Source organism: Streptomyces sp. JLYT201 (genome assembly GCF_059448825.1).
Map to the genome: position 1 here is coordinate 8,125,001 of NZ_CM182551.1, position 55,497 is coordinate 8,180,497.

52 protein-coding genes, 2 rRNA genes and 1 riboswitch (1 of these 55 running past the window's edge) are annotated in these 55,497 nt (G+C 71.5%); of the genes, 37 read left to right on the forward strand and 17 right to left on the reverse strand.

Annotated elements, in window-relative coordinates; translation table 11 throughout:
- The first annotated feature begins 222 nt into the window (after positions 1-222).
- The 12 genes from AC5WAM_RS34625 (at position 223) to AC5WAM_RS34680 (ending at position 14,105) form a co-directional block, all read left to right on the forward strand.
- Positions 223-3,344: ribosomal RNA gene (locus tag AC5WAM_RS34625) — 23S ribosomal RNA — on the forward strand.
- An 89-nt stretch (positions 3,345-3,433) separates the two neighbouring features.
- A 5S ribosomal RNA gene (gene rrf, locus AC5WAM_RS34630) occupies positions 3,434-3,550 on the forward strand.
- A gap of 141 nt (positions 3,551-3,691) precedes the next feature.
- Positions 3,692-4,300 (forward strand): cardiolipin synthase ClsA, encoded by a 609-nt coding sequence (gene clsA / locus AC5WAM_RS34635; protein ID WP_138958473.1) that lies wholly within the window; start codon positions 3,692-3,694, stop codon positions 4,298-4,300.
- 113 nt (positions 4,301-4,413) lie between these two features.
- Complete coding sequence (locus tag AC5WAM_RS34640; RefSeq protein ID WP_366796211.1) at positions 4,414-6,909, forward strand: sugar phosphate nucleotidyltransferase; 2,496 nt, start codon at positions 4,414-4,416, stop codon at positions 6,907-6,909.
- An 89-nt stretch (positions 6,910-6,998) separates the two neighbouring features.
- Positions 6,999-7,898, forward strand: coding sequence for a DUF881 domain-containing protein (locus AC5WAM_RS34645; protein WP_138958471.1), 900 nt, complete (start codon positions 6,999-7,001; stop codon positions 7,896-7,898).
- Entirely contained in the window at positions 7,895-8,227 is a 333-nt protein-coding gene (locus tag AC5WAM_RS34650; RefSeq protein WP_003988855.1) for a small basic family protein, read from the forward strand. Before AC5WAM_RS34645 ends, AC5WAM_RS34650 begins: the two co-directional genes overlap by 4 nt.
- A 5-nt stretch (positions 8,228-8,232) precedes the next feature.
- Positions 8,233-9,093 (forward strand): DUF881 domain-containing protein, encoded by an 861-nt coding sequence (locus AC5WAM_RS34655; RefSeq protein WP_495519910.1) that lies wholly within the window; start codon positions 8,233-8,235, stop codon positions 9,091-9,093.
- A gap of 82 nt (positions 9,094-9,175) precedes the next feature.
- Positions 9,176-10,123 (forward strand): FHA domain-containing protein, encoded by a 948-nt coding sequence (locus AC5WAM_RS34660; protein ID WP_361845415.1) that lies wholly within the window; start codon positions 9,176-9,178, stop codon positions 10,121-10,123.
- A gap of 42 nt (positions 10,124-10,165) precedes the next feature.
- Positions 10,166-10,909 (forward strand): transcriptional regulator FtsR, encoded by a 744-nt coding sequence (gene ftsR, locus AC5WAM_RS34665; protein WP_495519911.1) that lies wholly within the window; start codon positions 10,166-10,168, stop codon positions 10,907-10,909.
- Positions 10,910-10,962: 53 nt separating this feature from the next.
- A complete protein-coding gene (locus tag AC5WAM_RS34670) occupies positions 10,963-11,436 on the forward strand; it encodes a bifunctional nuclease family protein (RefSeq protein ID WP_028797289.1) in 474 nt (157 codons plus the stop codon).
- Between the two features lie 262 nt (positions 11,437-11,698).
- Positions 11,699-12,337, forward strand: coding sequence for a MerR family transcriptional regulator (locus tag AC5WAM_RS34675; RefSeq protein ID WP_495519912.1), 639 nt, complete (start codon positions 11,699-11,701; stop codon positions 12,335-12,337).
- A gap of 217 nt (positions 12,338-12,554) precedes the next feature.
- On the forward strand, positions 12,555-14,105 hold the full coding sequence (locus tag AC5WAM_RS34680) for a DNA polymerase IV (RefSeq protein WP_495519913.1): 1,551 nt from the start codon (positions 12,555-12,557) through the stop codon (positions 14,103-14,105).
- Between the two features lie 88 nt (positions 14,106-14,193).
- Here AC5WAM_RS34680 and AC5WAM_RS34685 read toward each other — a convergent pair whose 3' ends face one another.
- Positions 14,194-14,619: a PRC-barrel domain-containing protein gene (locus tag AC5WAM_RS34685; protein WP_495519914.1), complete on the reverse strand. Its 426-nt coding sequence runs from the start codon at positions 14,617-14,619 to the stop codon at positions 14,194-14,196.
- 135 nt (positions 14,620-14,754) lie between these two features.
- A riboswitch (glycine riboswitch) is annotated at positions 14,755-14,852 on the forward strand.
- A gap of 186 nt (positions 14,853-15,038) precedes the next feature.
- Between AC5WAM_RS34685 and gcvP the strand changes: the two genes are divergently transcribed.
- Positions 15,039-17,927, forward strand: coding sequence for an aminomethyl-transferring glycine dehydrogenase (gene gcvP / locus AC5WAM_RS34690; protein ID WP_495519915.1), 2,889 nt, complete (start codon positions 15,039-15,041; stop codon positions 17,925-17,927).
- Positions 17,928-18,125: 198 nt separating this feature from the next.
- Here the strand turns inward: gcvP and AC5WAM_RS34695 are convergent, their stop codons facing one another.
- Both AC5WAM_RS34695 and AC5WAM_RS34700 read right to left on the reverse strand, forming a co-directional pair.
- Positions 18,126-18,332 (reverse strand): DUF5999 family protein, encoded by a 207-nt coding sequence (locus AC5WAM_RS34695; RefSeq protein WP_275940270.1) that lies wholly within the window; start codon positions 18,330-18,332, stop codon positions 18,126-18,128.
- Positions 18,333-18,653: 321 nt separating this feature from the next.
- Positions 18,654-19,250, reverse strand: coding sequence for a hypothetical protein (locus AC5WAM_RS34700; RefSeq protein ID WP_366796204.1), 597 nt, complete (start codon positions 19,248-19,250; stop codon positions 18,654-18,656).
- A 545-nt stretch (positions 19,251-19,795) separates the two neighbouring features.
- Between AC5WAM_RS34700 and AC5WAM_RS34705 the strand changes: the two genes are divergently transcribed.
- Both AC5WAM_RS34705 and AC5WAM_RS34710 read left to right on the forward strand, forming a co-directional pair.
- A complete protein-coding gene (locus AC5WAM_RS34705) occupies positions 19,796-21,316 on the forward strand; it encodes a glutamate-cysteine ligase family protein (RefSeq protein WP_495519916.1) in 1,521 nt (506 codons plus the stop codon).
- A 202-nt stretch (positions 21,317-21,518) separates the two neighbouring features.
- Entirely contained in the window at positions 21,519-22,319 is an 801-nt protein-coding gene (locus tag AC5WAM_RS34710; RefSeq protein WP_495519917.1) for a CPBP family intramembrane glutamic endopeptidase, read from the forward strand.
- Between the two features lie 81 nt (positions 22,320-22,400).
- Here AC5WAM_RS34710 and AC5WAM_RS34715 read toward each other — a convergent pair whose 3' ends face one another.
- A complete protein-coding gene (locus tag AC5WAM_RS34715; protein ID WP_495519918.1) occupies positions 22,401-23,228 on the reverse strand; it encodes a PhzF family phenazine biosynthesis protein in 828 nt (275 codons plus the stop codon).
- Positions 23,229-23,435: 207 nt separating this feature from the next.
- On the opposite strand from AC5WAM_RS34715, the gene AC5WAM_RS34720 reads away from it, so the two are divergent.
- The 5 genes from AC5WAM_RS34720 to AC5WAM_RS34740 all read left to right on the forward strand — a co-directional run bounded on the left by AC5WAM_RS34720 (position 23,436) and on the right by AC5WAM_RS34740 (position 28,926).
- Complete coding sequence (locus AC5WAM_RS34720) at positions 23,436-24,188, forward strand: TnsA-like heteromeric transposase endonuclease subunit (RefSeq protein ID WP_495519919.1); 753 nt, start codon at positions 23,436-23,438, stop codon at positions 24,186-24,188.
- Entirely contained in the window at positions 24,185-26,239 is a 2,055-nt protein-coding gene (locus AC5WAM_RS34725) for a transposase (RefSeq protein WP_495519920.1), read from the forward strand. Before AC5WAM_RS34720 ends, AC5WAM_RS34725 begins: the two co-directional genes overlap by 4 nt.
- On the forward strand, positions 26,236-27,255 hold the full coding sequence (locus AC5WAM_RS34730) for an AAA family ATPase (protein WP_495519921.1): 1,020 nt from the start codon (positions 26,236-26,238) through the stop codon (positions 27,253-27,255). Before AC5WAM_RS34725 ends, AC5WAM_RS34730 begins: the two co-directional genes overlap by 4 nt.
- On the forward strand, positions 27,252-28,088 hold the full coding sequence (locus tag AC5WAM_RS34735; protein WP_495519922.1) for a TniQ family protein: 837 nt from the start codon (positions 27,252-27,254) through the stop codon (positions 28,086-28,088). The genes AC5WAM_RS34730 and AC5WAM_RS34735 overlap by 4 nt, the downstream gene beginning before the upstream one ends.
- A 193-nt stretch (positions 28,089-28,281) precedes the next feature.
- Entirely contained in the window at positions 28,282-28,926 is a 645-nt protein-coding gene (locus tag AC5WAM_RS34740) for a PadR family transcriptional regulator (protein WP_366796196.1), read from the forward strand.
- Positions 28,927-29,084: 158 nt separating this feature from the next.
- On the opposite strand, the gene AC5WAM_RS34745 is transcribed toward AC5WAM_RS34740, so the two are convergent.
- Complete coding sequence (locus tag AC5WAM_RS34745) at positions 29,085-29,513, reverse strand: type II toxin-antitoxin system Rv0910 family toxin (RefSeq protein WP_366796193.1); 429 nt, start codon at positions 29,511-29,513, stop codon at positions 29,085-29,087.
- A 158-nt stretch (positions 29,514-29,671) separates the two neighbouring features.
- On the opposite strand from AC5WAM_RS34745, the gene AC5WAM_RS34750 reads away from it, so the two are divergent.
- Positions 29,672-30,463, forward strand: a complete 792-nt coding sequence (locus AC5WAM_RS34750) for a putative protein N(5)-glutamine methyltransferase (protein ID WP_495519923.1) — start codon at positions 29,672-29,674, stop codon at positions 30,461-30,463.
- 59 nt (positions 30,464-30,522) lie between these two features.
- Here the strand turns inward: AC5WAM_RS34750 and AC5WAM_RS34755 are convergent, their stop codons facing one another.
- The gene (locus AC5WAM_RS34755; protein ID WP_366796191.1) at positions 30,523-30,711 is read right to left on the reverse strand and encodes a hypothetical protein; all 189 of its coding nucleotides are present in this window, start codon (positions 30,709-30,711) and stop codon (positions 30,523-30,525) included.
- A gap of 198 nt (positions 30,712-30,909) precedes the next feature.
- On the opposite strand from AC5WAM_RS34755, the gene AC5WAM_RS34760 reads away from it, so the two are divergent.
- The 3 genes from AC5WAM_RS34760 to AC5WAM_RS34770 all read left to right on the forward strand — a co-directional run bounded on the left by AC5WAM_RS34760 (position 30,910) and on the right by AC5WAM_RS34770 (position 33,843).
- A complete protein-coding gene (locus AC5WAM_RS34760) occupies positions 30,910-31,452 on the forward strand; it encodes a peptidase (protein ID WP_495519924.1) in 543 nt (180 codons plus the stop codon).
- Positions 31,453-31,560: 108 nt separating this feature from the next.
- Complete coding sequence (locus AC5WAM_RS34765) at positions 31,561-32,577, forward strand: EamA family transporter (RefSeq protein WP_366796189.1); 1,017 nt, start codon at positions 31,561-31,563, stop codon at positions 32,575-32,577.
- 276 nt (positions 32,578-32,853) lie between these two features.
- A complete protein-coding gene (locus AC5WAM_RS34770) occupies positions 32,854-33,843 on the forward strand; it encodes a DMT family transporter (RefSeq protein WP_495523708.1) in 990 nt (329 codons plus the stop codon).
- A gap of 45 nt (positions 33,844-33,888) precedes the next feature.
- On the opposite strand, the gene AC5WAM_RS34775 is transcribed toward AC5WAM_RS34770, so the two are convergent.
- The gene (locus AC5WAM_RS34775) at positions 33,889-34,593 is read right to left on the reverse strand and encodes a pyridoxamine 5'-phosphate oxidase family protein (RefSeq protein WP_495519925.1); all 705 of its coding nucleotides are present in this window, start codon (positions 34,591-34,593) and stop codon (positions 33,889-33,891) included.
- A gap of 104 nt (positions 34,594-34,697) precedes the next feature.
- Between AC5WAM_RS34775 and AC5WAM_RS34780 the strand changes: the two genes are divergently transcribed.
- A complete protein-coding gene (locus AC5WAM_RS34780; RefSeq protein WP_495519926.1) occupies positions 34,698-36,029 on the forward strand; it encodes an aminotransferase class I/II-fold pyridoxal phosphate-dependent enzyme in 1,332 nt (443 codons plus the stop codon).
- Between the two features lie 52 nt (positions 36,030-36,081).
- Here the strand turns inward: AC5WAM_RS34780 and AC5WAM_RS34785 are convergent, their stop codons facing one another.
- Complete coding sequence (locus AC5WAM_RS34785; RefSeq protein WP_495519927.1) at positions 36,082-37,062, reverse strand: DMT family transporter; 981 nt, start codon at positions 37,060-37,062, stop codon at positions 36,082-36,084.
- Between the two features lie 94 nt (positions 37,063-37,156).
- Between AC5WAM_RS34785 and AC5WAM_RS34790 the strand changes: the two genes are divergently transcribed.
- A complete protein-coding gene (locus AC5WAM_RS34790; RefSeq protein WP_138958449.1) occupies positions 37,157-38,059 on the forward strand; it encodes a LysR family transcriptional regulator in 903 nt (300 codons plus the stop codon).
- 141 nt (positions 38,060-38,200) lie between these two features.
- Here the strand turns inward: AC5WAM_RS34790 and AC5WAM_RS34795 are convergent, their stop codons facing one another.
- A complete protein-coding gene (locus AC5WAM_RS34795) occupies positions 38,201-38,674 on the reverse strand; it encodes a pyridoxamine 5'-phosphate oxidase family protein (RefSeq protein WP_366796184.1) in 474 nt (157 codons plus the stop codon).
- Between the two features lie 267 nt (positions 38,675-38,941).
- Here AC5WAM_RS34795 and AC5WAM_RS34800 point away from each other — a divergent pair, with 267 nt between their 5' ends.
- Positions 38,942-39,592 carry a cysteine hydrolase family protein gene (locus AC5WAM_RS34800; protein ID WP_495519928.1) on the forward strand — a complete coding sequence of 217 codons (651 nt, stop codon included), beginning with the start codon at positions 38,942-38,944 and terminating at the stop codon, positions 39,590-39,592.
- Positions 39,593-39,596: 4 nt separating this feature from the next.
- On the opposite strand, the gene AC5WAM_RS34805 is transcribed toward AC5WAM_RS34800, so the two are convergent.
- Positions 39,597-40,103 (reverse strand): Rieske (2Fe-2S) protein, encoded by a 507-nt coding sequence (locus AC5WAM_RS34805; protein ID WP_366796182.1) that lies wholly within the window; start codon positions 40,101-40,103, stop codon positions 39,597-39,599.
- A gap of 198 nt (positions 40,104-40,301) precedes the next feature.
- Here AC5WAM_RS34805 and AC5WAM_RS34810 point away from each other — a divergent pair, with 198 nt between their 5' ends.
- The 7 genes from AC5WAM_RS34810 to AC5WAM_RS34840 all read left to right on the forward strand — a co-directional run bounded on the left by AC5WAM_RS34810 (position 40,302) and on the right by AC5WAM_RS34840 (position 46,453).
- Positions 40,302-41,078: a HipA family kinase gene (locus AC5WAM_RS34810; RefSeq protein ID WP_495519929.1), complete on the forward strand. Its 777-nt coding sequence runs from the start codon at positions 40,302-40,304 to the stop codon at positions 41,076-41,078.
- The gene (locus AC5WAM_RS34815; protein ID WP_366796180.1) at positions 41,075-41,494 is read left to right on the forward strand and encodes a DUF3037 domain-containing protein; all 420 of its coding nucleotides are present in this window, start codon (positions 41,075-41,077) and stop codon (positions 41,492-41,494) included. Before AC5WAM_RS34810 ends, AC5WAM_RS34815 begins: the two co-directional genes overlap by 4 nt.
- Positions 41,495-41,638: 144 nt before the next feature.
- Positions 41,639-42,400: a 3-oxoacyl-ACP reductase FabG gene (gene fabG, locus AC5WAM_RS34820; RefSeq protein WP_150509876.1), complete on the forward strand. Its 762-nt coding sequence runs from the start codon at positions 41,639-41,641 to the stop codon at positions 42,398-42,400.
- A 44-nt stretch (positions 42,401-42,444) separates the two neighbouring features.
- The gene (locus tag AC5WAM_RS34825) at positions 42,445-43,200 is read left to right on the forward strand and encodes an SDR family oxidoreductase (protein ID WP_138958442.1); all 756 of its coding nucleotides are present in this window, start codon (positions 42,445-42,447) and stop codon (positions 43,198-43,200) included.
- Between the two features lie 204 nt (positions 43,201-43,404).
- On the forward strand, positions 43,405-44,991 hold the full coding sequence (locus AC5WAM_RS34830) for an ABC transporter substrate-binding protein (RefSeq protein WP_495519930.1): 1,587 nt from the start codon (positions 43,405-43,407) through the stop codon (positions 44,989-44,991).
- Between the two features lie 128 nt (positions 44,992-45,119).
- The gene (ung, locus tag AC5WAM_RS34835; protein ID WP_366796195.1) at positions 45,120-45,788 is read left to right on the forward strand and encodes a uracil-DNA glycosylase; all 669 of its coding nucleotides are present in this window, start codon (positions 45,120-45,122) and stop codon (positions 45,786-45,788) included.
- Positions 45,789-45,958: 170 nt separating this feature from the next.
- Positions 45,959-46,453 carry a hypothetical protein gene (locus AC5WAM_RS34840; RefSeq protein ID WP_495523709.1) on the forward strand — a complete coding sequence of 165 codons (495 nt, stop codon included), beginning with the start codon at positions 45,959-45,961 and terminating at the stop codon, positions 46,451-46,453.
- A gap of 34 nt (positions 46,454-46,487) precedes the next feature.
- On the opposite strand, the gene AC5WAM_RS34845 is transcribed toward AC5WAM_RS34840, so the two are convergent.
- Complete coding sequence (locus AC5WAM_RS34845; protein WP_495519931.1) at positions 46,488-47,003, reverse strand: hypothetical protein; 516 nt, start codon at positions 47,001-47,003, stop codon at positions 46,488-46,490.
- A gap of 138 nt (positions 47,004-47,141) precedes the next feature.
- A complete protein-coding gene (locus tag AC5WAM_RS34850; protein ID WP_495519932.1) occupies positions 47,142-47,738 on the reverse strand; it encodes a TetR/AcrR family transcriptional regulator in 597 nt (198 codons plus the stop codon).
- A 92-nt stretch (positions 47,739-47,830) separates the two neighbouring features.
- Between AC5WAM_RS34850 and AC5WAM_RS34855 the strand changes: the two genes are divergently transcribed.
- Together AC5WAM_RS34855 and AC5WAM_RS34860 are read left to right on the forward strand one after the other, a co-directional pair.
- The gene (locus AC5WAM_RS34855; RefSeq protein WP_495519933.1) at positions 47,831-49,096 is read left to right on the forward strand and encodes an FAD-dependent oxidoreductase; all 1,266 of its coding nucleotides are present in this window, start codon (positions 47,831-47,833) and stop codon (positions 49,094-49,096) included.
- A gap of 10 nt (positions 49,097-49,106) precedes the next feature.
- On the forward strand, positions 49,107-50,012 hold the full coding sequence (locus AC5WAM_RS34860) for a Gfo/Idh/MocA family protein (RefSeq protein ID WP_495519934.1): 906 nt from the start codon (positions 49,107-49,109) through the stop codon (positions 50,010-50,012).
- Here AC5WAM_RS34860 and lnt read toward each other — a convergent pair.
- From lnt to AC5WAM_RS34885, 5 genes are all read right to left on the reverse strand, one after another.
- A complete protein-coding gene (lnt, locus tag AC5WAM_RS34865; RefSeq protein WP_495519935.1) occupies positions 49,936-51,582 on the reverse strand; it encodes an apolipoprotein N-acyltransferase in 1,647 nt (548 codons plus the stop codon). The genes AC5WAM_RS34860 and lnt overlap by 77 nt on opposite strands.
- 224 nt (positions 51,583-51,806) lie before the next feature.
- On the reverse strand, positions 51,807-52,337 hold the full coding sequence (locus AC5WAM_RS34870) for a nuclear transport factor 2 family protein (RefSeq protein ID WP_495519936.1): 531 nt from the start codon (positions 52,335-52,337) through the stop codon (positions 51,807-51,809).
- Positions 52,338-52,500: 163 nt separating this feature from the next.
- The gene (locus AC5WAM_RS34875) at positions 52,501-52,650 is read right to left on the reverse strand and encodes a hypothetical protein (RefSeq protein WP_374120593.1); all 150 of its coding nucleotides are present in this window, start codon (positions 52,648-52,650) and stop codon (positions 52,501-52,503) included.
- A gap of 127 nt (positions 52,651-52,777) precedes the next feature.
- Positions 52,778-53,377, reverse strand: a complete 600-nt coding sequence (locus tag AC5WAM_RS34880) for a DUF2165 domain-containing protein (protein ID WP_495519937.1) — start codon at positions 53,375-53,377, stop codon at positions 52,778-52,780.
- A gap of 207 nt (positions 53,378-53,584) precedes the next feature.
- A complete protein-coding gene (locus AC5WAM_RS34885; protein WP_495519938.1) occupies positions 53,585-55,168 on the reverse strand; it encodes an MFS transporter in 1,584 nt (527 codons plus the stop codon).
- A 67-nt stretch (positions 55,169-55,235) separates the two neighbouring features.
- Between AC5WAM_RS34885 and AC5WAM_RS34890 the strand changes: the two genes are divergently transcribed.
- A protein-coding gene (locus AC5WAM_RS34890; RefSeq protein ID WP_366796078.1) for a TetR/AcrR family transcriptional regulator crosses the window boundary here: on the forward strand, positions 55,236-55,497 show its 5' portion. Its footprint extends 395 nt past the window's final position; the window shows 262 of its 657 coding nt (coding positions 1-262); its start codon is at positions 55,236-55,238; the stop codon falls past the right edge of the window.

Sequence of the window (55,497 nt, forward strand, 5' to 3'; positions counted from 1 at the left end):
CGTTGACTACTCGGCACACTTGACCTGCTTCTCTTCCCAGTACTGCTTCGGCGTGGAACGGAACGAGGAGGGGCGAGGGTGTCGGGCACGCTGTTGGGTATCTGAGGGTGCGGGCTTTGTTCCTGACCTCAGTGCCGACCCCAGTGCACTCACTGGTTCTCCAGTGGGGTGATGGGTGGTTGGTCGTTGTTTGAGAACTGCACAGTGAACGCGAGCATCTGTGGCCAAGTTTTTAAGGGCGCACGGTGGATGCCTTGGCACCAGGAACCGATGAAGGACGTGGGAGGCCACGATAGTCCCCGGGGAGTCGTCAACCAGGCTTTGATCCGGGGGTTTCCGAATGGGGAAACCCGGCAGTCGTCATGGGCTGTCACCCACCGCTGAATATATAGGCGGTGTGGAGGGAACGCGGGGAAGTGAAACATCTCAGTACCCGCAGGAAGAGAAAACAACCGTGATTCCGGGAGTAGTGGCGAGCGAAACTGGATGAGGCCAAACCTCAAGCGTGTGAGACCCGGCAGGGGTTGCGCTTGGGGGGTTGTGGGATCTCTCTTTCACAGTCTGCCGGCTGTGAGACGAGTCAGAAACCGTTGATGTAGGCGAAGGACATGCGAAAGGTCCGGCGTAGAGGGTAAGACCCCCGTAGTCGAAACGTCAGCGGCTCGTTTGAGAGACACCCAAGTAGCACGGGGCCCGAGAAATCCCGTGTGAATCTGGCGGGACCACCCGTTAAGCCTAAATATTCCCTGGTGACCGATAGCGGATAGTACCGTGAGGGAATGGTGAAAAGTACCGCGGGAGCGGAGTGAAATAGTACCTGAAACCGTGTGCCTACAAGCCGTGGGAGCGTCGGAACAAGGCTTGCCTTGTTCTCGTGACTGCGTGCCTTTTGAAGAATGAGCCTGCGAGTTTGCGGTGTGTTGCGAGGTTAACCCGTGTGGGGAAGCCGTAGCGAAAGCGAGTCCGAATAGGGCGATTGAGTAGCGCGCCCAAGACCCGAAGCGGAGTGATCTAGCCATGGGCAGGCTGAAGCGGAGGTAAGACTTCGTGGAGGGCCGAACCCACCAGGGTTGAAAACCTGGGGGATGACCTGTGGTTAGGGGTGAAAGGCCAATCAAACTCCGTGATAGCTGGTTCTCCCCGAAATGCATTTAGGTGCAGCGTCGTGTGTTTCTTGCCGGAGGTAGAGCACTGGATAGGCGATGGGCCCTACCGGGTTACTGACCTTAGCCAAACTCCGAATGCCGGTAAGTGAGAGCGCGGCAGTGAGACTGTGGGGGATAAGCTCCATGGTCGAGAGGGAAACAGCCCAGAGCATCGACTAAGGCCCCTAAGCGTACGCTAAGTGGGAAAGGATGTGGAGTCGCAGAGACAACCAGGAGGTTGGCTTAGAAGCAGCCACCCTTGAAAGAGTGCGTAATAGCTCACTGGTCTAGTGATTCCGCGCCGACAATGTAGCGGGGCTCAAGCGTACCGCCGAAGTCGTGTCATTGCAGTACATACCCCCAACGGGGACTGTGATGGGTAGGGGAGCGTCGTGTGCCGGGTGAAGCTGCGCCGGAAGGCAGTGGTGGACGGTTCACGAGTGAGAATGCAGGCATGAGTAGCGATACATACGTGAGAAACGTGTGCGCCGATTGACTAAGGGTTCCTGGGTCAAGCTGATCTGCCCAGGGTAAGTCGGGACCTAAGGCGAGGCCGACAGGCGTAGTCGATGGATAACCGGTTGATATTCCGGTACCCGCTTTGAAACGCCCAATATCGAGCCCATTAATGCTAAGGCCGTGAAGCCGCCCTGGAGCCTTCGGGCAAAGGGGAGTGGTGGAGCCGCCGATCCAAGGTGGTAGTAGGTAAGCGATGGGGTGACGCAGGAAGGTAGTCCAGCCCGGGCGGTGGTTGTCCCGGGGTAAGGGTGTAGGACGTCAGGTAGGCAAATCCGCCTGACATTGAGTCTGAGACCTGATGCCGAGCCGATTGTGGTGAAGTGGATGATCCTATGCTGTCGAGAAAAGCCTCTAGCGAGTTTCATGGCGGCCCGTACCCTAAACCGACTCAGGTGGTCAGGTAGAGAATACCGAGGCGTTCGGGTGAACTATGGTTAAGGAACTCGGCAAAATGCCCCCGTAACTTCGGGAGAAGGGGGGCCACACCCGGTGACGGCACTTGCTGCCTGAGCTAGGGGTGGCCGCAGAGACCAGCGAGAAGCGACTGTTTACTAAAAACACAGGTCCGTGCGAAGCCGTAAGGCGATGTATACGGACTGACGCCTGCCCGGTGCTGGAACGTTAAGGGGACCGGTTAGTCACTCTTCGGGGTGGCGAAGCTGAGAACTTAAGCGCCAGTAAACGGCGGTGGTAACTATAACCATCCTAAGGTAGCGAAATTCCTTGTCGGGTAAGTTCCGACCTGCACGAATGGCGTAACGACTTCTCGACTGTCTCAACCATAGGCCCGGTGAAATTGCACTACGAGTAAAGATGCTCGTTTCGCGCAGCAGGACGGAAAGACCCCGGGACCTTTACTACAGTTTGATATTGGTGTTCGGTTCGGCTTGTGTAGGATAGGTGGGAGACTGTGAACCCGGTACGCCAGTATCGGGGGAGTCGCCGTTGAAATACCACTCTGGTCGTGCTGGATGTCTAACCTGGGTCCGTGATCCGGATCAGGGACAGTGTCTGATGGGTAGTTTAACTGGGGCGGTTGCCTCCCAAAGGGTAACGGAGGCGCCCAAAGGTTCCCTCAGCCTGGTTGGTAATCAGGTGTTGAGTGTAAGTGCACAAGGGAGCTTGACTGTGAGACTGACGGGTCGAGCAGGGACGAAAGTCGGGACTAGTGATCCGGCGGTGGCTTGTGGAAGCGCCGTCGCTCAACGGATAAAAGGTACCCCGGGGATAACAGGCTGATCTTCCCCAAGAGTCCATATCGACGGGATGGTTTGGCACCTCGATGTCGGCTCGTCGCATCCTGGGGCTGGAGTCGGTCCCAAGGGTTGGGCTGTTCGCCCATTAAAGCGGTACGCGAGCTGGGTTTAGAACGTCGTGAGACAGTTCGGTCCCTATCCGCTGTGCGCGTAGGAATATTGAGAAGGGCTGTCCCTAGTACGAGAGGACCGGGACGGACGAACCTCTGGTGTGCCAGTTGTTCTGCCAAGGGCATGGCTGGTTGGCTACGTTCGGGAGGGATAACCGCTGAAAGCATCTAAGCGGGAAGCCTGCTTCGAGATGAGTATTCCCACCCACTTGATGGGGTAAGGCTCCCAGTAGACGACTGGGTTGATAGGCCAGATATGGAAGCCTGGTAACGGGTGGAGTTGACTGGTACTAATAGGCCGAGGGCTTGTCCTCAGTTGCTCGCGTTCACTGTGTTGGTTCTGAAACCACGAACAACCTCATGCCCGTAGGGTGTGGTGCGGTAGTTCACAGTTTCATAGTGTTTCGGTGGTCATAGCGTGAGGGAAACGCCCGGTTACATTCCGAACCCGGAAGCTAAGCCTTACAGCGCCGATGGTACTGCAGGGGGGACCCTGTGGGAGAGTAGGACGCCGCCGAACAAATTGTGAAGGAGACCCCCGTGCCATTCGGCACGGGGGTTTTCTGCGTTTTGCAGCCGGACACCACCCCTCTGCACTGGATCCTGACAACTGACGGTAAGGTCTGGGGGCATCATCGGCTCGTTCACAGGAGGCCCCCGGGTGGAGGTCCAAGAGACCCGCGTCCAGACGGACCGGGTCCTCACCATCCCCAACATCCTCAGCATGGCGCGCCTCGTCGGCGTGCCCCTCTTCCTGTGGCTGATCCTCAGGCCGGAGTTCGGCGGACCGAAGAGCGACGGCTGGGCGCTGCTCGTCCTGGCGCTCAGCGGTGTCAGCGACTACCTGGACGGGAAGCTCGCCCGCCGGTGGAACCAGATCAGCAGCCTCGGCCGGATCCTCGACCCCGCGGCCGACCGGCTCTACATCCTGTCGACCTTGGTGGGCCTGACCTGGCGGGAGATCCTGCCGCTGTGGCTGACCGCCGTGCTACTGCTGCGCGAGCTGGTACTGCTGGTGATGGTCGGGATCCTCAGGCGGCACGGCTATCCGCCGCCGCAGGTGAACTTCCTGGGCAAGGCCGCCACCTTCAACCTGATGTACGCCTTTCCCCTGCTTCTCCTCAGCGACGGAACTGGCTGGTTCCACACGCTCGCTGGTATTTTCGGATGGGCGTTCGCCGGATGGGGTACAACGTTGTACTGGTGGGCAGGGATCCTCTACGTGGTTCAGGTCCGCCGACTTGTCAGGGCGGATGCCATGGCCGATTGAGCTCGCCGGTAAGGCGGCTGTTGCGGCTTGCGGGCCCGTAAGAAACCGGAGCGGGCCAATTTCGGCGGGCTGAGTCGGCTAGATCGTCACCTATCGAGGAGGACGTTTCCGACATGAAGGCCGTCGTGATGGCCGGAGGCGAAGGCACACGCCTGCGCCCCATGACCTCGAGCATGCCCAAGCCGCTCCTGCCGGTGGCCAACCGGCCGATCATGGAGCACGTGCTGCGCCTGCTGAAAAGGCACGGGCTCACCGAGACCGTAGTGACAGTGCAGTTCCTGGCATCTCTCGTCAAGAACTACTTCGGCGACGGTGAAGAGCTCGGAATGGAGCTCACGTATGCCAACGAGGAGAAGCCACTCGGCACCGCCGGCAGCGTGAAGAACGCCGAGGAAGCGCTGAAGGACGACGCGTTCCTGGTCATCTCCGGTGACGCTCTGACCGACTTCGACCTCACCGACCTGATCAGTTTTCACAAGGAGAAGGGCGCGCTCGTCACGGTCTGCCTGACACGTGTCCCCAATCCGCTGGAATTCGGCATCACCATCGTCGACGAAGACGGCAAGGTCGAGCGTTTCCTGGAGAAGCCGACCTGGGGCCAGGTCTTCTCCGACACCGTGAACACCGGCATCTACGTCATGGAGCCCGAGGTCTTCGACTACGTCGAGGCCGACGTGCCCGTCGACTGGTCCGGGGATGTGTTCCCGCAGCTCATGAAGGAAGGCAAGCCGATCTACGGCTATGTCGCCGAGGGCTACTGGGAAGACGTCGGCACCCACGAGAGCTACGTCAAGGCGCAGGCCGACGTCCTCGAAGGCAAGGTCGACGTCGAACTCGACGGCTTCGAGATCTCACCCGGAGTGTGGGTCGCCGAAGGCGCCGAAGTGCACCCCGACGCCGTCCTGCGCGGCCCGCTGTACGTCGGTGACTACGCGAAGATCGAGGCCGACGTCGAGATCCGCGAACACACCGTCGTGGGCTCGAACGTGGTCGTGAAGAGCGGTGCCTTCCTGCACAAGGCCGTCGTGCACGACAACGTGTACATCGGGCAGCACAGCAATCTCCGCGGCTGCGTCGTCGGCAAGAACACCGACATCATGCGGGCCGCCCGCATCGAGGACGGAGCCGTCATCGGCGACGAGTGCCTCGTCGGTGAGGAATCGATCATCCAGGGGAACGTACGGGTCTATCCGTTCAAGACGATCGAGGCCGGTGCCTTCGTCAACACCTCGGTCATCTGGGAGTCCCGCGGCCAGGCGCACCTCTTCGGAGCCCGCGGCGTGTCCGGCATCCTCAATGTGGAGATCACGCCGGAACTCGCGGTGCGGCTCGCCGGAGCATACGCGACGACCCTCAAGAAGGGCTCGACGGTCACCACGGCCCGCGACCACTCGCGTGGCGCGCGAGCGCTCAAGCGGGCGGTGATCTCCGCGCTGCAGGCCAGCGCCATCGACGTACGGGACCTGGAGAACGTGCCGCTGCCGGTGGCGCGGCAGCAGACGGCGCGGGGGAGCGCCGGCGGAATCATGATCCGTACGACGACCGGAGTGCCGGACTCCGTCGACATCATGTTCTTCGACGGGGAGGGAGCCGACCTTTCCCAGGCCAAACAGCGCAAGCTCGACCGGGTGTACGCGCGCCAGGAGTACCGGCGGGCGTTCCCCGGCGAGATCGGGGACCTGCACTTCCCGTCCAGCGTCTTCGACTCGTACACCGGGTCGTTGCTGCGGAACGTGGACACGACGGGCATCGCGGAGGCGGAGCTGAAGGTCGTCGTCGACGCGTCCAACGGCAGTGCCGGGCTCGTCCTGCCCAGTCTGCTCGGCAAGCTCGGCGTCGACGCCCTGACGATCAATCCGGGTCTCGACGAGTCGCGGCCCACCGAGTCGTCCGACGCGCGCAGGTCGGGACTCGTACGGCTGGGGGAGATCGTGGCATCGGCGCGCGCCGCCTTCGGCGTGCGGTTCGACCCCGTCGGCGAACGCCTTTCCCTCGTGGACGAGAAGGGGCGGATCGTCGAGGACGACCGGGCGCTGCTGGTGATGCTCGACCTGGTGGCCGCGGAGCGGCGCAGCGGTCGGGTGGCGTTGCCGGTGACGACGACGCGCATCGCCGAGCAGGTCGCGGCGTACCACGGCACGCAGGTCGACTGGACGACCACCTCGCCGGACGACCTGACCCGGGTCGGACGCGGCGACTCGACGATCTTCGGTGGTGACGGGCGCGGTGGTTTCATCGTGCCGGAGTTCAGCAGCGTGTTCGACGGCACGGCGGCATTCGTACGGCTCATCGGTCTGGTGGCGCGCACACAGCTCACTCTCAGCCAGATCGACGCCCGCATTCCGCGTGCGCACGTGCAGCGGCGGGACCTCGCCACGCCGTGGGCGGTCAAGGGCCTGGTGATGCGCAGCGTGGTGGAGGCCGCGGGCGACCGGTCCGTGGACACCACGGACGGCGTACGGGTCGTGGAGGCGGACGGGCGGTGGGTGCTCGTGCTGCCGGACCCCGCGGAGGCAGTCACCCATCTGTGGGCCGAGGGGCCCGACGACGCTTCGGCTCAAGCTCTGCTTGACGAGTGGTCGGCTGTCGTGGACGGCGCCGGGCGCTGAGCGTGCCGGTGTGCCGGTCCGCACCCGTAAGTGGTGCTGTCCGGCACACCGGTGGGGCCATTCGGAGGTAGCGCCCGCGACGTGCGACGATGTGCGGCATGCCGCAGCAGCCCCCCGTTCGGAGCACCGTCTCGCGCCCTTCGCGCCCGGACGCCTCCATGTCGCTGCTCACCACCGTCATGGACCACAGCCTGGACGAGGGATACGCCGAGGCCGCCGCCCGCAAGAGGGAATCCGGCACCGGAGGCGTGCCGAAGACCCTCCGGGCGAAGCTGGGGCTCGCTGCGGGGCTCGTCCTGGCCGCGCTCGTCGTGACCGTCGGTGCCGCCCAGGCGCGCATAGCGGCGCCTGTGCTCGCCAAGGAGCGCGCCGAGCTGATCGACCGGGTCGAGTCGGCCACGGCGGACGCCGACGACCTCGAGGACGAGGTCGACGACCTGCGCAACGACGTGAGCGCGCGGCAGCGTGCCGCGCTGCGGAAACACGGCGGCGGCCGGGCCGAGTTGGTGTCGCTGCTGTCCGGCGCCACGCCGGTGCGGGGGCCGGGCGTGCGGCTCGTCGTCAACGACAAGAAGCAGGCCGACCAGGGCGGCGGCGGGCCCCGGGACAGCGCCGGGTTCTCCGACACGGGCCGGGTGCGTGACCGCGACATGCAGCGCGTGGTCAACGGTCTGTGGCAGTCCGGCGCCGAGGCGATCGCCATCAACGACCAGCGGCTGACCGCGCTGTCGGCGATCAGGGCGGCCGGGGACGCGATACTGGTCGACAACAAGCCGCTGGTGCCGCCGTATACGGTGCTGGCGGTGGGCCAGGGGCAGCAGCTGAGCACCAGGTTCCAGAACAGCCCCGACGGTCAGTATCTGCATGCTCTGCAGGAGAACTTCGGCATCCGGACCAACATCTCCGTGGCCGACGACCTCCGGCTGCCGGCAGCGCCCAGTGTGACCGTACGAACAGCAGAGCCGAAGGCAGGAAAGGGCACATCGTGATCGCCGTACTGGGCCTCGTCGTGGGAGTCGTGGCCGGACTGTTGGTCCGGCCCGAGGTTCCCGCGGTGGTGGAGCCTTATCTTCCGATCGCCGTGGTGGCGGCGCTCGACGCGGTGTTCGGAGGCCTGCGGGCGATGCTCGACGGGATCTTCGACGACAAGGTCTTCGTGGTGTCGTTCCTGTCCAACGTGGTGGTGGCCGCACTGATCGTCTTCCTGGGCGACAAGCTGGGCGTGGGCGCCCAGCTGTCGACAGGTGTCGTCGTGGTCCTCGGGATCCGCATCTTCTCCAACGCCGCGGCCATCCGTCGGCACGTCTTCCGGGCGTGATGCCGATGAGCTCGACGAACCCCGCGAACGGGGACGACACGCCCGGCGACGGCCGCCGCAGGGAACTTCCCCCCGAGGTCCCGCCGACGCCCGGCAGGGCCGGTGGCGCGGCGGCGGGCGACGGGGCGGGCCCCGCGCCGGTGACCGGCCGCAAGCGGCTCGTGCAGGGGCTGTGGCCGCCGCGCCTGACGCGTGCTCAACTCATCGTGGCCCTGCTGCTCTTCGTCCTCGGCCTGGGCCTGGCCATCCAGGTGCGGTCGACCAACGACAGCAGTGACGCGCTGCGCGGGGCACGACAAGAAGATCTTGTTCGCATCCTGGATGAACTGGATGACCGTACTCAGCGTCTGGAAGATGAGAAGCGGCGCCTCGAAGAACAGCGCACCGGTCTCGAGAGCAGCTCGGACCAGGCCGAGGAGGCCCGCAAACAGACCGCCGAGAGGGAACGGCAACTCGGCATCCTTGCGGGCACGGTGGCCGCGCAGGGGCCGGGCATCACGCTGACGATCGACGACAAGAAGGGGACGGTGGAGGCACACATGCTGCTCGACGCCATCCAGGAGCTCCGCGCCGCCGGCGCGGAGGCCATCCAGGTCAATGACGTACGGGTGGTGGCCAGCACCCATCTGTCGGACGCGGCGGGCGGCGGTGTGCGGGTGGACGGCCAGAAGGTCGCCGAGCCGTACCGCTTCAAGGTCATCGGCAAGCCCCAGGATCTGGAGCCTGCGCTGAACATCCCCGGAGGGGTGGTGCAGACTCTGGAGAAGGAGCAGGCCACAGTCGTTGTCGCACGTACGGAGAAGATCGTCGTGGACGCCTTGCGACCGGCGAAGCGCCCTGACTACGCTCGGTCGTCCTCCCAGTGAGGCGGGGGTGCATGCGTGCTTCCGGTCCAGGGCATGAGGTTGCGGGGGGTCGGCGCACCCGGGACGGGGTGCGTGGTGGAAACTGTTTGGCGGATACGGACGTTGTGAAGATGTCCGTGTTGGCGATGCACGCCGGTGTGTGCAGTCAGGGTTCGTCCTGCCCCACGGGCGGGTCTGTTTCGGTCAAGGGGAATCGCCCGTGAAGTTGTTTGCGAAGTTGTTCGGCAAGAGTGCGCGTGAGGACGCGCGTCATCGTGCGCCGCGCCAGGGAGACGTGCCGGAGACCCAGGTGGGCGAGCGCCCGCTGTTCCGGGACCAGGTGGCTGGTCCGGGTGGTGACATTTCGGGCGGACAGGGCGCGTCGTCTGTTGACCCTGCTACTTCCGGCCGCATAGGTTTCGGGGATCCGTCGACCTCAGGTACGGGTGGAGGGTTTTCCGACCCGTACGCGTCCCATGCCCCAGCGGGGCAGCCGCGGCAGGAGGATCCGTCCATGTCGGCCCTGGTGTGTCAGAGGTGCGGTAACCGCAATGCGCAGGCGAGCCGGTTCTGTTCCAACTGCGGCGCGCCGCTGCGGCCCGGAGCGGTGAGCGAGCGCCCGTCCGAAACCACTTCGACGATCTCCATCTCCGGTCTTGAGGCCTACGACGCCGAGACCACGGGCCAGACGCTGTCCCCGGCGCTGTCGCCCGAGGCCCAGGCGGCCGTGGACGCCCTGCCGCTCGGCTCGGCGCTCCTCGTGGTCCGGCGCGGCCCGAACTCGGGCAGCCGCTTCCTGCTGGACGGCGACCTGACGACGGCGGGCCGTCACCCGCAGAGCGACATCTTCCTGGACGACGTGACCGTGTCGCGCCGCCACGTGGAGTTCCGTCGCGCCGCGGACGGCAGCTTCACCGTCGCCGACGTCGGCAGCCTCAACGGCACGTACGTGAACCGGGAGCGGATCGACTCCGTCGCCCTGTCCAACGGCGACGAGGTGCAGATCGGCAAGTACCGGCTGGTCTTCTACGCGAGCCAGCGGGGCATCTGACACTCCCCCGGACACCGTCCGGGGGAATCCCGAGGAAGGTCCATGCTGCACACACCGAGGGGCGGTGCCGGTCACGGCACCGCCGCTGCGGAACACCGGCTGATGAGCATCGGCGCCGTGCTGAACGTGCTGCGTGACGAGTTTCCCGAGGTCACCATCTCCAAGATCAGGTTCTTGGAGTCCGAGGGCCTCATCGAACCGCAGCGCACGCCGTCCGGATACCGCAAATTCAGCCCCGAGGACGTCGAGCGCCTGGCGCACGTCCTGCGGATGCAGCGTGACCACTATCTGCCTCTGAAGGTCATCCGCGAGCATCTGGACGCGATGGAGCGGGGCGAGCAGGTCACGCCGCCCTCGGTCGGGCAGCAGCGCGACGGGGGCGCCGACGGCGACGCCGAAGCGCAGGACGAGCGCACCGCAGCCCGGGTGGGGCGCGAGGCCCTGCTCGCCGCCGTGGAGGCCGACGAGGGGCAACTGGCCGACTGGGAGACGTACGGCCTGATCGCCGCGCTGCCGGACGGCAGCTATGACGCGGACGCCGTGACCGTGGCCGCGCTCGTCGTCGAGCTGGGGCGGTTCGGTATCGAGCCGCGGCATCTGCGGGCCATGAAGGCCGCGGCGGAGCGGGACGCCGCGCTCGTCGACCAGGTCGTGGCACCGCTGCGCAGGCACCGCAATCCGCAGACCAGGGCCCATGCGGAAGCGCGTACGAAAGAGCTCGCGGGCCTTGCGGGACGGCTGCACACGGCCCTCGTGCACAGTGCCCTGGGCGTGCGGCCGCGCTGACTCGGCGGGAGCCCGACTACCCAAACCCGCCGGGCACGTCCTAGGGTTGCTGTGTGAACGAGCTCGACGTCGTAGGTGTCCGGGTCGAAATGCCCTCCAACCAGCCGATCGTGCTCCTGCGTGAAGTGGGAGGCGACCGGTACCTCCCCATCTGGATCGGACCAGGGGAGGCGACCGCCATCGCCTTCGCACAGCAGGGCATGGCGCCCGCGCGGCCGCTGACCCACGACCTGTTCAAGGACGTGTTGGAGGCCGTCGGTCAGGAGCTCACCGAAGTGCGCATCACCGACTTGAGGGAAGGCGTGTTCTACGCCGAGCTGGTCTTCGCCAGCGGGGTCGAGGTCAGTGCCCGTCCCTCGGACGCCATAGCGCTGGCCCTGCGCACCGGGACGCCGATCTTCGGCAGCGACGGCGTGCTCGACGACGCGGGCATCGCGATCCCGGACGAGCAGGAGGACGAGGTGGAGAAGTTCCGCGAGTTCCTCGACCAGATCTCGCCCGAGGACTTCGGCACCAGCAGCCAGTGACGGGCCGGAATCCGCTGCGCGGGGGAGGCGCGGCCCGCAGGGAGCGGGCCGGGCGCCGACCGCGGCGCACGGACGGCTGAGAGACCCTGCGAAGGGCGGCCGAGGGGCCCGCTCCGGAGCATTCGGCTAGCCTTTCCCCGCAGGGCGGTACAGGAAACCACTCGCAGGGTGATTATCACTCGGCGTGCCGAGTGTGGCGATCGTTGACGAGCCCCTGGCGACTGCCTACCGTCGAGAAGGCAGGTCAAGGACGGAGGTCGGCGTGAGAAGCAGCGGCGACGGTACAGCGGTGGGCGGTTCGTATCCGCTGCACGGTGGCTCGGCCGAACCCTCGTTGAGGCGCCCGGTGCCGGTTCACGGTAGCGGCAGCCCGTCCGGACCGGAAGGCCAGGCGCAGCAGGGCGACAAGGACCAGATCGGATACCGGGGCCCGACGGCGTGCGCGGCCGCGGGCATCACCTACCGCCAGCTCGACTACTGGGCGCGCACCGGTCTCGTCGAGCCCAGCGTGCGCGCCGCGGGCGGCTCCGGCACACAGCGGCTCTACAGCTTCCGCGACGTCGTCGTCCTGAAGATCGTGAAGCGCTTCCTCGACACCGGTGTGTCGTTGCAGAACATCCGCACCACGGTGCAGCACCTGCGGGACAGCGGCTTCCGGGACCTGGAGCGCACGACGCTGATGAGCGACGGCGCGACGGTGTACGAGTGCACGTCGCCCGGTGAGGTGCACGAGCTGCTCCAGGGCGGTCAGGGCGTCTTCGGAATCGCCGTCGGTGTCGTCTGGCGCGACGTCGAGGCGGCGCTGTCGCAGCTGCACGGAGAGCGCGTCGACACGGGGGAGACCCTCGTCGGCAACCACCCGGGGGACGAGCTGGCGCAGCGCCGCAATCGCGCTGTGTGAGGCTCTGCGGGGCGAGCGGAGGCGCTGACGCCTCCGGCCCCTTCCGTGCGCCTGAGGCGCGCACAGGGCCGTACGCGCCCTCGGTGGGTGCCTGTACGCGCCGTCTGAGGGTCCGGCCCGTGGCCAAGAGGTCTGGCCTGCCGTCGCACGGCCTCGCTGACTGGTCCGTCGCCGCTGGTCACGGGCATTGTCAGTGGCGTAGGGCAGCATCAGGGGCGTGAGAACCGCGCCGACCATCCTGCATCTCGACATGGATGCCTTCTACGCGTCTGCCGAGCAGGCCGCGAAGCCGAGCCTGCGCGGCAAGGCCGTCGTGGTCGGCGGCCTCGGGCCGCGGGGCGTGGTCGCGACCGCGTCGTACGAGGCCCGGCGGTTCGGGGTGCACTCGGCGATGCCGATGGGGCAGGCGCGGCGCCTCGCGCCGAACGCCGCGTACCTCGTGCCCCGGTTCGGTCTGTACCGGGAGGTCAGCGAGCAGGTCATGGGGTTGCTGCGGCAGCTGTCGCCGCTCGTGGAGCCGCTCAGCCTCGACGAGGCCTTCGTGGACCTGGAGGCGGGCGGCGTCGCCGGCGACGAGGCGTCCGCGCGGGCCGTGGGGGAGCGGCTGCGGGCGGACATCCTGCGGGTGACCGGGCTCACCGGGTCCGTGGGCCTGGCCGTGTCCAAGATGCTGGCGAAGATCGCCTCGGAGGAGGCCAAGCCCGACGGCCTCGTCCTGATAGAGCCCGGCACGGAGCGGACGCTGCTCGGGCCGATGCCGGTACGGGTGCTGCCCGGTGTGGGCCCCGCGACCGGAGACCATCTGCGACGGGCCGGCATCACCACCGTGGAGGAACTCGCCGAAGCCGGAGAGGACGAGCTGGTGCGGCTCCTGGGCAAGGCCCACGGCGGGGCGTTGTACGCGATGGCGCTGGCCAGGGACGAGCGGCCCGTGGTGGCCGAGCGGGACACCAAGTCGGTCAGCGTCGAGGACACGTACGACGTGGACATCCACGACCGGGTGCGGGTGCGGATGGAGGTGGCGCGGCTCGCCGACCGGTGCGTGCAGCGGCTGCGGGCGGCCGGGCACTCCGGGCGGACCATCGTCCTGAAGGTGCGACGGTTCGACTTCTCGACGCTGACCCGCTCCGAGACGCTGCGGGGGCCGACGGACGATCCGGCCGTGGTGCGGGAGGCGGCGGCGCGGCTCCTGGAGTCCGTGGACACCACGGGCGGGGTGCGGCTGCTCGGCGTCGGGGTGAGCGGCCTCGCGGACTTCACGCAGGAGGACCTGTTCGCGCAGGCCCACGCGGTGCTGCAGACCGAGTCCCTGGCGCCCGGGGCCGAGGAGGAGGAAGCGGCGGCTGTCCCGGTGGCCGCCGTCGCGCAGGAAGGCGGGCCCGACGCGGGGGCCGGGCCGGGCGACGCGGTCGAGGAGCCGGTGGCGCCCGCCGAGCGGCGGTGGCCAGCGGGGCACGACGTACGGCATGCGGTGTACGGGCCCGGATGGGTGCAGGGCAGCGGGCTGGGGCGGGTGACCGTGCGGTTCGAGACCCCGGACTCGGCGCCGGGGCGGGTGCGGACGTTCCGCACGGACGACCCGGAGCTGGAGCCGTCGGATCCGCTGCCTCTGGTGGTGGCGGACGCGGGGGCTTCGACGCAGCGGGAGGCCGCGGAAGGGGAGCCGGTGGACCAGGAGGCCGCAGAGGCCGCAGAGGCCGCTTCGGTGGGTCGGGAGGCCTCGGCCGGTGAGGGAGGGGCGCTGCCGCTGGCGGAGGGGGCCGGGTAGGCACCCCTCGGTGCGGGCGGTGCGGGCGGTGCGGGCGGTGCGGGCGGTGCGGGCGGTGCGGGCGGTGCGGGCGGGGGCCGCGTGGCGGTCAGGTGCCCGCCCCGTCCGCCCTGTCCACCCCCTCCGCTCCGTTCGCCCGGTTCACCCGGTCCGCCCGGCCCGCCCGGCGGCCGAAGTCGTGGTCCGGCGCGGGCGGCGGCGTCACGTCCAGGCCGTAGTGGCGGTAGAGCTGGAGCTCCTGCTCGGGGGAGAGGTGGCGGCCCACGCCGAAGTCGGGGGCGTCCTTGATCAGGGCGCGCTCGAAGGGCACGCGCAGGGTGCCGTCCTGCACCAGCTCGCTGGGCTCCAGCGGGACGAACGCGTCACGGCTGAACAGACCGGTGCGTATGGCCGCCCACTCCGGGGCGCCCGTGGCGTCGTCGAGATAGATCTCGTCGACCGTTCCGATCTTGGTTCCGTCGCGGTCGAACGCCTTGCGGCCGATCAGATTGCGGGGATCGATATCTGTCTGCACGTTCCCTCCACTTGGTCGCAAGTCATCCGGGCTCATCCGTTTTTCGGTCGTCATACCTACGAAAGAGCACATCGGGACGGGCGGCCACTCGAGGGATCGGCCACGGACCGCGCTGGTAGGCTGGCAAGCGGCTGTTGACCCCGTGCGGGAGAGCTCTTCGGTGGCAGCACCGGAGGCGCCGAAGGAGCAACTCCTCCCCGGAATCTCTCAGGCCCCTGTACCGCACGGACGAGGCCACTCTGGAAAGCAGGGCGGGCGTCGGGCGGGCACGTTCGGAACCCTTCCTCACCGACGGTGAAAGCAGAGCCGCTCCGGCGGTCCTGTGAAGCTCTCAGGTTGAGATGACAGAGGGGGAGGCCGTCCGGGTACCCGCGCCGTGGTGCCCCTCGCAGGTCGTGTCAGACCAGGAGGCCTCCGCAATGACAGCCACCCCTCGCACTCCGCTCACGCAGCTCGAACAGGGAATCCCCTTCGAGCAGCGGCACATCGGGCCCGACGCGGAAGCCCGCGCCAAGATGCTCGCCCAGGTCGGCTACGGCTCCCTGGACGAACTCACGGCCGCCGCCGTGCCGGATGTGATCAAGAACGCCGAGGCCCTGGAGCTGCCCGGTGCGCGCACCGAGGCCGAGGTCCTGGCCGAGCTGCGCTCCCTCGCGGACCGCAACCAGGTGCTCGACTCCATGATCGGGCTCGGTTACTACGGCACGTTCACGCCGCCCGTGATCCTGCGGAACGTGATGGAGAACCCCTCCTGGTACACCGCGTACACGCCGTACCAGCCGGAGATCTCCCAGGGCCGCCTCGAGGCGCTCCTCAACTTCCAGACCGTCGTCGCCGAGCTGACGGGGCTGCCCACCTCCGGCGCCTCGCTGCTGGACGAGGGCACCGCGGCCGCCGAGGCCATGGCCCTCTCCCGGCGCGTCGGCAAGGTCAAGAACGGCGTGTTCGTCGTCGACGCCGACGTGCTGCCGCAGACCATCGCAGTGATCCAGACCCGGGCCGAGCCGACCGGGGTCGAGGTGGTCGTCACGGACCTCAGCGACGGCATCCCCGCCGACCTCGCCGAGCGCGAGATCAACGGCGTACTGATGCAGTACCCCGGCGCCTCCGGTGCTGTGCGCGACCTCAAGCCGGTCATCGAGCAGGCCCACGGCCTGGGCGCGATCGTCACCGTCGCCGCCGACCTGCTCGCGCTCACGCTGCTCACCTCGCCCGGCGAGCTCGGCGCCGACATCGCGGTCGGCACCACGCAGCGCTTCGGCGTGCCGATGGGCTTCGGCGGTCCGCACGCGGGCTACATGGCGGTGCATGAGAAGTTCGCCCGCAACCTGCCCGGACGCCTGGTCGGCGTGTCCGTCGACGCCGACGGCAACAAGGCCTACCGCCTCGCCCTGCAGACCCGCGAGCAGCACATCCGCCGTGAGAAGGCGACCAGCAACATCTGTACCGCCCAGGTGCTGCTCGCCGTCATGGCCGGGATGTACGCGGTGTACCACGGCCCCGAGGGCCTGAAGACGATCGCCCGGCGCACCCACCGCTACGCCACGCTGCTCGCCGAGGGCCTCAAGGCCGGCGGCGTCGAGATCGTGCACGGCGCGTACTTCGACACGCTGACCGCGCGCGTGCCCGGCAAGGCCGCCGACGTGGTCGCCGCCGCGCGCGAGGGCGGGGTCAACATCCACCCGGTCGACGCCGACCACGTGTCGTTCGCCTGCGACGAGACCACCACGCGCGCCCAGCTCTCCGCGCTGTGGACGGCGTTCGGCGTCGAGGCCGACGTCGAGGCCCTGGACGCGAGCGTCGAGGACACGCTGCCCGCCGGGCTGCTGCGCACCGACGCGTACCTGACGCACCCGGTCTTCCACCAGCACCGCTCCGAGACCGCGATGCTGCGCTATCTGCGCCGGCTCGCCGACCGCGACTACGCGCTCGACCGCGGCATGATCCCGCTGGGCTCCTGCACGATGAAGCTCAACGCGACCACGGAGATGGAGCCCGTCACCTGGCCGGAGTTCGGGCAGCTGCACCCCTTCGTGCCCGCCCAGCAGGCGCAGGGCTATCTGACCCTGATCCGCGAGCTGGAGGAACGTCTCGCCGAGGTCACCGGCTACGACAAGGTCTCCCTCCAGCCGAACGCGGGCTCCCAGGGCGAGCTGGCCGGTCTGCTCGCGGTGCGCGGCTACCACCGCGCGAACGGCGACGACCAGCGCACCGTCTGCCTCATCCCGTCCTCCGCGCACGGCACCAACGCCGCGAGCGCCGTCATGGCCGGGATGAAGGTCGTCGTGGTGAAGACCGCCGACGACGGCGAGATCGACGTCGAGGACCTGCGCGCCAAGATCGAGAAGCACCGCGCCGAGCTGGCCGTGCTGATGATCACGTACCCGTCCACGCACGGCGTGTTCGAGGAGCACGTCGCCGACATCTGCGCCGCGGTGCACGAGGCGGGCGGCCAGGTGTACGTCGACGGCGCCAACCTCAACGCCCTGGTGGGCCTCGCCAAGCCGGGTCACTTCGGCGGCGACGTCTCGCACCTGAACCTGCACAAGACCTTCTGCATCCCGCACGGCGGCGGTGGCCCCGGCGTCGGCCCGGTCGCGGTGCGCGAGCACCTCGCGCCGTACCTGCCGAACCACCCGCTGCAGCCCGCGGCCGGTCCCGAGACCGGTGTCGGCCCGATCTCCGCCGCGCCGTGGGGCTCGGCGGGTATCCTGCCGATCTCCTGGTCGTACGTCCGGCTCATGGGCGGCGAGGGCCTCAAGCGCGCCACGCAGGTGGCCGTGCTCTCGGCGAACTACATCGCCAAGCGCCTGGAGCCGCACTTCCCGGTGCTCTACACCGGCCCCGGCGGGCTCGTCGCGCACGAGTGCATCATCGACCTGCGGCCGCTGAGCAAGGCCACGGGCGTGAGCGTGGACGACATCGCCAAGCGCCTCATCGACTACGGCTTCCACGCGCCGACCATGTCCTTCCCGGTCGCCGGCACGCTGATGATCGAGCCGACGGAGAGCGAGGACCTGGTCGAGATCGACCGGTTCTGCGAGGCGATGATCGCCATCCGCGGGGAGATCGAGAAGGTCGCGAGCGGCGAGTGGACCGCGGAGGACAACCCGCTGCGGAACGCGCCGCACACGGCGGCCGCCCTCAGCGGCGAGTGGGAGCACGGCTACAGCCGTGCCGAGGCCGTCTTCCCCGCCGGTGTGTCGACCGCGGACAAGTACTGGCCGCCGGTGCGCCGCATCGACCAGGCGTACGGCGACCGCAACCTGGTCTGCTCCTGCCCGCCGCTGGACGCGTACGAGGACTGAACCGCGGGCGGGCTGATCCCGACGGCTGAGGGGCCCGGGCGGCGGCAGGCCGCGTGACCCGGGCACGAGTCAGGGCCGGTGCGGAGGACTTCGCGTCTTCCGGGCCGGCCCTGCGGTTCTTACGGGACTGTCTGCTCTTACCGGACTGTCTGTTCCTTCTCCGGACTATCGGTGGTGCTCCGCTTCCGTGCGGACGGCTCAGGCGGCCGTCATCACCTGATGGGTGCCCAGCGGCCGGTGCGGCGCGATGATCTCGCCGTTCGGCAGCAGCTCACCGGTGTCCTCGAAGAGCAGGACGCCGTTGCACAGCAGGCTCCAGCCCTGCTCCGGGTGGTGCGCGATCAGGAGCGCGGCCTCCCGGTCGGCGGATTCGGCTGTCGGGCACGGCGGCTGGTGCTGGCACATGGAAGGGTTCTTTCGTTGCGAAGTGGTGGTTGACGCGTCTGTGCTGCGGCTCGATGCGTTGGTCATGCCGCCCCCGTTCCCCCGTTGGTTGGTCGGTCCAGTCCAGTGTTGCCCCACGGCCGTGATTCCGCAGGGATTTTGCGGCAGTGCTCCCTACTGCCTTAAGGACGTATCACCCGCCCGGACGGTTCAGCCCAACTCCCCTGTCCCTTCGGGTGGTTCGGCGTGGCCGAAGTGGGCTAGTCCGGATGGGCAATCCGGGCAGGGGCGTGCCCCGCGGCCCAGGGGGCGGCGGGGCACGCAAGCGGAATCGCGCGGGGCTCAGGCGGGCGAGCCGAGCAGCGGGGCCGGGGCCAGGCGGTGGACGAGCACCGGGAGGAGGTCGGCGACGCGGTGCGGCCGGTGGGCGGCGATGCCGGGGGGCGCCGGGGCGAGCGGCACCAGGATGTCGGTGGCGGCGAGCGGTCCGCCCGCGGCGTCGGCCGTGCGGTCGGCGTGCAGCCACAGGGTGAGCATGTAGAGCTCCGGTACGGACAGCAGGCGCGGTTGGTAGACCTGCGGCATGGTCTCGGCGTGGCGCAGCGCGCGCTCGGCGGACGCGATGTACGGACCCTCGCAGAAGTGCGAGAACGCCCAGCCGTCGGGGGTGAGCATCGTCTCTGCCGCGGCCACCGCGCGCTCGCCGCAGCGGATCAGGAAGCGCCAGCCGGTGAGCTTGGTGGCCGCTCCGGTTCCCGGTGCGGGCTCCGCCGCGGTGTGGTCCAACTCGTGCACGGGCAGCGGGACGTCCGGGCTCACGGGCCCTTGGGCGGTGCGCAGGGACGGTGTACGGGCCTCGCGGACGGCGGTGGGAGAGCTGAGGGCCGCGAGGACGCTGCGCAGTGCGGGCGCGGGAGCCGGGGGAACATGCAGCGGCATGGTGGGTCGCCTCTCTTATTCGACAGGCACAAGTGGAGCGGGGGGCAGGTGCGGACGGCGCTGTCTGCTCGGGGCCAGAGGGGGCGGGGGCAGGGGCCCCGGGGGGCGGGGGACCGCGAGCGCCAACTCTCTGCCTCAACCCGGGAGTTTATACGACACGTGTTCAGGAAGTGTTTCGGCTAGCTGTTCCTCATATGCCGGGCAAGTCGTCATTCGGTCGCACTTCTGGGGGATTTCTCCTGATTCCGGATCGCGTCCGGGTGTGTGACCTCGGGATTTCTCGCAGCTGCGGTCGGCTGATTCTCGTCGGTTTTTTCACCACAACTGGAGGAACGGAAAGCGACATCGCGTCCCCTGTCCGTCCCTTGCTCGGCCCATGCTCGCCTCACGCCCGTCTCATGCCCCGTGAATGTGCCGCACGGCACATTCTGGAGCCTACCGGTCCAGGGGCCCGCGCGGGGCGTTATGGATCACATCGTCGGGGCATCATCCCCCGTACACAGCGGCCGGGTCGTTGGCTGCCCATCCGGAGGAGGGACACTTCGATGGGGGAAAAGGTCGAGGCGGGATCGTACGACCTGTCCGATCGCCAGCTGTACCGGATCAAGCACCGGCAGTGCCTCGCCGCGCTCGGGCGGATGCTCGACGAGCGGCGCTTCGACCGGCCCAAGAACCTGTTGGGTCTGGAGATAGAGCTGAATCTCGCGGGGCCCGACGGCACTCCGAGAATGATGAATGCGGAAGTTCTCAGGCGCATCGCGAGCCGGGATTTCCAGACTGAACTCGGAATGTTCAATCTGGAAGTGAACATTGCCCCGCACCGGCTCGGCGGCCGTGTTCTCGACCAGCTCGCCGAGGAGCTGCGCACGGCGCTCGCCTACGCCCACCGGAAAGCGAGCGAGGTGGACGCGGGCATCGTGATGATCGGCATTCTGCCGACCCTGAGCCGCGCGGACCTGGTGTCCGCGAACCTCTCCGAGGACGACCGCTACGCGCTGCTCAACGACCAGATGGTGGCGGCCCGCGGCGAGGACTTCGCCCTGGACATCGAGGGCGTGGAGCGGCTGCGGTGCTCGTCGGCGTCCATCGCGCCCGAGGCCGCGTGCACGTCGGTGCAGCTGCACCTCCAGGTCACGCCGGGCAAGTTCGCCGACGTGTGGAACGCGGCGCAGTCGATCGCCGCCGCCCAGGTCGCGGTGGGCGCCAACGCGCCGTTCCTGTTCGGGCGCGAGCTGTGGCGCGAGTCGCGGCCGCCGCTGTTCCTCCAGTCCACGGACACGCGGCCGCCCGAGCTCCAGGCGCAGGGAGTGCGGCCGCGCAGCTGGTTCGGGGAGCGCTGGGTCAGCAGCGCGTACGACCTCTTCGAGGAGAACGTGCGCTACTTCCCGGCGCTGATCCCGCTGTGCGACCACGAGGACCCGCAGCGCGTGCTCGACGACGGAGGGGTGCCGCAGCTGGGCGAACTGACGCTGCACAACGGCACGGTGTACCGCTGGAACCGCCCCGTGTACGGCATCGCCGACGGGGTGCCGCACCTGCGCGTGGAGAACCGGGTGCTGCCCGCGGGCCCGACCGTCACGGACGTCATCGCCAACGCCGCCTTCTACTACGGCGTGGTGCGCGCGCTCGCCGAGGAGGCGCGGCCCATGTGGAGCAGGCTTCCCTTCGAGACGGCGGCCCGGAACTTCGAGACCGCGTGCCGCCACGGCATCGAGGCGTCCCTGGAGTGGCCCCGGCGCGGGCGGTACGGCGGCCTCGCGCAGGTGGCGGCCGTCGATCTCGTACGCGAGGAACTGCTGCCGCTGGCCGAGGCCGGTCTCGACGCGTGGGGCGTGGAGCCCGCCGATCGCGATCTGTACCTGGGTGTGATCGAGGAGCGGTGCAGGCGGCGGGTCAACGGGGCGTCCTGGCAGGCGGCGACGTACCACCGGGCCCTGGAGCGCGGCCTGGAGCGCGACGCGGCCCTCGCGGCCACCACGCGCCGGTACTGCGAGCTGATGCACGCGGGGGAGCCGGTGCACACCTGGCCCGTGGGCCTTCCGGAGCCGGCGCTGCCGGTGCGGTGACGCGCCGCTGCGCGCCGGGGTCCCGGTGGACGTGGGGGCCCCGCGCGCGCTTCGTGGCGCGCGTGATCTCGTGAGCGCGGGTCGGCCGACCGCCCCCGGCGGTCATCGGGCAAGCTTGACGACCCAGGCGCGGCCCCGTACCGATCGGTGCGACGGGGCGGTGCGGCGAGCGACGAGGCGGGATCACGCAGTGGAGGCAGAAGTGCGAGCGGAGCCGGGGCCGACGGCTGGTGTCCTTCCGGAGGCGAAGCCGTCGCGGCGGTCCTTGCGCGACGAGACGCTGCTCGTCCTCGCCCTGTCGCTCGGTGCGAGCGGCGTGTCCGCGCTCATCAGTTTCATCGGCTCGGTCACCAAGCCGGGCGGGCTCAAGGACCAGGCGGCGACCCTCAACTCTTCGGCGGCTCCGGGGCGGCCCTGGCTGGACCTCGCGTGGCAGCTGTTCGGCATCACCACCGCGCTGGTGCCGGTCGCCCTCGTGGCCCACTTCCTGCTGCGGGAGGGCTCGGGCCTGCGGGCGCTCGGCTTCGACCGGACGCGGCCGTGGCCGGACCTGGGCCGGGGGGCCGCGGTCGCGGCGGTGATCGGCTCCACGGGCATCGCCTTCTATCTGGCGGCCCGCGGCCTCGGCTTCAATCTGACGGTGGTGCCCGAGGACCTGCCGGACGTGTGGTGGAAGTACCCGGTGCTCGTCCTGTCGGCGCTGCAGAACTCGATCCTCGAGGAAGTGATCGTCGTCGGCTATCTGCTGCGCAGGCTCGACCAGTTGGGGTGGTCGCCGCTGGCCGCCCTCGGGGCCAGCTCGGTGCTGCGCGGCTCGTACCACCTGTACCAGGGCATCGGCGGGTTCGTCGGCAACATGGCGATGGGGGTGGTCTTCGTCCTGCTCTACCGCCGGTGGGGCCGGGTCGGGCCGCTGGTCGTGGCGCACTCGCTCCTGGACATCGGGGCGTTCGTCGGTTACGCGCTGCTCGCCGGGAAGGTGGGGTGGCTGCCCACCGCGTGACGTGCCGGGGCGGCGGCCGGCCGCCGCCCCGGGCCGTGCCGAGCGCCCGCCGCGTGATCCGACGCGGCGGGCGCTCGCGCGTCAGGCCAGCAGGTCGCCCTCGATGACGGTGACCGCGCGGCCGGTCAGCAGGGTGCGGTCGCCGCGCAGGTCGGTGCGCACCAGGCCGGAGCGGGGCGAGGCCTGCAGGCCCGTCAGGTCGGTGCGGCCGAGGCGCGCGGACCAGAAGGGCGCGAGGGCGGTGTGCGCGCTGCCCGTGACCGGGTCCTCGTCGATGCCCACGCGCGGGAAGAAGCCGCGCGAGACGAAGTCGTAGCCGCGGGCGGGGTCCTCGGCGAGCGCGGTCGCGATGATGCCCCGCTCGGAGTGCCGGACGAGGGCCCGGTGGTCGGGGGCGAGGCCGCGGACCGTCTTCTCGTCGGCCAGCTCGACCAGCAGGTCGCCGGTGTGCGGCCCGGTGTCGTACACGGAGAGCGGCTCGGCGCCGAGCGCCTCGGCGATGCCGTCCGGGGCGGTGGTCGCGGTGAGCGGGGCGGTCGGGAAGTCCAGCGTGATCGTGCCGTCCGCGTGGCTGGTGGCGACGAGCACCCCGGCCCGGGTGGCGAACCGCACCGTGCCCCGGGCCGTGTCCGTGGTGTGCAGGACGTGGGCGAGGGCCAGGGTGGCGTGGCCGCACAGGTCGACCTCGGTGGCGGGCGTGAACCAGCGCAGGGACCAGTCGGCGTCGCCGCCCGGCGGAAGGGGGTGCGCGAAGGCGGTCTCGGCGTGGTTGACCTCGGTGGCCACGTGCTGGAGCCAGGTGTCGTCCGGGAACGAGTCGAGCAGCAGGACGCCCGCGGGATTGCCGGTGAAGGGGCGCTCGGCGAAGGCGTCGACGATGCGGATGCGCTTCCGTGGGGATGTCGTCATGGGGCGACCGTAGGGGGCCAGTGAGGGCCTTCGGTAAGGCCAATCCGCTGAAACTGGCTCTCCTTGGTGGTGCGGGGTGGGTTTTTGGTCATGGGTGCGGGCCGGTTCGGCGGGTGACTCGTCTCAGTGAACTTTGACCGTTCTCACTGAAGTTTGACCGGTATCTGCTTTACGTTCGCGGCTGGCGGAGGCTGCGAGGGGGCGGCGGTGGGGACAGCTGTACGGGCGTTCGGCGACGAGGCGCTTTCGGCGTTTGAGCTGGAGTTTTCCCATCCTGAAGGCAGGCGTCGGCTGCCGCTGGGGATGGCCTGGAGTGTCCCGTTCGAGGTGGCCGATCCGGTACGCGAATTCCGTTGGGCGAAGGGAGGTAGGAGCTTCCCTGGCTGGTACTACGCGGTAACGACGGCCGGTCACGTGGGCTACGAATCGTGGCTGGAGCGAGACCGTCTGATCTTGATGGACCGGGATCGGGAGGTCGTCGGGATCGCTGCTCAGCCCTTCTGGCTGCGCTGGGACGACGGGCACAAAGGGCGTCGTCACGCCCCGGACTACTTCGTACGCCTTGTCGACGGTCGGGCTCGGGTGGTCGACGTCCGGTCTGCGGACCGTATGGACGAACGGACCGAGGAGTCGTTCGAGGCGACCCGGCGGGCCTGCGAGGCGGTGGGCTGGCAGTTCGAGTGGGTGGGTACGCCGGATCCGGTGTTCATGGCGAACGTCCGCTGGTTGGCCCGCTACCGCAGGGCCCGTTCGGGACGCCCGGCATCGGTCGCGTCTGCACTGATCGACGTCTTCAACGAGCCGATGGGCATGTGGGCCGGGGCCGAACTCGTGGGCGACCGGCTGCAGGTGCTTCCGGTGCTGTTCCACCTGTTGTGGTCGGGCCGGCTCGATGCTGACCTCGAATCCGAACTGCTGGACTCGGAAAGCCCGGTCTGGGCCGCAGGTCGGTCGGTATGAGCCGGCTGAAGCGGCCGGGAAGGCTGACGGTCGGAGACCGGGTCCGGTTCGCCGGGCAACTGCGGGCGGTGCTGGCCGTCTCGGCTCTGACCGCGACGCTGAGCGATGACGAACAGCCTCATCTGGTCGTGTCGTTGCTCGAGTTGTTCGAGGCCGACGACTTCGAGGTCGTGGACACTCCGGCTCGGATGCCGCTGCCGGCCGCGTCGCTGCTGGAGGCCTTTCCCGAAGACGTAGTCGAGCGGGCTCTGTGGTGGGAGGGGCACATCCTGGAGGTGCTGCACGGCCTGCCACCTGGGGCCGATTCCGGCACGCTGCCGCGAGACGAGTACAGCCCGGATCGCTCCCTGACCGCACGCCAGCGGGCCAAAGCCGCCGAACTGGCAGCCGCCGGGCACAAGGTGACCGCCAGCACGGTCGCCCACCGGCGTCGCCGCTACCAGCAACTCGGGGTGATCGGCTTGGCCGACCACCGGCCCGTCCGCAGGACTCCTCGGTTCGGCGAGGTCGATGAAGCGGTGGTCGACGCGGTGCGGCAGGCGATCGACGAAGGGGTCAATGGGTCCACCCGCACCGGTTCATACATTTTGTGGAGGGCCGAAGAGATCCTCAAAGAGGACGCCGAGGGACGGGAGGTGAAGCTCCCTTCCCGCGCCACGCTCTATCGGCTGCTGACGAAGCTGACCGCGGGCACACACGCCCTTGGATCGGCGGAAACCCGCAGGTCCAAGGCCAACGGGGCCACGACACCGCACGGGCAGCTTCACGTCTTCGCGCCGGGCGAGGTCATGCAGATCGACTCCACCCCGCTGGACGTGCTGGTCCTGCTCGACAACGGGGTCACCGGCAAGGTCGAACTCACCGCCATGATCGACGTCGCGACCAGGACTCTGACGGCGGCGGTGTTGCGGCCGACGACGAAGTCGGTGGACGCCAGCGTGCTGCTGGCCCGCAGCGTCACACCTGAGCCGATGCGGCCGGGCTGGACAGATGCGTTGAAGATGTCCCGTTCGGTGCTGCCGCACCGTCGGCTTCTGGCCCTCGACGAGCGTCTGGCCCATGCCGCGGCCCGGCCGGTGATCGTCCCGGAGGTGATCGTCTGCGACCACGGAAGCGTGTTCATCTCGCGGAACTTCCGCTCGTCCTGCCGCTTCCTGGAGATCGACTTCCAGCCGACGCACAAGGGTTCGGGGTTCGAGAAGGGCCACATCGAGAAGATGCTGGGGTCGGTGGCCACGCTGTTCGCTCAGTTCCTGCCCGGCTACACCGGACGCAACAGCGACCGCCGCGGCCGTCACCTGGAACGTGAACGGCTCTGGTCTCTGTTGGAGTTGCAGGAACTCCTGGACGAATGGATCGTCGCGAAGTGGCAGAACCGTCCGCACGACGGACTGCGCGACCCCTCCCACCCGGGCCGGCTGTTCACACCGAACGAGAAGTACGCCACCTTGGTCGAGGCCTGCGGCTACGTCCCGGTCGCGCTGAGCGGCGACGACTATGTCGAACTCCTGCCCGCGGAATGGCGGGTGGTCAACGAATACGGCATCCGGATCAAGAACCGCACCTACGACAGCCCCGAGCTCGGACGCATGCGCCGCCAGGACTCCGGGATCGTGGCCAAACGCGGCCTCTGGGAGGTCCACCACGACCCCTACGACGTGTCCCGGATCTGGGTACGTGACCACCGCGGTGACAACTCATGGGTCCAGGCCACCTGGAAACACCTCGACCGCGTCCCGGTCCCCTTCGGAGACCTGGCCTGGGACCACGTCAGCGGCAAACTTCCTTGCGCCACCGAGACGGAGATCGCTGACGCGGTCGCCGCCTTGCTCACCCGGGCCCATGCCGGTCCCGAGGCCAAGCAGGGTTCCAAGCCCGGCAAGCGCGATCGGCGGGTGGTCGCCCGCACGAAAGCCGCAGGTCCCCTCACCCCGGCATCCGTTCCCGGCACTCAGGCGGAACCCGAGGAGGAAGAGAGCGAGGACTCGCTGGCCGAGGTGATCCCGCTCGGACTGTTCGACCCGCTGGAAGACCCCTGGAAGCGCTCATGACAGCCTCGTCCGCGCTGCCCCAGGACTCCCAGCGGCACCTGACCACGATCGACGGCTGGCGCCGCTTCGTCGACGGGCCGCCGGGGCCACCGCCCCCGCTCGACGACGCTCAGTACGACGCGCTCGGCGAGGCGGGCCAGGCCGCCTTCGACGAAGCCCGCCTCGACCATCACGGCCGTCTGCTGGTGGTCGCGACCTCCGTCGTCCGGCACACCGTCGCCAGCGGCCGCCGCCTCGTCGTGCTGAACCGCCACGCGATCAGCGCCCGTCGGGGCCTGATCGTCTCCGGCCCCGCCGGCACCGGGAAGACCATCGCGATCACCCAGCTCGGTCTGTCCCACGAGCTGCTGGACCGGGCCCGTCACCCCTCCGCCACCGACCGCAAGCCGGTCATCTACATCACCGTCCCGCCCGCCGCGACACCCCGCATGATCGCGGCCGAGTTCGCCCGGTTCCTCGGACTGCCGGTGATGGCCCGCATGAACATCACCGACCTCATCGAGTCCGTCGTCGGTGTCTGCACCGACGCCCGCACCGGCATGATCCTGGTCGACGAGCTCCACAACATCTCGCTCACCACCCAGCACGGCGCCGAAGTCGCTGACACCCTCAAGTACTTCTCCGAGCGGATCCCTGCCACGTTCATCTACGCCGGCATCGACATCGAGCACGGCAGCCTGCTGACGGGCACCCGCGGAGCCCAGATCGCCGGCCGATTCACTCTGATCCCCACCCAGCCCTTCCCCTACAACAGTGAGTGGCGGGGCCTGGTCGCGACCATGGAGAAGACCCTCGCCCTGCGGCGCCACGAGCCCGGCACCCTGGCAAAACTCGACCGCTACCTGCACGACCGCACCGGCGGCATGATCGGCGCCCTCTCCCATCAGATCCGCGGAGCCGCGATCGACGCGATCTTCAACGGCACCGAGAAGATCACCAAAGCCGGGCTGAAGGCCGTCTCCCTGGACGTCGCCGCCGAATCGGCTCAGCTCCGCAGGTCCGGGAACTCCCGATGACCCAGGAGAACATCCGCGTCCTGCCCTTCCAGGTCCGTCCCCAGGCTGGCGAAGGCATCCGGTCCTTCATCGTCCGCCTGGCCCACGCCAACCATCTCCCGCCCAGCTACCTACGGACCTACCTCTGCGAACCGCCCGAACACCTCGGCCTTCCCAGCTGGACTCGGCTGGCCGCCGCGACCGGCCGCGACCCCGAAACCCTCCTCGCCACCCTGGAAACGAGACGCTGCCTGGAGTGCGAGGCGGAGATGCCGCCCTCGGACGTCTTCGGACGGCGGGCCTTGCGCTGTTCCCAGGCATGCCGCGAAAAGGCATACCGGAAACGGCACCCTCGCGCTGCCCCGCTGAAAGCCCCCTGCCGAGAGTGCGGCAAGAGCATGAAGATCCAGCCCGGACAGCGCTACCGCCTGTGTTCCTCCGCCTGCCGATGCGCCAACTACCTGAAACACCAGCAGAAATGGACAGGCGAAGCAGGCTCGGAAGATCCATCTGACCCACTCCGCTGCCCCGTCTGCGGCGACCAGATGTCGACACCCCGCCGGACATGCTCGGACCGATGCCGCCAACGAGCACACCGCCAGCAACTCCGGCAACGTCCCCCGGCCCCTCCTGCCGCCGCCCCTCCTCCACCACCGAGGCCCACACCACCGAAACCTCCGGCACTGACACCCGCACCGGCATCAGGACTCTGCGCAGCCTGCGACGGGCCGCTGCCACCAGGGCCTGGCCAGAAACAACGCCGGACGTGCTCACAGCGCTGCAGGCAGAAGGCCTATCGCCAGCGCCGGTCAAACTCCGATGAGACGGAACGGCCGGTGGTCAAGGTTCAGTGAGACCGGTCGAACTTCCCTGAGACAGGTCAGCGGGTGCGTGACGGCATGGGGTTGTCAGTCGAACAGTTCCGATATATCGTTGAGGCATCGCGACTGATCAACGATGTCACTGATGGGTGGCGTCACTGATCGGCGAGGTCGCTGATCAGCGGATGAGCGGCGAAGTGAAGGAGCGACGAAAGGAATGATCGACATGCGTTCCCACGGTTTTGAACACGAGCACCAGCGCGGTCGCGGACGCGGCCCCTTCGGCCCCGGCCCCGAGGGGCGCGGCGGCTTCGGCGGCGGTTTCGGCGGCGGCCATGAAGGGCGGCGCGGAGCGTTCGGCCCCTTCGGGCCCGGCTTCGGGGGCCCCGGTCCCTGGGGCGGACGCGGCGGGCGGGGCGGTCCCCGCGGCCGCGCCCGGCGCGGCGACGTACGCGCTTCCATCCTGGCCCTCCTGAAGGACCGGCCGATGCACGGCTACGAGATGATCCAGGAGATCGCCGAGCGCAGCGGCGGGGCGTGGAAGCCCAGCCCCGGCTCCGTCTACCCGACCCTCCAGCTCCTGGAGGACGAGGGCCTGATCGTCAGTGAGAGCGAGGGCGGCAAGAAGCTCTTCTCGCTCACCGAGTCCGGCCGCGCCGCGGCCGACGAGGGTGCGGACGCGCCCTGGGAAGAGGCCGGGCGCGGGGTCGACTGGGAGGCCCTGACCGAGATCCGGCAGGCCGGAGTCGGCCTGATGGAGGCCTTCGGCCAGGTCTGGAAGACCGGGTCCAAGGAGCAGCGCGAGAAGGCCCTGACCGTCATCAACGACGCGCGTAAGAAGCTGTACCTGATCCTCGCCGATGAGGACTGAGGCGGCGGGACCGTGCCCTGCGCGCGGCCGTCGAGGCGCCCCGCACGATCCGTGCGGGGCGCCTTCCTCGTGCCACCCTCCTCGTTCGCGCCGCTTCACGCGCCCGGGTGCCGCGGGCCCGCCCACCGGTGGCGTCGTGAGCGGTGCGGGCCGCGCGCTCACGTCACCAGGTCGCCCAGCTTCCGCAGCGACTCGTTGAGCGCCGACGTCACCGAGTCCCTGAGCTTGCCCGCCATCATCGAGACCGCTGCGCCGCTGAACTCGCCGTTGGCGCGCACCGTCGTCGCCTGGCCGTCCGGCTCCACCGTGTAGCGGGTGCCGACCGTCACGCCCATGGGGCCCTTGCCCTTGATCGCGAACGTACGGCCGGACTCCAGGTCCACGACCGTCCACGCGACCTCGGCGGGGAAGCCCATCAGCTTCATGTTCTCCGTGAACGTTCCGCCCACTTCCAGCGAGGCGGGCGGGCCCTGGGGAAAGCCGGTGTGCGTCGCGTTCCACTTCCCGTACTGGGACAGGTCGGTGAGCTGTGCCCAGACCTTCTCCGCTGGTGCCTCGATCCGTGCCTCCGCGCTGACTTCGGGCACTGCGACCACCCCTTTCGTCGGGCGCTGCGGCGGGCGCAGCGACGGTGTCGCGGAAAGTAGCTCCCGGGTCCACAACATTCAAGACGGCCGAACCGGCCGCCCGTGGCGGGCGGATAGGCTGGCCGCCCCACCTCCCCGTCCTGCCGGAAGGCCCCCGCATGCCGATGCCCACCCGTCCCGCGGCTTCCGCCGCCGTCGTGGCGCGGCTGCGCGCGGCGGGCTGCGTGTTCGCCGAGGAGGAGGCGGAGCTGCTCGCGGCCGCCGCGGCGAGCCCCGAGGAACTCGACGCCATGGTGGCGCGGCGGGCGAGCGGCCTGCCGCTGGAACACGTCGTGGGCTGGGCCGAGTTCGCGGGCCTGCGCATCGCCGTCGACGCCGGGGTCTTCGTGCCGCGCCGACGCACCGAGGCCCTCGTCCGCGAGGCGGCCGCGCTCGCCGCGCCCGGTGTCGTCGTCGTCGACCTGTGCTGCGGGTCCGGCGCCCTGGGGGCCGCGGTCGCGGCCGCGCTGGGCCGGGCCGAACTGCACGCCGCCGACATCGACCCGGCGGCCGTGGCCTGCGCGCGCCGCAACGTGAGCGGTGCCGGGGGCCGGGTGTACGCGGGCGATCTGTACGAGGCGCTGCCCGCCCGGCTTCGCGGCCGGACCGACGTCCTGCTGGCCAACGTGCCGTACGTGCCGTCCGACGAGGTCGCGCTGCTGCCCGTCGAGGCCCGCGAGCACGAGGCGCGCGTCGCGCTCGACGGCGGCGCCGACGGGCTGGACGTGCTGCGGCGGGTGACGGCGGACGCGGCGCGCTGGCTGGCGCCGGGCGGATCCCTGCTGTTCGAGACGAGCGAGCGGCAGGTGGCCTCGGCGGTCGAGGCCGTCTCGGACGCGGGCCTCGTACCGCGCGTCGTCACGGACGAGGAGCTGTACGCCACGGTGGTGACCGGCAGGCGCCCCGGGTAGGGGACCCGTGCCCGGTCGCCCCGGTGCGGCCGAAGGCACCGGCCGTCCCTCGGCCCCGGTCAGCCGAAGCGCTGTATCTCGGCCGCGTCGAAGAGGTCGGAGGCCCGGGGGAAGGGGCTTTCGTCGTGGCAGTGCCAGGCGTCCCAGAACAGATCGGCGGGCAGGGCGTCCTCCGGCGCGTACACGCGGTACACGTACAGTCGGCCGTCGACCGCCGGCAGGGTGACCAGCCAGCACCTGCTCTCCATGCCACAGACAGACGAGCGCCGGAGCGAACTGGTTGCGCACCCGGCGCGAATCACAGCAGCGTGCGCCCCACCAGCAGAAACAGCGGAAAGTCATCCGTAAGGAGGACAACCCGCCCGGCAGTGCCCAACTTGTGCGGGACGCGGAAATGCTTCCCGCCGCCGATGCCGGGAGCGCCGGGGGCTGATGGGGTGGGAGGTGTGCAAAGCCGTACCTCCCAGGGCGCCGAACCCGGCCCGACCCGAACCGACGTCGATCCCCGTCTGAGCGCGGCGCTGGCCTCGGTGGTGTCCGGCGCGCGCAGGCGGGCCGTCCGGGACGGGGACCGGCAGGTCGACACGGCCCATCTGCTGCACTCCCTCCTCGAATGCGAGCCCCAGGTGCGGGCGGTCTTCGACGGCGGGCCGCAGATCGCGCGGCTGCTCGGCTATCTCGTCCAGCGCAGCATCGGCTACGGCCTCCAGTGGCAGGGCACCGTCGAGGACTCCGGGGCCGTGCCGGTCGTGCCGTCCGCGAAAGAAACGGTTCTCTCGCCCGCCGCCGCCGGTGCCATGGAGGCGGCGCACGAGCGTGCCGTGCTGCGCGGGGAGCGGCAGGCCCGGGGTGTCGACGTGCTCGCCGCCCTCGCCGCCGACCGCGAGTGCCGGGCCGTCGAGGTGCTGCGGCGCGCGGGTGTCGACGCCGACGCGCTGCTCGCCCGGCTGGAGAGCGACGGCGAGGCGGAGCGCGAGCCCGCCTTGTGACGGCCCGCGCGCCGACCGCGACCGGCGCGCGCCGCGGAGGGGCGTCCGCCGATTGAGACAGTGGTCATCAGGCGTGACGGTCATGACCCCGGCTGTCATCATGTGCCGGTGCGTGGGACTCAGGAGAAGCGCCGGGGCGCGGCGGCGGACGGCGGCAGAGGGCTCGGCCTCGGCCTCGCCCTGGTGTCGGCGGTCGCCTTCGGCGGCTCGGGAGTAGCGGCGAAACCGCTCATCGAGGCGGGGCTCGACCCGTTGCACGTGGTGTGGCTGCGGGTCGCGGGCGCCGCGCTCGTGATGCTGCCCGTGGCCTGGCGGCACCGGGCGCTCGTGCGCCGCAGGCCCGCGCTGCTCGCCGGGTTCGGGCTGCTCGCCGTCGCCGGTGTGCAGGCCTGCTACTTCGCCTCGATCTCGCGCATCCCGGTCGGTGTGGCCCTGCTCGTGGAGTACCTCGCGCCCGCGCTCGTCCTCGGCTGGGTGCGGTTCGTGCAGCGCAGGCCCGTGACGCGGGCGGCGGCGCTCGGCGTGGTGCTCGCCGTCGGCGGGCTCGCCTGTGTCGTCGAGATCTGGGCGGGGCTGAGTTTCGACGCGCTCGGGCTGCTGCTCGCGCTCGCCGCCGCCTGCTGCCAGGTCGGCTACTTCGTCCTCTCCGACCAGGGTGGTGACGCGGGCGACGACGCCCCGGACCCGCTCGGCGTCATCGCGTACGGCCTGCTCGTCGGCGCGGCCGTGCTCACGGTGGTCGCGCGCCCCTGGGGCATGGACTGGGGGGTGCTCGCCCGCGCCGCCGACATGGACGGCTCGCGCGTGCCCGCCTGGGTGCTCATCGGCTGGATCGTGCTGCTCGCCACGGTCGTCGCGTACGTCACCGGAGTCCTTTCGGTGCGCCGCCTCTCGCCGCCGGTCGCGGGGGTCGTGGCCTGTCTCGAAGCGGTCGTCGCCACCGTGCTCGCCTGGGTCCTGCTGGGGGAGCGGCTCTCGGCGCCGCAGCTCGCCGGGGGCGCCCTCGTCCTGGTGGGCGCGTTCATCGCCCAGTCGTCGGCTCCGCGGAAGCCGTCGACCGGCGCGGCCGCGGGCGCCGTCCCGCGATCCGAACAGCAGTTGTCCCCGAACGGGACCGGCGCATAGGGTGCCGATCATGCACGCACGAGCACTCGTTCTTCCGCCTCCGGCCGCCTGAGCGCGGGCCCTTCACGGATCACGCCCGGCCGTCGGCCGGGCCGAACGGTGCTGCCCGCAGACGACAGTCCCAGACCTGCGTCCTCGCGGCCCGTGCGGGATGCCGCCCCGTCTGTCTTCCGGGCGGCCCCTGGTGAGCCGGTGCCCACGGGCACCTCTTCTCGCCACGCCCGGCCGTGACGCGGTCTCCTTCCCGAACCGCTGCGGAGATTCCACGTGTCGAGCGTGTCCCCCGCGTCCACGGACGCGACCCCCGTCGCCCCCGCCGCCCTGCCCCGGCTTTCCGTGGGACGCGGCCTCGTCTATCTGAGCATCGCCGGAGCCGCCTGGGGCACCGCCGGTGCCGCCGCCTCGCTGGTCTTCTCGGCCGGTGACATGGGGCCCGTCACCCTGTCCTTCTGGCGCTGCGCCGGAGGGTTCCTGCTGCTGCTCGCCGCGCGCCTGGTGCGGCCGCGCGGCGGCGCGCGCGAGGGCGCGCGTCTGCCACTGCGCCGCAGGGCCCTGCGCGTCACCGCGATCGGCCTGGCCCTGACCGTGTTCCAGACCGCGTACTTCGCCGCCGTGGAGGCCACCGGGCTCGCGGTCGGCACGGTCGTCACGCTCGGGGCCGGGCCCGTGCTCATCGCGCTCGGCGCCCGCCTGGCCATGGGGGAGCGCCTCGGCGTCGGCGGGCTGTGCGCGGTGGGCGGAGCGCTCGCCGGGCTCGGCGTCCTGTTCGTGGGCGGCGGCGAGTCGGCCGTGCGCCCCTGGGGCGTCGTCTTCGCCCTGGCGTCCGCCGCCGGGTACGCCGTCATGACGCTCCTGACCCGGTGGTGGGGGCGGACCGGCGAGGGCGACGCGTCCAGCACCACGGTGTGGTCGTTCGCGGTGGTGTCGCTGACCCTGCTGCCGTTCGCCGTGGCCGAGGGGCTGTGGCCGCACGCCGCCGACGCCACCCGCGTGCTCGGCTGTCTGCTGTACATCGCCGCCGTGCCGACGGCCCTCGCCTACGCGCTGTACTTCGCCGGGGCGGCCGTCGTCCGTTCCGCCACCGTCTCCGTGATCATGCTCCTGGAACCGGTGAGCGCGGCGGTCATCGCCGTCGCGCTGCTCGGCGAGGAGCTGAACGCCGCCACCGTCGCGGGCACCCTCCTGATGCTCGCGGCCGTCACGGGCCTCGCCGCGGCGGAGGCGCGCGCCGCGGCCCGCGCGCGCCGTGCGGGGGCGACGGCCTAGGGTCCGTCCGGCGGGCGGGGCGCACCGTCCCGCCCGCCGCGCGGGTCAGGGCTCGATCAGATAGTCCGGGACCTCGATGCCGGGCTTCAGGTCGGCGGACGCGACGACCGGGTCGTAGCCCTTGCGCAGTGGCACGACGCCCGCCCAGTACGGCAGGTCCATGTCCTCGGGGTCGTCGCTCGGATCGCCGGTGCGCACCTTCGCGGACACCTCGTCGAGGTCGAGGCGGAGCACGGCGGTCGCGGCCAGCTCCTTGGCGTTGGCGGGCCGCGAGTCGGCGGCGCGCCCCGGCACCACGTGGTCGACGAGCGCGTCGAGCGCGGTCCGCTTCTCCTCCGGGTCCGTGACCTGGCGCGCGATGCCGTGCACCACCACGGAGCGGTAGTTGATCGAGTGGTGGAAGGCCGAGCGGGCCAGCACGAGTCCGTCCACGTGCGTCACCGTCAGACACACCGCGAGGCCCGGGTCCGGCTGCTCGTCCGGCTGTGCCGCACCGGCCATCCGCAGCGGGCGCGACCCCGTCGAACCGTGCACGTAGAGCCGCTCGCCGACCCGTCCGTACAGCGTCGGCAGGACGACCGGGGCGCCGTCGCGGACGAAGCCGAGGTGGCACACGTACGACTCGTCGAGTATCGCGTGCACCGACGCGCGGTCGTACGCCGCGCGCTCGCGGGCCCGGGTGGGCACGGTGCGGTCGGTCGCCGCATAGGGGGTGCTGTCCGGTGCGGCCGGGTGCGTCGTCGTCTCCATGGCTTCTCCCTCGGGTGCGCGTCGTGCTCCGGCGTCCGCGTGCCGCGCGTGCCGCGCGTGCCGCCGTGTTGCCTCATCTATTGCACTAGTGCATACTGTGCTTTGTGCTAGGAGAGTATCCGATCGCCGGGCGGGGCGCAGCCGAGATCGCCGCCAGTGTCGAGCGCGCCGTGGGGCGCGGCGACCTGGAGCCGGGGCAATCGCTGCCCCCGATGCGGGAGTTGGCGCGTCAGCTGGGGGTGAATCCCAACACGGTGGCGGCGGCCTACCGCACGCTGCGCGAGCGCGGTGTCATCGAGACGGCCGGGCGGCGCGGCAGCCGGGTGCGCAGCAAGCCCGCGACCACCGCGCGCGAGTACAGCCGCCTCGTCGTGCCGCCCGGGGTGCGGGACGTCGCCAGCGGCAATCCGGACACCGCGCTCCTGCCGCCGCTGGCCGAGGCCTTCGCGACGGCGGCGGCGCACGCGGACCGGCACCCCGACCTGTACGGGGAGTCCGCCGTCGACCCCGAGTTCGGCCGCTGCGCGCGCGGGACGCTCGACCGGGACGGCGTGCCCCAGGGGCCGCTGGCCGTCACCTCCGGAGCGCTCGACGCGATCGAGCGGGTGCTCGTCGCCCGGCTGAAGGTCGGTGACGCGGTGGCCGTGGAGGACCCCGGGTGGGGCAGCGTCCTCGACCTCGTGCCCGCGCTCGGCCTGCGCCCGGTCCCGGTCGGCGTCGACGACGAGGGGCCGCTGCCCGACGACGTCGAGCGGGCGCTGCGGGCGGGGGCCCGCGCGCTCGTCGTCACCGCGCGCGCCCAGAACCCGACCGGCGCGGCCGTCGGCGCCACGCGCGCGCGTGCCCTGCGCGAGGTCCTCGCCGCGCACAAGGAGGCACTGGTCATCGAGGACGACCACGGCCACGGCATCGTCGATCTGCCGCTGCACACCCTGACCGGGGTGACCCACGCCTGGGCGTTCGTCCGCTCCACGGCCAAGGCGTACGGCCCGGACCTGCGCCTGGCCGTGCTCGCCGGTGACGTCGAGACGGTCGACCGGGTGCAGGGCCGGCTGCGGCTCGGGCCCGGCTGGGTCAGCAAGGTGCTCCAGCGGGCCGTCGTCCACCTGTGGGAGGGCGGCGCCGTGGACGCCCGGGAGGTGGCGGCGGCGTACGGGCGCAGGCGCGACGCGCTGATCGCGGACCTCGCGGAGCGCGGCGTCACGGCGTACGGACGCAGCGGCATGAACGTGTGGGTGCCGGTCCCCGACGAGACGGGGGTGGTGGCCCGCATGCTGCACGCGGGGTGGGCGGTCGCCCCGGGAGCGCGCTTTCGCCTGAGCGCGGCCCCGGGCGTGCGGATCACCGTCTCCGCGCTCGGCGGGGACGACGTCGCGGCCGTGGCCGAGGCCCTGACGGCGGCCGTGGGACCGGTGGTGGAGCGCCGCTACGGCTGACGGCCGTCGCCTGCCTGCCGGTGGGCGGCCCGCCGCACCCCTCCGACGGTGCTCACCTCCGTCTGCGCGGCTTGGACTGGGTGAGTGCGGCTCCCGCCAGGACGATGACGGCGCCTATCGGGGTCGTCCAGGTCAGGGACTCGCCGAGCACGGCGACGCCCGCCGCCGTCGCGATCACCGGAGTGAAGTACGTGACCATCTGGGCCGTCGTCGGGCCGACCTCGGCGACGATGTCGTACTGCACCAGGAAGGCGAGCCCGGTGCCGACCGCTCCAAGGGCGACGACCGCGAGCAGCGGCACCACGGGGAAGTGCCGCGGCAGGGACGTGAACAGCGGGGTCACGACGGCCAGTTCGACGGTGGCGACGAGGAGCTGGGCGCCGGTGAGGGAGAGGTTCGAGTGGCCGGAGCCCGCCAGGGTGCGGCGGACGTAGATCCAGCCGATCGGGTAGCACAGGGAGGCCAGCAGGGCCATGCCCGTGCCCCGGGCGTCCAGGCCGCTGAAGCCCTGCCAGGCGCCGAGCACCGTGAGCACGCCGAGGAAGCCGAGGCCTAGGCCCGCGACCCGGCGGCGCGTGGGGCGGTCCTCGGAGAGCGCGACGAGGGACAGGGCCATGCCCCACAGCGGCGACGTCGCGTTGCAGATCCCCGCGAGCGTCGAGGGGATCGTCAGCTCCGAGTACGCGAACAGGGAGAACGGCGCCGCGTTGAGCAGGAGTGCCGCCACCGCCAGATGCGCCCAGGTGCGCGGGGCGCGGGGGAGCCGCTCGCGCTTCACGACCAGGAAGACCGCGACCACCAGCGTGCCGAACAGCAGCCGCCCGAAGGTGACCTGGAACGGCGCGTAACCCTCCGTGCCGACCTTGATGAACAGGAAGCTGAAGCCCCAGACCAGGGAGAGGAACGCGAAGCGCAGACGCCAGTCCAGCTTGCGCCGGCCGCCCGCGCGCGGGGAGGCGGCTTCGGCGGGCGCGGTCGCGGGCGCCGATGGGGGCGCGGAGGTCGGAGCCGGGGCGGCGGCGGAGGTGCTCATGGTCGTCACGATGGATCAGTAGAAGGCTTAGCACAAGCGAGTTTTTGTCACCGGTATCGCGTAGCATTGCTTATATGTCGATCCTGGAGCGGCCATGTTGAATCTGGAGCGCCTGCGGACCCTCGACGCGCTCGCGCGGCACGGATCGGTGAGCGGCGCCGCCGCCGGGCTGCACGTCACGACGTCCGCCGTCTCGCAGCAGATGACCAAGCTGGAGCGCGAGGTGGGCCAGCAGCTGCTGGCGAAGAACGGCAGAGGCGTGCGCCTCACGGATGCCGGGCGGCTGCTCGCCGACCACGCCGCGCGCATCCTGTCCCAGGTGGAGCTGGCCCAGTCCGATCTGGAGCGGCAGCGCGGCAAGGCGGTCGGCGAGCTGCGGATCGCCGCGTTCCCGACGGCGATGCGCGGGCTGCTGCCCACCACCCTCGCCTCGCTGCGGGCCCACCACCCGGGCCTGCGCGTGACGGCCGAGGAGCTGGAGCCCCAGGCGGGCGTCCAGAAGGTGGTGCGCGGCGACCTGGACGTGGCGGTGGTCCTCGACTGGTACAACAAGCCGCTGCCGCTGCCCGAAGGCCTGCTCAAGGCCCCTCTGCTCGACGACCCCGCCGATGTGGCGATGCCCGTGGCGCACCCGCTGGCCGACCGCCCGGAGGTCGACCTGGAGGACTTCGCCGAGGACGAGTGGATCACGTGGACGGAGGGCGAGTTCTGCCACGAGTGGCTGATGTTCACCCTGCGCGGCCAGGGCTTCGAGCCGCGCATCGCCCACCGCGCCGAGGAGCACCACACCCAGCTCTCCCTGGTCGCGGCCGGGCTCGGCGTGTGCGTGGTGCCGCGGCTCGGCCGCGACCCGATGCCCGCGGGCGTGCGGACGGTGCCGGTCCGCCACCGGGTGCGGCGGCACGTGTACGTGGTGTGGCGCGCGGACGCCGACCGCCGCCCGTCGATCCGCGCGGCGGTGGAGGCGCTGCGGGTGGCGGGCGCGGGGCTCGGCTGACGGCGGGGCGGCCCCGCCGCGGCGGGTGGCGGTGCGGCCGGGCCGCGGCCTCTCTGGCTGTGGTCCCGGCCGTGACGCCTACCGCGGCCCCGGCCGTGACCCGCTCGGCCGTGACCCGCCCGGCCAGGGCGTCGGAGCGCGCTACCGGACGGGCTGCGCCAGCTTCCGGAAGTCCCAGGACGTCACCGCGTCCGGAGTGAGCCGCAGCCACGCGTGCCGCCCGTCGTGCACCATCGCGTCGAGGCCGAAGTTCTTCCGGGCGAACAGCCGCTCCACCGCGTCGAGTTCGGGGCAGGGCTCGCCGGTGCGCGGTGTCTCCCCGACGCGCTCGACGGTGCCGGTCAGCTCGGCGCCGCGCAGCTCGCCGTACGCCTCGCCCGCGTCGACGACGGCCGCGATCCGCGGATCGCGCCCGAGATCGGCCCAGCGCCTGCTGCGCGTGAGCGAGTACAGCCACAGGGACGTACCGTCCCACACGAACCACAGCGGGCTCGCGTGCGGGGAGCCGTCGGCGGACACCGTCGCAACCCGGCAGGTCCGCTCCGTGGTCAGGAAGGCGTCCAGCTCGTCCGGCGTCATCATGATCCTGCGGCCGCGGCGCTGTGTGAGGGCCATGCGTCGTCTCCTCCTCCGGGGCCGTGCGCGCGGTGGCCACGGCCGTGCGGCCGGGGCCGTTCGACATCGTGCCCGCGCGGGTGCGTGTCCGCGCGGCGCCGTGTCCGCGCTGCGGCGCCCTTAGCTGACAATGCGTCAGATGAGCATGCGGCGTCTTCCGCCGGGGCGCAATGCCGGTTAGCCTCCCGCGCACCGCGGCCGCCGGACGGCCACGGCCCGTGACCGGGCGGGCCGGGTCCCGCGCGACGGGCTCAGCCGAGGGGGACCATGCCCACGTACGAACAGCTCAGCCGTCTGCTCGACCCCGCGACCACCGCCCTGCTCACGGTCGAGTGCCAGCAGGGCGTCGTCGGGCCGCAGAGCGCGCTGCCCGAACTCGCCGAGGCGGCCCGCGCGTCGGGGGCCCTCACCAATGTGGCGCGCCTGGTGGCCGCCGCGCACGTCGGCGGCGTCCAGGTCCTGCACGCCGTCGCCGAACGGCGGCCCGACGGACGCGGAGCCAGCAGCAACGCGCGGCTCTTCAGAGCCGCGGAGAAGCTGCCCGTGCAGCAGCTGTCGGGCACCACGGCCGTCAGGGTCGCGCCGCCCGTCGAGGTCGCCGAGGAGGACTTCGTCGTCCGCCGGCTGCACGGCCTCTCGCCGCTCGCGGGCACCGACGTCGACGCCCTGCTGCGCAACGTCGGCTGCCGCACCCTCCTGGTGACCGGGGTCTCGGCCAACGTGGCGATCCCCAACGCCGTCTTCGACGCCGTGAACCTCGGCTACACCGCCGTCGTGCCCGCGGACGCCATCGCGGGAGTCCCTTCCGACTACACCCCCGCGATGGTCCGCAACACCCTCGCCCTCGTCGCCACCGTGACCTCCACCGAGGACGTCCTGGCCGTGTGGCGACGGCCGCGGCGGCTGCGGCCCGCGTAGCGGCTCAGGCCAGTCGGATCGCGTCCCCCTCCACGTGGATCTCGGCCGGGGGCAGCGGGCTCGTCGCCGGGCTCTGCCGCACGGCGCCGTCGGCGATGTCGAACTTGCTGCCGTGGCACGGGCAGTTGATGGTGCCGCCCTCCACGCTGGTGACCGGACACTGCTTGTGGGTACAGCGGTTCGAGAACGCCTTGAAGCGGCCCTTCGTCGGCTGCGTGACCACCACGCCCTCGTCCTTGAAGATCTTCCCGCCGCCCACGGGGATGTCGGCCGTCCTGGCGAGCACGGCGGCGGCCGCCGCGCCGCCCCCGTCCTTCTTCTCGCCCTCCTTGCCCGCCGGTTCCGACGCCCCCTTGTCCGACGCCCCCTTGTCACCGTCGTCGCTGTCGTCGCCGGAGCCGCAGCCGATGAGCACGACGGCCAGGCTGCCGGCGCCGGCGGCGGTGACGACGGTGCGGCGGGTGAGGTGGTGGCCCGTGGGCAGGGGGGAGGTGTCCCTTGAAGCAGTCATGTGGGGGGATACGGATGCGCGGAGCGGGTTGTTCAAGGTGCGACGGAGTTGGCCGCGCTGTCCTCGCGGTGCGCCCCAGGCCCGCCCCTTTCCGATTCCTGGGGACTCCGCCCCCAGACCCCCGCTCCTCGAACGCCGGAGGGGCTGAAGTGCAAGGCCGCACCCGCGAGGCCCCCGCGGGGCCAGTAACCTGGGGCAATGCTCTCCGAAGTCACCGCCGTCCGGTACGCCACGCCCCTGCGTGAGGGCGGGTCGCTGCCCGGCCTCGTCGAGACCACCGACGGGGACGGGGCGTACGGGACGTACGTCACGAAGTTCAGCGGGGCGGGCCAGGGACGCAAGACCCTGGTCGCGGAGGTGATCTGCGGGCAGCTGGCCCGGCGTCTGGGGCTGCGCGTGCCGCGCCTGGCGGGCGTCGGGCTCGACCCGGTGCTCGGTCTGGCCGAGCCGGACCAGGAGGTGCAGCAGCTGCTCAAGTCCAGCGGCGGGCTGAACCTCGGCATGGAGTACCTGTCGGGCGCTGTCGGCTTCGACCCGCTGGCCTTCGTGGTCGACCCCGTGGAGGCCGGCCGCGTGGTGTGGTTCGACGCGCTCGTCAACAACGTGGACCGCTCCTGGCGCAACCCGAACCTCCTGATGTGGCACGGGGACCTCTGGCTCATCGACCACGGCGCCAGCATGATCTGGCACCACAACTGGCCCACGGCGCAGACCGCTTCGGCCAGGGCGTACGACGCCTCCGACCACGCCCTCGCCCCGTACGGCCCCGACGTCGCCGCGGCCGCCGCCGTGCTGGCCCCGCTGGTCACCAAGGAACTGCTCGCCGAGGTGACCACCGACGTGCCCGACGCGTGGCTGGACGGCGAGCCGGGCTTCGACGGCGCCGACGCCGTGCGGCAGGCCTACGCCGACGCGCTGCTTCCGCGGGCGGAGAGCATCCACGAACGGATCACCCTGGAAGGCACCGGCAAGTGACTGACGCGACCGAATCGGCCGAGGCGACCGGGGCCCCCGCGCGGGACGTCTACGAGTACGCCCTCCTGCGGGTCGTCCCGCGCGTCGAGCGCGGCGAGCAGTTCAACGCGGGCGTGGTGCTCTACTGCCGCGCCAAGTCCTATGTGGCCGCCCGCGTCCACCTCGACGAGGCCAAGCTCCGCGCCCTCGACCCGGCGGCCGACGCCGCGGGGGTGCGCGCGGCCCTCGGCGCCGTCGCGGGCGTCTGCGCGGGCGGCGAGCGAGCGGGGCAGGCCGCGGGGGACGACGCCGGGCGGCGCTTCCGGTGGCTCATCGCGCCGCGTTCGACGGTGGTCCAGCCGGGGCCCGTGCACACCGGCCTCACCGCCGACCCCGAGGCCGAGGTCGAGCGGCTGGTCGAGCTCCTGGTGCGCTGACCGACGAGCGCCCCGCGCCGACTCCGGGCGTGCCGTTGACACCGGGTGCCAGGGCTTCTAGCGTCTCGTCTGCTGAAGGTACTAAGCGGTCGCTCACCTGGGGGCGTGCCGCGGAGCCGCATCCCAAGGGCGAGGAGAGCCAGCATGTCCACCACTGAGCAGCGCGTCGCGGTCGTGACCGGAGCGGCGCGAGGCATCGGCGCCGCCACCGCCGTACGGCTCGCCGCCGAGGGCCGCGCCGTCGCCGTGATCGACCTCGACGAGGCCGCCTGCAAGGACACTGTCGAGAAGATCACAGCGGCAGGCGGGCGGGCCCTCGCCGTCGGCTGCGACGTGTCCGACGAGGCGCAGGTCGAGGCCGCGGTCGCCCGCATCGCCCAGGAGCTCGGCGCCCCGACGATCCTGGTGAACAACGCGGGCGTGCTGCGCGACAACCTCCTGTTCAAGATGAGCGCGGACGACTGGGACACGGTCATGAACGTGCATCTGCGGGGCGCGTTCCTGATGTCCAAGGCCTGTCAGAAGCACATGGTGGACGCGGGCTTCGGCCGCATCGTGAACCTCTCCAGTTCCTCCGCGCTCGGCAACCGTGGACAGGTCAACTACGCGGCGGCCAAGGCGGGCATGCAGGGCTTCACCAAGACGCTCGCCAAGGAGCTCGGCAAGTTCGGCGTCACCGCCAACTCGGTCGCGCCCGGCTTCATCGCCACCGAGATGACCAAGGCCACCGCCGAACGCGTCGGGATGGGCTTCGAGGACTTCCAGGCCGCGGCGGCCACGCAGATCCCCGTGCAGCGCGTCGGCGAGCCCGAGGACATCGCCAACGCCATCGCCTTCTTCACCGGCGACGCGGCGGGCTTCGTCTCCGGCCAGGTCCTGTACGTGGCCGGCGGTCCGCTCAACTAGCGCTCCCTTCCCGACGCAAGGCCCGACGCAAAGGACAGTACGGAATGGCAGTGCAGGACAGCGGCAAGGCGGCGCTCGTCACCGGGGCGAGCCGCGGCATCGGCTACGGCATCGCGGAGGCGCTCGTCGCCCGCGGCGACCGCGTGTGCATCACCGGGCGCAACGAGGACGCCCTCAAGGAGGCCGTCGAGAAGCTCGGCTCCGACCGCGTCATCGGCGTCGCGGGCAAGGCCCACGACGAGGCGCACCAGGCGGTCGCCGTGGAGCGGGCCATGGAGGCCTTCGGGCGCGTCGACTACCTGGTCAACAACGCCGGGACCAACCCCGTGTTCGGGCCCATGGCCGACCTCGACCTGAACGTGGCCCGCAAGGTCTTCGAGACGAACGTGATCTCGGCGCTCGGCTTCGCGCAGCTCACGTGGAAGGCGTGGCAGGGCGAGCACGGCGGCGCGATCGTGAACATCGCCTCGATCGCGGGCGTGGCCGCGTCGCCGTTCGTCGGCGCGTACGGCATGAGCAAGGCCGCCATGGTCAATCTGACGCTCCAGCTGGCGCACGAGTTCGCCCCGAAGGTCCGGGTCAACGCGATCGCCCCGGCGGTGGTCAAGACCCAGTTCGCGCGGGCGCTGTACGAGGGCCGCGAGGAGGAGGTGACGTCGGCGTACCCGCTGGGGCGGCTCGGCGTGCCGTCCGACGTCGGCGGCGCGGCGGCCTTCCTCACCTCCGCGCAGTCCGACTGGATCACCGGTCAGACGCTCGTGGTCGACGGCGGCATCTTCCTGAACGCGGGCGTGGGCTGACCGGCCGCTTCCGCCTCCGGCCGGTGCGGGCTCCCCGCCCCACCGGCCGATGAGGGGCGCGGCGGCACATCGTACAAACCTCAACAACCGCTCGTACGCGACGTTCGCACGCATCAAGTACCGCCTCGGCGAGCCGGGTTGGAGCGGCTGGACCTTGCGGTATGGTCTGCCGCCCCATGGCACGGCAGATCGAGGAGCGCCACCGTGTTCACAAGAGGTCAGCTGCGATGTCTGCGTCCGTTCGCGGCGTCGTTGTCCATATCCCTGCTCGCCGGGTGCGGGATGTTCTCGTCCGACGACTCGGACGACGAGGACGTCATCACCGTGGGGACGACGAGCGCGCCGACCACGCTCGACCCCGCGGCGTCCTGGGACGGCTCCTGGGAGCTGTACCGGAACGTGTTCCAGACGCTGCTCAGCTTCCCGTCCGGCGCCACGCAGCCACAGGGGGACGCCGCCCGCTCGTGCCGTTTCACCGACGGCTCCAGCACGGTCTACGCGTGTACGCTCCGCGAGGGCCTGACGTTCTCCGACGGTGACGCGCTGGACGCCGCGGCCGTGAAGTACACCTTCGACCGCATCCGGCGCATCGACGTCAAGGGCGGCCCCGCGGGACTGCTCGGCGCCCTGGACTCGGTCGCCGCCAAGGGCGAGCGGACCGTGGTCTTCCGGCTGAAGAGGCCGGACGCGACCTTCCCGTTCGTGCTGGCCACGCCCGCCATGTCGATCGTCGACCCCGACGACTACCCGGCGGACAGGCTCCGCGAGGGCGACGGGGTCACCGGCTCGGGCCCGTACGAGCTGGACGACTACCGCGCCGACGACAAGGCCGTCCTGGTCAAGAACGACCGCTACCGGGGCGCCGCCGACCGCAAGAACGACGCCGTGACCATCCGCTACTTCGACGACTCCGCGGCCATGGTCAAGGCGCTGCGGGACAAGGAGCTCGACCTGACCTTCCGCGGCATCGCCGCCGAGGACGTCGTGGCGCAGCAGGGCGCGGGCAAGGCGGAGCACCTCCGGCTCGTCGAGGGCGCGGGCGCCGAGATCCGCTACCTGGTGTTCAACCCCAAGGACCCCTGGGCGCGCAAGCCCGCGGTGCGCAAGGCGTTCGCGCAGGTCCTCGACCGCCCGGCGCTCGCGCACAAGGTGTACAAGGACACCGTCGAGCCGCTGTACTCGATGGTGCCGCGCGGGGTGAACGGCCACACCACGGGCTTCTTCGACGAGTACGGCGAGCCCAGCGCGGCCAAGGCGAAGCGCGTCCTCACGGCCGCGGGCATCACCGAGCGGGTGCCGCTCACCCTCTGGTACGCCACCGACCGCTACGGCTCCGTGACCGCGTCGGAGTTCGCCGAGCTCAAGCGGCAGCTGGAGGACTCGGGCCTGTTCCGGATCACGATCAAGGGCCGCCCCTGGAAGGCCTTCGAGGCGGGCTACAAGGAGGGCCGGTACCCGGTCTTCGGGCGCGGCTGGTTCCCGGACTTCCCGGACGCGGAGAACTTCATCGCGCCCTTCGTGGGCGAGCGCAACGTCCTCAACACGCCCTACCCGTCGCCGACGATCACCGAGCGGCTGCTTCCGCGCTCGCGGCGCGAGGCGGACCGGGGCAAGGTCGCCGGCGAGTTCGAGGAGGCACAGCGCGTCCTCGTCGACGACGTCCGGCTGCTGCCGGTGTGGCAGGGCAAGCAGTACATCATGGCCAGCGAGGAGATCGCGGGCGGCGAACGGGCCCTCGACCCGTCGGCGATCATGATGATGTGGGAGCTGAGCCGGAAGACCAGCTGGTAGCCGCGGCGGCGCAGGCCTGGCCGTGGGCGGCCGTGGGTGGCCGGGGGTCGGTTGTCAGTGGTCGGCGGTAGGTTCGGAGCCGAAGAACAGACCGCACACCGGAGGTTGTTGACGTGACCGACATCGCCATGCTGCCCGCGTCCTGGCGCGGAGTCCTCGGCGAGGAGCTCCAGAAGCCCTACTTCAAGGAGCTCACCGAGTTCGTCGAGGAGGAGCGGGCGAAGGGGCCGGTGTTCCCGCCGCGCGAGGAGGTCTTCGCCGCCCTGGACGCGACGCCGTACGAGGACGTGAAGGTCCTGATCCTCGGCCAGGACCCGTACCACGGCGAGGGCCAGGGCCACGGCCTGTGCTTCTCGGTCCGCCCCGGCGTGCGGACCCCGCCGTCGCTGCGGAACATCTACAAGGAGATGCAGGCGGAGCTCGGCCTGCCGATCCCGGACAACGGCTATCTGATGCCGTGGGCCCGCCAGGGCGTCCTGCTGCTCAACGCGGTCCTGACGGTGCGCGCCGGTGAGGCGAACTCGCACAAGGGCCGGGGCTGGGAGAAGTTCACGGACGCGGTGATCCGGGCCGTCGCCGACCGCGAGGAGCCGGCCGTCTTCGTCCTGTGGGGGAACTACGCGCAGAAGAAGCTGCCCCTGATCGACCAGGAGCGGCACGTCGTGGTCAAGGGCGCGCACCCCTCTCCGCTGTCCGCCAGGAAGTTCTTCGGCTCGCAGCCCTTCACGCAGATCAACGAGGCGGTGGCGGCCCAGGGCCACACCCCGATCGACTGGCGGATCCCGAGCGCGGGCTGACCTCGGGGCCCGTCCGCGGGGCCGGGCCGGTGTCCGTCACCGTCCTGGCGCAGCGGGCGGGCGCGGGCCGCCCGCGTCGCACCGCGCCTGACGGGGATTGTCAGTGGCGGCGGCTAGCGTCGGAGCAGTGGGACGACCGAGGACTGACGGCGGACGCGGAGGGCGGCGCGGTGGTGGAGCGGCAGGAACGGACGGCGGACGGCGAGGACGTCGTGATGACCCGGATCGGGCAGGCGGTCATGCTCCAGCACGCCGGTGACCGCGAGGAGGCCAGGACCCGCTTCCTGGCGCTCTGGGCGGAGATCGGCGAGGACGGCGACGCGCTGCACCGCTGCACCCTCGCGCACTACATGGCGGACGCCCAGGACGACCCGGCGGACGAACTGGCCTGGGACCTCAGGGCGTTGTCGGCGGCGGACGAGCTGACCGACGAGCGGGTCGGCGCCCACCACCACTCCCTCGCGGTCCGCGGGTTCTACCCCTCGCTGCATCTGAACCTGGCGGCGGACTATGTGAAGCTCGCCCGCCCCGAGGCGGCCCGCAGCCAGCTGCGCCTCGCGCGCGGCGCGGTCGGCGCGCTCGGCGACGACAGCTATGGGGACGGCATCCGCGCGGCCCTGCACCGCCTGGAGGTGCAGGTGGGCGAGGGCGCCGTCGAGGAGTGACACCGCCCCGCGCCGCGCGGCCGGGCAGCGCTTCTCAACTTCCGTACACCTGGCGGCAGATGACCGCCTGAGGGCTGTCCGGGTCCCAGTGGCCGTGCTTCTGCGCGAGGGCGCAGACCCCCGGCTCGCCGCGAGGGCGGGGCGGCGGACCGGGCGGTGTCTCGCGGGGGCGGGGCCCGTGCCGGGGAGCGCCGGGACGCGGCGGCTCGGGGCGGGTGCGCACGGGGGCCGGCGGCCCGGCGGGCGCGGCCGCGCGGGGCGGTGGCGGAGGCGCGGCAACGGCGGGGGACGCCGGGCGGAGCACGCGCCTCGGCGGCGCGGACGGCGGCGCGGCGCGCTGCAGCCGCTCGCGGGCCGGGGGCTGGGTGGCCCGCGGCGGCGGCCGGTCCCCGGCGCCGGGCGAACGCTCCGCCGGGCCCGGGGGCGCCTTCCCCCGATCGGCGGCCGTCCGGTCGGCAGCCGCCCGGTCGACGCCCACGCCGACGCAGCCGGAGACGGCCGAGACGGTCACGGAGACGAGCAGGGCCATGGTGGTCGTCGTGCGCCGCATCCCGAGCACTCTGCCGGGCGCCCGGCGGCGTACGGCCGTGAAGGCGGGCCGATGCGCCCGCACGGGGGACGGCACGGCCCTCCGGCCGGGGCGCGCCCTGCCGGAGTGCGCCGCCCGGCCGGGGCGCGCCCCCGTCCGCTATCCGTCCAGCATCCCGCTCAGCAACTCCCCGAATCCCGCCCGCAGTTCCGCCAGGGTCGGGGTCTTCGCGCTGTACGAACCCGCCACGCAGGAGAACATCAGGCCGTCGCACCACGCGACCAGGGCCAGGGTGTGCCGGTCCGGGTCCGTGGAGCCCGCCGCGCGGACGAACGCGTGCAGCGGCTCGCGGAACCGGGCGCCCGTGGCGTCGTAGTACGCCCGCAGCTCGGGGCGTCGCGTCGCCTCCAGGGCCAGCTCGTAGCGGGACACGAGCAGGGCCCGGTGCTCGGCGCCGGAGAGGAAGCGGTGCAGGGTCCGGGCGAGGCCGTCGACCAGGCCCGCGCGGCCGGCCGCCGGATCCGGCAGCTCCTCGGGGGTGAGCACGGCCGCCTCGCGCTGCGCCTGGCGCCGCACCGCCGCTTCGAGGAGCGCGAGCCGGGTGCGGGCGTGGTTCGACGTCGAGCCCGGGGGGAGCCCCGCCGCCTCGTCGACGGCCCGGTGGGTGAGGCCGCGCATCCCGCGCTCGGCGAGCAGGGCCAGCGCGGTGTCGGCGATCAGTTCGGGGCGCGAGGGGCCCTGGGCGCGTGCGGACATGGAGACACCCTACCCAGCGCACTACAGCTGTAGTAACTTCATCTCTCGGTACTACAGCTGTAGTGCCACGGGTGTGCGACCGAGGAGAGACCATGGCCCCCACAGGCAAGCCCCTCAAGCCCCTCACGTCCGACGGGGCCGCCGGACCCCACGCCGTCGTCGTGGGCGGCGGCATCGGCGGACTCACCACCGCGATCGCCCTGCGCCGGTCCGGCTGGCGCGTCACCGTCCTCGAACGCGCGGCGTCCCTGGAGCCCGTCGGCTCCGGCATCGGCCTCGCCCCCAACGCCCAGCGCGCCCTCGACGTCCTGGGCCTCGGCGACGCCGTGCGCGAGCTCGCCGCCTGGCAGGGCGTGGGCGGCCTGCGCGCGCAAGGCGGCCGCTGGCTGGTGCGCACCACGTCCGCCGCCACGGCACGGGAGTTCGGCGGCGCCCTCGTGCTCCTGCACCGGGCGACGCTCGTCGACCTGCTGGTCGCCGCGCTGCCCGGCGACAGCCTGCGCACCGGTACGGCCGCGCGGCTCGTGGACCCCGGCGGGCCCGGCCGCCCCGCCGTCGTGGGCACCCCCGAAGGCGACATCGAGGCCGACCTCGTCGTCGGCGCCGACGGCATCAACTCCGGGGTGCGCAAGAAGCTGTTCCCGGCCCACCCCGGGCCCGTGTACACCGGGTTCACCGCCTGGCGGCTCGTCGTGCCCGCGCCGAAGCGGCCCTTCGCCCCGCACGAGACCTGGGGCCGCGGCGGCGTGTGGGGGACCCAGCCGCTGAAGGACGGCAGGATCTACGCGTACGGCACGGCGCTCGTGCCGCCGGGCACCCGCGCGCCCGACGACGAGAAGGCCGAGCTGACGCGGCGCTTTCGCGACTGGCACGACCCGATCCCCGAGATCGTCGCCGCCGCCCGCCCCGAGGACGTGCTGCGCAACGACGTGTGGCACCTGGCCACCCCGCTCGCCGCCCACCACCGCGGCCGCGTCGCGCTCGTCGGCGACGCCGCGCACGCCATGGCGCCCACCCTCGGCCAGGGCGGCAACCAGGCCATCGAGGACGGCGTCGTGCTCGCCCACCACGTGCGGCCCGGCGGCGACCTCCGCGCGGGCCTGGCCGCCTACAGCGCCGCCCGCGTGCCCCGGACCACCGCCGTCGTCCGGCGGGCCGCCCGCACCGCCCGCCTCAACCACCTCACCCACCCCGGGCTCATCACCGCGCGCGACGCCCTGATGCGCGCCGCGCACCGGCTCGGCCCGAACCTGATCATGCGGGGCTTCTCCTCGATCGCCGACTGGCAGCCGCCGGGTCCCCCGTATGCTGCGGAGACGGACGCGGGGGCGCATGGGCGTGAACCGGCACGACGGTAGGGAGACAGTGGTGAAGGTCGGCTGCATCGGACTCGGTGACATCGCGCAAAAGGCGTACCTGCCGGTGCTCACCACGCAGCCAGGCGTCGAGCTGCACCTCCAGACCCGCACGCCGGCCACCCTGGAGCGGATCGGTGAGATCCACCACATCCCCGCCGGGCAGCGCCACACCGACCTGGACGCGCTGCTCGCCCAGGACCTCGACGCGGCCTTCGTGCACGCGCCGACCGCCGCGCACCCCGAGATCGTGGAGCGCCTCCTGGAGGCGGGCGTGGCGACGTACGTGGACAAGCCCATCGCGTACGAACTCGCCGACTCCGAGCGGCTCGTGGAGCTCGCCGAGCGGCGCGGCGTGAGCCTCACCGTCGGCTTCAACCGCCGCTACGCGCCCGGCTACGCCCAGTGCGCCGAGCACCCGCGCGAGCTGATCCTGATGCAGAAGAACCGCGTGGGCCTTCCCGAGGACCCGCGCACGATGGTGCTCGACGACTTCATCCACGTCGTGGACACGCTGCGGTTCCTCGTGCCCGGCGCCGTCGACCACGTGAGCGTGCGCGGCCGGGTCGCGGACGGCCTCCTGGAGCACGTCGTGCTCCAGCTCGCGGGCGACGGCTTCACCGCCATCGGCGTGATGAACCGGCTCAGCGGCTCCACCGAGGAGATCCTCGAAGTCTCCGGGCAGGACACCAAGCGGCAGGTCCTCAACCTCGCCGAGGTCGTGGACCACAAGGGCCAGCCCACCGTGCGGCGGCGCGGCGACTGGGTGCCGGTGGCCCGCCAGCGCGGCATCGAGCAGGTCACGCTCGCCTTCCTCGACGCCGTGCGCGCGGGCAAGGTGCTCAGCGCCCGGGACGCGCTGGCGACCCATGAGCTGTGCGAGCGGGTGGTACGAGCGGTGCGCGAGCAGGCCGCCTGAGCGTCCGCGCCGCTTCGGCGGCGGCGAGCGCGACGAGGACCGCGAGCGCGCCGTACACCGGCCAGTCGCCGTACCGCACGTACGGCGTGGTGCCCGTGGCCAGCGGGACCTCGTACTCCGCCGTGCCCGACGCCGAGGTGCCGAGCGGCTCGCCGACGCGCTCGCCGCTCGGGCCGTAGACCGCCGAGACGCCGGTGAGCGTCGCGTGCACCATGGGGCGGCCGGTCTCGGCGGCCCGCAGGGCGGCGAGCGAGGCGTGCTGCTCGGGGGCCCAGCTGTGCTGGAACGAGGACGTGGCGGACTGCGCGAGCAGCAGCTGCGCGCCCTCGCGGGTGAGGTGGCGGCTCATGTCGGGGAACGCCGACTCGAAGCACACCAGGGGCCCCACGCGCAGCCCGTCCGCCAGGTCCATCACGACCGGCCGCTCGCCGCGCCTGCGGTCCTCACCGGCGGCCTTGCCCACCGACGTGGCCCAGCCGAGCAGCGAGCGCGCCGGGACGTACTCGCCGAAGGGGACGAGGCGCATCTTGTCGTAGCGGTCGCCCGTCGGCCCGTCCGGGCCCACGAGCACGGAACTCTTGAAGATGCCGGTCCTGTCCGAGCGCCGGGCGTCCACGTTCACCAGGATCTCGGCGCCCACCCGACGCGAGAGCGCCGCGATCCGGCGGGCCAGGTCGGGCCGGTCCGCCAGGTCGTGCCCGACGCTGCTCTCGCCCCACACCACGAGGTCGAGGCCGCGGCCCGTGAGGGCGCGGGTCAGCGCCTCCTCGCGGTCGAACCGTCGCTCGGGGCCGTCCGGTCCGTCCAGGACGCCGGGCTGGACGACGGCGACGCGGACGCTGCCCGCGGCCTCGGGGCGCGGGGACCAGGTCCACGCCGTGGTGGTCGCCGCGGCCACGGCGACGAGCCCGGCGACGGCCGGTGCCCGCGCCGACCGCCATGCGAGGAGCACCGCGACCCCCGTGTTCACGGCCACGACGAGCGCGCTGACCAGCCAGACGCCGCCCACCGAAGCGAGCCGCAGGGCGGGCTCCACCTGCCACTGGCTGGAACCGAGCAGCCCCCACGGGCCGCCGAGGCCTTCCCAGGACCGCACCAGTTCGACGCAGAGCCAGGCGGACGGCAGCACGAGCAGCGCGGCCGCGGCCCGCTTCCGGGACGGGGCGCCGCCGAGGAAGCGGTGCGCGAGCCAGCCCCAGGGCGCCCACAGGAGCCCGAGGAGCGCGGCGATGACGAGCGTGAACACATGCAGGCTCGGCAGCAGCCAGTGGTGCACGGCCACCATGAAGCCGAGCCCGCCGAGCCAGCCGTCGAGCGCGGCCCGCCGCCCCGATTCCGCCGAGCGGGTGAGCAGGATCCACGGCACGAGCGCGACGTACGCGAACCACCACCAGGACGGCTCGGGGAAGGCCAGCGCGGGCAGGGCGCCGCTCAGGGCGGCCAGCGAGCCGCGCTGCCACCGCGAGGCGAGGGCGGCGTCCAGGCGGTGGCGCCAGGAGGGGGAGTCCCCCCGGGGCCGGGCCCGTCGGGGGGCCCACCGGCCTGGCCGCTTGCCGCTGAGTACGTCCATGCAGCGCGCCTCCTTGCCCCCGACTCGGCCCGACGCCCGGTCGTGCTCCCAGTGTGCGCGCCGGTGACGATCTAGGACAGGGGGCGGAGCCGCCCGGGTCACGGAGCGCCCCGGAGCGCCCGGCGCACCGGGTGACCGCTTCCGTGCGGACGCGCGCGGATCCGCCGTGCGCCGACTGCTCCCGGCCCGTTCGTGGCCTGTTCGGGGCTCGTTTCCGGCCGTGGTCAGCCCGGCTCGGTGAGCGGTGGCGTCCGCTGTCCGACGACGGCCTGGTCCCACGTCTGCCCGGCGGCCCGGGTGCTGCGCCACTTCTCCCGTACGACCACCTGACGCAGCCGCCAGCCGCCGTGCGTACGCAGCGCGGTGAATTCGTAGCGGCCGCCGCAGGTGAAGTCGGGCGCGGTGGTGGGCTCGGCGTCGGGCTCCCCGGCGAACCGCAGGGGGTTCAGATAGTCGGCCCGTACGCGCGCGGTGTCGCCGACGTCCTGCTCGCGGACGCCGAAGCGGAGTCTGCGGTTGACGATGAAGTGCTGGCGCATCGCGAACATGTGCATCGTCTCCGCGAGCCACGCGGAGACCTCCGTCGCGGAGCCCTCGATGCCGCCCGCCGAGCGGTAGTCGGCGCGCCCCTCGGGCGTGAACAGCTGTCGGTACGCGTCCCAGTCGCCGTCGTCGACGGAACCGGCGTAGTCGGTGATGAGGGTGTCGATGGCCAAGCGGTCGATGAGGGCGGCGAGTTCCACGCGCTGCGTCATCGCCTCAGTGTTGGGCACCGCGCGTGCGGAGCCAAGAGGCAGGGCGTGGATCGGGGAACTCCTCGTGACCTGCCCGCGAGAGGGGGAACTCCCGGGAAGAACCCCCGGGGACAGTGTCCCCGGGGGCGGGGCGCCATAGCGTCCGGGGGAGGGGGAGTGTTGCCTAGGCGGCCTGGACGACCTCCGCGCGCACCGCCTCGGCCCACTCGGTCACCAGCTGCTCGTACTCCCGGCGCTGCTCGGCGGAGAGTCGGCCGCCGGCGCGCAGCCACAGGCCTCGTATCCGCTCGTTCAACTCGGTAGAAGACCGCACGGAACCATGGGGTTGAGGGGTTAAGGGCATGCACTCAGCCTAGGCGATGGGTCCGACAATCGGAACTGTCGGCTACCGCACACCTGCGGCACGTGATCACGCCGGAGTGGGATCCGGCGCGCGTTCCTCAGGCGTCCGCATCCCCGCTCCGCGCGGGCTCCGCGCCGTCCGCACCGCTCGATCGCCGTCCCGCGAAGGGCAGCTGCACCACGAGCAGCGCGATGCCGCACAGCGTGACCACGCGCGTCGCGGCGTCGAGGCCGTTCCAGTCCTCGGACTGCCACATCGCGAACCACTCGCCGCCGATGCCGATGAAGCCGCCGCCGAACAGCAGCACCAGCATCAGCAGTCCCGTGGTGCTCACGCGCCGCGCCCGGGCGAAGCCGTCGCCCCGGCCGCGCAGCCCGGCGATCCACAGGGCCGTGCCCGCGATGAGGGTGAGGGCGGCCAGCGTCTCCCAGAAGATGATCGCGACGTACGCGGTGTCCTGGAGGGCGCGGGACTCGACGGCCCGCCACATCAGGTCGTCGTCCTTGAACGTCGTGTCCATCGCCAGGACGTGCCGGACGAACTGCTGGTTGCTGTCGAAGTCGGTGATGTTCCCGAACGCGACGAGCGCGATGTAGAGCGCGACGACACCCGTGAGGACGGCCGCCGCGACGGCCGGTGTGCCAAGGGCGGTCCCCTCGTGTCTCCTCTTCGTACGCTCGCCGGCTTCTGTGGCCATGCCCAACTCCTCTCGCCCGCCTGTCCGTTCGCCCACTGCGGGCGGCTTGCGACCCGCGCGGGTGAGCGCCGGGGCGGGCGCGGAACGGCTCGCCCCGCCCCTTCGCGCAGCGGATCGGTACGCCATTCTCACGGATCGGCGCGCGATCCCCGCGGGCCGGGTGCGCCATTTCCGCACGGCGAATCCCGGCCCGCGGGCCCGCGTCGTTCAGGACGCCGCGGGCCGGATGCGGTGGGCCGCCAGGATCCCGGCCGCGGCGAGCGCGCCCGTGAGCGTGAAGGTGGCGGTCAGGGCGACCGTCACCGTCGAGCCGTACGCCGACGCCAGCGAGACGGCGGCGCCGCCGAGGCCGCTGAGCACCGCGACCGCCAGGGTCTGGGCGAGCTGCATCGCGCCGCTGGCCTCGCCCTGCCGGTCGGCGGGCGCCTGCTCCATGGCGTCGGTGGTGGCCGCGTTGAACGCCACGCCCATGCCCGCGCCGCCGATCGCCCAGCCCGCCACGGCGACCAGGGCGGGCACCGCGTCGACGAGGACGCCGAGCGCCATCACCACGATGCCCACGAGCAGCACCACGAACCCGGCCGCGATCGGCACGGCGCGCGAACGCCCGCTCCAGCGGCCGTCGGCCCGCCCCTGCCAGGCGGCGCCGAGCACCCAGGTGATCGCGCCCGCCGAGAGGCCGAGGCCCGCCTCGGACGCGCTCAGGTCCCGCAGCCGGACCAGGCCGAGCGGCAGGAAGGCCTCGCTGCCGAAGTACGCCCCGCACAGCAGGAAGCGCAGCACGACCCCCGTCGGCACGCCGCGCCGCACCGCGAGGGTGCCGGGCGGCGTGACCGTGCGCAGGGCGAGCACCCCGGCGACGCCGCCGACCACGACCAGCGGTACCAGCAGGGCGAGTTGGCGCAGCTGGAGCCCGGCGAGCAGGACGCCGGTGCCCGCCGCGAGCAGCACGCTGCGCGCGACCGGCGTGGCCCACCAGCGGGCCGCCGGGGCATCGGCCGGGGTGCTCGCGACCCTCTCGGGCCGGTCCAGACGGCGCAGCTGCGGCAGTGCGAGGACGGCGGCGACGGCGATCAGGGGCAGCAGCAGGACGAAGACGCCGCGCCAGGAGACGTGGTCGGAGATCACGGCGGCGAGCGTCGGGCCGACGAGGGAGGGCACCGTCCAGCCGCCCGCGACCAGGGCGAACATCCGTGCCCGCAGATGCTGGGGGTAGGCCAGCGAGATGGCCGCGTAGGCGAGGGCCATCACCGCGCCGACGCCGAGCCCCTGGAGGAAGCGCCCGGCGAGGAAGACGGGCCAGTCGGGCGCGGCCCCGGCGAGCGCGCAGCCGACGGCGAACACGACGAGCCCGACGGCGAGCGGCCGCGCCGGGCCGTGCCGGTCGGCGTCGCGGCCCGCGGCGACGGTGCCGATGAGGTTGGCGAGCATCAGCGCGGACAGGCCCCAGCCGTAGGCGTGCAGCCCGCCGAGCCGCTCCGCGATGTCGGGCAGGACGGTGGCCACGCCCATCGACTCGAAGGCCACGAGCCCGACGGACAGGACGATGCCCCAGGTCAGGGCGGCGTAGGGGGCGCGGAAGACGCTCTCGGCGGCATGGGCGGCGCCGGGCTCCGACGGCGGTGGCCCGCCCGGTCCTGCCGCGTCGGCCGGTGGGACCAGCCCTTCCGTGTCGGCCGGTGGGTCCGACCCTTCCGCGTCAGCCGGTGGGACCGGGCCGCCCGCTTCGGGTGCGGGGGACGTGGACGCGGCGGGACCGCCGTGGACGGTCGCTTCCTGCTCTGACGGCAAGGCCGACCCCTCCTTTATGTTTCGATCCGGAACGGAACGAAATCACATGCTACCTATACTGATCCCCATGGCAACCCCGGATTCCGCAGCCCCGCCCGCCCGTTCGGCGGGCCGCCCGCGCGACACCCGGCTCGACGAGGCCATCGTCAGGGCGACGCTCGACCTCCTGGAGGAGTCCGGCTATCCGCACCTGACGCTCGAAGGCGTGGCCCGGCGCGCGGGCACCACCAAGCCCGCCATCCGCCGCCGCTGGCCGTCCCGGCAGCACCTCGTGATCGCCGCGCTCGCCGAGACCATGGGCACCGCGCCCACCCCCGACACCGGGTGCA

What these genes read in the sequence shown, in the direction of transcription:
- AC5WAM_RS34640 (WP_366796211.1), top strand. Translation starts at nt 4,414, where the DNA reads ATGAAGGCCGTCGTGATGGCCGGAGGCGAAGGCACACGCCTGCGCCCC.
- AC5WAM_RS34645 (WP_138958471.1), top strand. Translation starts at nt 6,999, where the DNA reads ATGTGCGGCATGCCGCAGCAGCCCCCCGTTCGGAGCACCGTCTCGCGC.
- AC5WAM_RS34655 (WP_495519910.1), top strand. Translation starts at nt 8,233, where the DNA reads ATGAGCTCGACGAACCCCGCGAACGGGGACGACACGCCCGGCGACGGC.
- ftsR (WP_495519911.1), top strand. Translation starts at nt 10,166, where the DNA reads ATGCTGCACACACCGAGGGGCGGTGCCGGTCACGGCACCGCCGCTGCG.
- gcvP (WP_495519915.1), top strand. Translation starts at nt 15,039, where the DNA reads ATGACAGCCACCCCTCGCACTCCGCTCACGCAGCTCGAACAGGGAATC.
- AC5WAM_RS34695 (WP_275940270.1), bottom strand. Translation starts at nt 18,332, where the DNA reads ATGTGCCAGCACCAGCCGCCGTGCCCGACAGCCGAATCCGCCGACCGG.
- AC5WAM_RS34700 (WP_366796204.1), bottom strand. Translation starts at nt 19,250, where the DNA reads ATGCCGCTGCATGTTCCCCCGGCTCCCGCGCCCGCACTGCGCAGCGTC.
- AC5WAM_RS34705 (WP_495519916.1), top strand. Translation starts at nt 19,796, where the DNA reads ATGGGGGAAAAGGTCGAGGCGGGATCGTACGACCTGTCCGATCGCCAG.
- AC5WAM_RS34715 (WP_495519918.1), bottom strand. Translation starts at nt 23,228, where the DNA reads ATGACGACATCCCCACGGAAGCGCATCCGCATCGTCGACGCCTTCGCC.
- AC5WAM_RS34725 (WP_495519920.1), top strand. Translation starts at nt 24,185, where the DNA reads ATGAGCCGGCTGAAGCGGCCGGGAAGGCTGACGGTCGGAGACCGGGTC.
- AC5WAM_RS34730 (WP_495519921.1), top strand. Translation starts at nt 26,236, where the DNA reads ATGACAGCCTCGTCCGCGCTGCCCCAGGACTCCCAGCGGCACCTGACC.
- AC5WAM_RS34735 (WP_495519922.1), top strand. Translation starts at nt 27,252, where the DNA reads ATGACCCAGGAGAACATCCGCGTCCTGCCCTTCCAGGTCCGTCCCCAG.
- AC5WAM_RS34740 (WP_366796196.1), top strand. Translation starts at nt 28,282, where the DNA reads ATGCGTTCCCACGGTTTTGAACACGAGCACCAGCGCGGTCGCGGACGC.
- AC5WAM_RS34750 (WP_495519923.1), top strand. Translation starts at nt 29,672, where the DNA reads ATGCCGATGCCCACCCGTCCCGCGGCTTCCGCCGCCGTCGTGGCGCGG.
- AC5WAM_RS34755 (WP_366796191.1), bottom strand. Translation starts at nt 30,711, where the DNA reads ATGGAGAGCAGGTGCTGGCTGGTCACCCTGCCGGCGGTCGACGGCCGA.
- AC5WAM_RS34775 (WP_495519925.1), bottom strand. Translation starts at nt 34,593, where the DNA reads ATGGAGACGACGACGCACCCGGCCGCACCGGACAGCACCCCCTATGCG.
- AC5WAM_RS34785 (WP_495519927.1), bottom strand. Translation starts at nt 37,062, where the DNA reads ATGAGCACCTCCGCCGCCGCCCCGGCTCCGACCTCCGCGCCCCCATCG.
- AC5WAM_RS34790 (WP_138958449.1), top strand. Translation starts at nt 37,157, where the DNA reads ATGTTGAATCTGGAGCGCCTGCGGACCCTCGACGCGCTCGCGCGGCAC.
- AC5WAM_RS34795 (WP_366796184.1), bottom strand. Translation starts at nt 38,674, where the DNA reads ATGGCCCTCACACAGCGCCGCGGCCGCAGGATCATGATGACGCCGGAC.
- AC5WAM_RS34800 (WP_495519928.1), top strand. Translation starts at nt 38,942, where the DNA reads ATGCCCACGTACGAACAGCTCAGCCGTCTGCTCGACCCCGCGACCACC.
- AC5WAM_RS34805 (WP_366796182.1), bottom strand. Translation starts at nt 40,103, where the DNA reads ATGACTGCTTCAAGGGACACCTCCCCCCTGCCCACGGGCCACCACCTC.
- AC5WAM_RS34810 (WP_495519929.1), top strand. Translation starts at nt 40,302, where the DNA reads ATGCTCTCCGAAGTCACCGCCGTCCGGTACGCCACGCCCCTGCGTGAG.
- fabG (WP_150509876.1), top strand. Translation starts at nt 41,639, where the DNA reads ATGTCCACCACTGAGCAGCGCGTCGCGGTCGTGACCGGAGCGGCGCGA.
- AC5WAM_RS34825 (WP_138958442.1), top strand. Translation starts at nt 42,445, where the DNA reads ATGGCAGTGCAGGACAGCGGCAAGGCGGCGCTCGTCACCGGGGCGAGC.
- ung (WP_366796195.1), top strand. Translation starts at nt 45,120, where the DNA reads ATGCTGCCCGCGTCCTGGCGCGGAGTCCTCGGCGAGGAGCTCCAGAAG.
- AC5WAM_RS34845 (WP_495519931.1), bottom strand. Translation starts at nt 47,003, where the DNA reads ATGCGGCGCACGACGACCACCATGGCCCTGCTCGTCTCCGTGACCGTC.
- AC5WAM_RS34850 (WP_495519932.1), bottom strand. Translation starts at nt 47,738, where the DNA reads ATGTCCGCACGCGCCCAGGGCCCCTCGCGCCCCGAACTGATCGCCGAC.
- AC5WAM_RS34855 (WP_495519933.1), top strand. Translation starts at nt 47,831, where the DNA reads ATGGCCCCCACAGGCAAGCCCCTCAAGCCCCTCACGTCCGACGGGGCC.
- lnt (WP_495519935.1), bottom strand. Translation starts at nt 51,582, where the DNA reads ATGGACGTACTCAGCGGCAAGCGGCCAGGCCGGTGGGCCCCCCGACGG.
- AC5WAM_RS34870 (WP_495519936.1), bottom strand. Translation starts at nt 52,337, where the DNA reads ATGACGCAGCGCGTGGAACTCGCCGCCCTCATCGACCGCTTGGCCATC.
- AC5WAM_RS34880 (WP_495519937.1), bottom strand. Translation starts at nt 53,377, where the DNA reads ATGGCCACAGAAGCCGGCGAGCGTACGAAGAGGAGACACGAGGGGACC.